This window comes from Pseudomonas sp. CFBP 13711, from assembly GCF_014842265.1.
Classification (GTDB): domain Bacteria; phylum Pseudomonadota; class Gammaproteobacteria; order Pseudomonadales; family Pseudomonadaceae; genus Aquipseudomonas.
Genome location: NZ_JACYVI010000007.1, coordinates 115,344 through 173,014 on the forward strand (window position 1 = coordinate 115,344; position 57,671 = coordinate 173,014).

The window sequence follows — 57,671 nt, forward strand, 5'->3', positions numbered from 1 at the left end:
TCTCCTGGATCATTTCGCCAGGGTGGGGAGGGTTGTGCATTCTCATGCATGAACTCCTGTCAGTGGTAATCGAGATAATCGACAAGCTCGACATCGTTCTCGATAAATCTAAAAATAATTCGCCAGTTCCCGCTTACTGATGCTGACCAATATTGCGTCAGATTGCCTTTCAATGGATGCAGCTTCAGTGCTGTTAAGCCCAGTTCATGGGGTCCTTTAGCGATCTCTAGCGCACCCAAGATAAATCGCAGGCGGTTTGCGTGAGCCGCGCGAATCCCTTGCGTCGTTCCAGTGTGGAAGAAAGCCCTAAGGCCCTTATGTTTGAAAGATCTAATCATAGCAGCAGAGCGTGAATCAATTAGTCACGCTTTGCTGTCAGGCGATGTAGATGCGGGGGATGTGAAACGATGCCGCGTTTTGTGTGAAAACGCCTATATCCATCAAACCTGCACATTCACCGCCAACGGCTTCACTTTCGCCAGTTTCAGCGCCACAGCGAGGGCGATCAGCAGGAGGGTGCCGATGAAGGCGCCGATGCCGTTCCAGCCGGCGTAGTGCCAGAATACGCCGCCGCCGGTGCCGGCGACGCTGGAGCCTACGTAGTAGCTGAACAGGTACAGCGACGAGGCCTGGCCTTTGGCTTTGATGGCGCGACGGCCGATCCAGCTGCTGGCGACGGAGTGGGCGCCGAAGAAGCCGAAGGTGAACATCAGCACGCCGACGATCACCACCAGCAGCGGGGTGAACATGGTCAGCGCGACACCGACGAGCATCAGCACGATCACGGCCCACAGGACGTTACGACGGCCCAGTTGGTCGGCCAGTGCGCCGATCTTCGCCGAGCTGTAGATGCCGGACAGGTACACCACCGAAAACAGGCCGACCACGGCCTGGCTCAGGTTGTACGGGTCGGCCAGCAGGCGGTAGCCGATGTAGTTGAACAGCGTTACGAACGCGCCCATCAGCAGGAAGCCTTCAAGAAACAACCACGGCAACCCGGCGTCACGGAACTGCAGGACAAAGCCTTCCAGCAGGCTGCGGCCATTGAGCGGGCGGGCGCGGAAGTTACGCGACGGCGGCAGGATTTTCCAGAACACGCCCGCCGCGCCCAGCGCAATGATGCCCATGATCAACAGTGCCGTGTGCCAGCTGACGTAATCGCTCAAGACCCCAGTGATCACCCGGCCGCTCATGCCACCGATGGCGTTGCCGCCGATGTACAGGCCCATTGCCAGGCCGATGTGCTGCGGGTGGATTTCTTCGCTGAGGTAAGTCATGGCGACGGCGGCGAGGCCGCTCAGCGACAAGCCCACGAACGCCCGCGTGATCAGCACGCCCTCCCAAGTGGGCATCAGTGCGCTGGCGATGGTGAAAAGGGCGGCCGAGAACAGCGAGAACACCATCACCGACTTGCGGCCGAGCCGATCTGAGATAGGGCCGGTGATGAGCAATCCGATCGCCAGCATCGCGGTGGACACCGACAGGATCATGCTGCTCTGGGCGGCGTTGATGGAGAAGTCCCGCGACAGTACCGGCATCATCGGCTGCACGCAGTACAGCAGCGCAAACGTCGCGAAACCGCCGGAGAACAGCGCCAGTACCGTGCGGATGAAAGCGGGCGTGTCCTTCTCGATGTAGGAATCGCCCAACGGGATGGCCGCTTTGGCGAACTCGGCAGACGCGGCGGGGGATGCAGCAGTATTCACGGGTGACCTCAGACGGAAGAGCGGACGCAGTGACAAAAGAATATAGCCGGCTAACGATCGCTTCCAATATATTGTTCGACCTGTTTGATAGGTTTGACGACCTAATGGAATGACTGTGGAATTACGACACCTGCGTTACTTCATCGCTGTCGCTGAAGAGCTGCATTTTGGACGCGCTGCTCAGGCGCTCGGCATCTCTCAGCCACCGTTGAGCCAGCAGATTCAGGCGCTGGAGCAAGAGCTCGGCGCGCGTCTGTTTGAGCGGACCAATCGAAGGGTGGAACTGAGCGAGGCGGGCCGGTTGTTCCTCGATGAAGCCCGTCTGGTGCTGGCGCAGGTCGAGAAGGCCTCGGACGTCGCTCGGCGTGCGCAGTTGGGAGAGCTGGGCGAACTGAAAATCGGCTTCACGGCATCCGCGCCGTTCACCTCAAGCATCCCGCAGGCCATCTTCGCGTTTCGCCAGCGTTATCCGGCCGTGCATCTGGCGCTTCAGGAAATGAGCAGTCGGGAAGTCGCCGAGCGGCTCGAGAACGAGTCGATGCAAGTGGGCATCATGCGACCACTGCCGTTGCCGGATTCACTGGTCGCCGTGGAGCTGCTGCACGAACCCTTGGTGGCGATATTGCGCTCGGACCATCCACTGGCCGAAGGCTCGGAACGCGGCATTCATCTGCGGGAACTGGCCAGTGAGCCGTTTGTGTTCTTCCCGCGCACCTACGGCAGCGGGCTCTACGCACAGTTGCTGGATCTGGCGCGGGAGGCGGGCTTTAGCCCATTGTTTACTCAGGAGGCGGGCGAGGCGATGACCATCATTGGTCTGGTGGCGGCGGGACTGGGCGTGACCGTGTTGCCGGCGTCGTACCAACGCATGCGCATCGACGGTGTGGTTTACCGGACGCTGCTGGACGCGCAGGCTACGTCAGCGGTGTGGCTGGTGCAGCGCAAGGATCAGAAATCGCCCATGGCCAAGGCGTTTGTCGAACTGGTGACGCGCAAGGCGGGGTAACTGACCCAGAGCAAAGCAGATGGGGTTGTGGGAGTGAGCTTGCTCACGAACGTGGCATTACAACCACTGAAGATGGGGTGAATGTACTGACCTCTTCGCGAGCAAGCTCGCTCCCACACGGCCTGCGTCGCCCAGTGACCCGTGACGAATGCAAATCTGCAGACTCCCCATTGTTCTGACACCGCACTGGGCTGCGGCAAACGGCGCTCATGTGGGAGTGAGCTTGCTCACGAAGGCTCAGGTGGGTTCGCCGATGATTTGTCGGTTGAACGACCATTTCGCAACCTCCCTCCCATAGCGCAGCCATCCAAGCCAGTGAGCGAGGCAAGACGCCTCAACTCACTGGCAAAAACTTACTGCACCTTCGCCAGATCACCCTTCAACGCAACGCCTGCCATGATGGCGCCGGCGTGGCACTCATAGGTGGCCGGGTCTTTGCGTTCGATCTTTTTGTAGTAGCTGGCGATGTTGACCACCGCGTTGGCGCCTGCGCTTTTTGCGGCCTCGTTCAACTGCAGGATGGCGGACTGCAAGACCCACTCGCAGGCCTCGTTGTCGCTCTTGTTGAAGGCGTTGGTTTTCTTGTTGGTCACCGCATTGGCTGACAGTACCGACACCTTGCCTTTTGGCTGCACGCCAGCGAGGTAGAACTTGACGCTGCCGTCGAGCTTCTTCTCTTGGGTCATCTGTGCGACCACCTTGTCGAACGGCAGATACAGGGCCGTGTCCCGAGCCTGGCTGATGCCCGGCAGTGTGCACAAAACGACGGCGGCCGTTGCTGCCCAGACTTTCAATTTCATGGTTTCGCTCCTTGAGGTGGTTAACGGGTGTAGAAGATCAGTGATGTGCCCCGCCGGGAGCGTCTTCCGTTGCGCCGGCGGGTTGAACGAATTATGGGGTCAAGACCAACGCCGAAAGATCAGCGACGTGTTGACCCCGCCGAACGCAAAATTGTTGTTCATCACAAACTCGTGACTCATGTGGCGGGGCTCGCCGCGCAGGTAGTCCAGTTCGCCGCAGCGACTGTCGACCTCGTCGAGGTTGAGCGTGTGGATGTAGCGGTCGCGGTTCATCATCTCGATGCTGAACCAGGATTCCAGCGCACCGCAGGCGCCGAGGGTGTGTCCCAAAAAGCTCTTCTGCGAACTGATCGGCATGCGCGAGCCGAACAGGCTTTGCGTGGCAAGCGTCTCGGCGATGTCGCCCTGTTCCGTCGCCGTGCCGTGGCCGTTGACGTAACCGATGGCCTCGGGCGGCAGGCCCGCGTCTTCCAGCGCCAGTTCCATGGCACGACGCATGGTCACTCGTTCAGGGCGAGTGGTGTGGACGCCGTCGGCATTGCTGCCGAAGCCGACCACCTCGGCGTGAATCTTCGCCCCACGCGCCAGCGCGTGTTCCAGCTCCTCGAGCACCAGCATGCCGCCGCCTTCGCCGATCACCAGGCCGTCACGCCCATTGTCGTAGGGACGCGGGCTGGTGTGGGGCGCATCGTTCTTCAGGCTGGTCGCGTACAGCGCGTCGAACACCATGGCTTCGGTGGGGCACAACTCTTCGGCGCCACCGGCCAGCATCAACGGCAGACGCCCGAACTTGATCGCTTCATAGGCATAGCCCACGCCCTGGCTGCCGCTGGTGCAGGCGCTGGAGGTCGGGATCAGGCGGCCGGTGAGGTTGAAGAAGATGCTGATATTCGCCGCCGTGGTGTGCGGCATCATGCGCACGTACGAGTTGGCATTGAGGCCTTCGGCGACGGAATTCAGCAACATGTTGCCGAACGCCTTGATCTCGTCGGTGCTGCCGGTGGACGAACCGCAGGCCACGCCCATGCGCCCGTCGCGAATGATCGGGTCGCCCAGCAAGCCGGCGTCACGCAGCGCCTGTTCTGCGGTGCCGACCGCCAATCGCGACACCCGGCCCATGCTGCGCAGCTGCTTGCGCGTCCAGTACGACGGCACCGCGAAATCATCTATCGGGCCGGCCAGACGGGTGTTGAGCTCGGTGAAGCGATCCCATTCGTCCATGCGCCGGATGCCGCTGCGATTGCCGCTGAAATTGGCCTCGATACTGGCCCAGTCGCTGCCCAGTGACGTAATACCGGCCATGCCGGTGACGACAACGCGTTTCATCAGCACAGGCCTCCATTGACGGCCAGCACTTGGCGCGTGATGTAGGAAGCTTCCGCCGACATCAGGAAATTCACGGCGCCGGCGACTTCTTCCGGCGTGCCCATGCGTTGCGCGGGAATCATCTTCATCAGTTCATCGACCGGCACGTTTTCGTCGAGCATGGCCGTGTCGATCAGCCCGGGCGCGACGCAGTTGACGGTGATCTTGCGTTTGCCCAGTTCTATTGCCAGCGCCTTGGCCGCGCCGATGACGCCCGCTTTCGATGCGCTGTAGTTGACCTGGCCACGATTGCCGATCAGCCCGGACACGGACGTGATGCAGACGATGCGCCCGGCAGCACGGCGGCGGATCATCGGCATCATCACCGGATGCAGCACGTTGTAGAAACCGTCGAGATTGGTGCGGATGACCATGTCCCAGTCGTCATCGGTGAGCGCCGGAAAAGCGCCGTCACGGGTCAGGCCGGCGTTGCAGACCACGCCGTAATAGGCACCATGGGTTTCGACGTCGGCTTCGAGGATCACCTTGCACGCAGCACGGTCGGCGACGTCGAATTGCAGCACGCGCGCCTGACGCCCGAGCGCCTCGACTTCACGCTGTACAGCGTCGGCTTCAGCGCGGCCACTGCGGCAGTGCAGCACGATGTCGTAGCCGGCCTGGGCCAGGCGCAGCGCAATGGCGCGCCCGATACCGCGGCTTGAGCCTGTGACCAGAATTGATTCAGTCATTTACGGCTCCTTCGGCCAGATAGCTCGCCGATTGCGGCGGGCAATAAACATTGAGTCGGGCGCGGACCTGAATGCCGGCACCGCTCAGAAAACACTCGAACACGCCCATGCCGCTGTCATCCTGCAAGGACCGCCGTGCATGGATGATCAGCTCGCTGCCGACCGGGAAGTGCTCGACATTGCATTCGAATTTGCGCGTGCCCAGCAGGAAACCCAGCGCGACCGGGTCACCCTTCACCCGTGCCTGACAGCCGGCAAACGCCGCAACGCTTTGGGCCATCAGCTCGACGCCGACCCAGGCCGGCATGCTCCCGTCGGGGCGATTGAACAGCCCGCCGGGTCGAACGATGACGCGGGTGTGAATCTGCTCTTCGTCGAAGGACAGCACTTCGTCGATGAGCACCATGTCGCCGGCGTGGGGCAGTAAATCAGCCGGCGGCCACGGGCATGAAGGTACAGCGGTCATGGGTGCTCCCCGATGATCAGGCTGACGTTGTTGCCACCGAAGGCAAATGAATTGCTCATCATCCGGCGTGGTGAATCACGCAGCTGGGTGTCGTTTGCCTTGACCCAGTTCAGCGCGGGCAGGCTTGTATCGGCTTCGCCATCCCACACATGAGGCGGCAGCTGATCCTCGTTATTTTCAGGGGCCAGCGCCAGCCAGCAGAACGCGGCTTCCAGTGCCCCGGCGGCGCCAAGGGTGTGGCCGCTCATGGGTTTGGTCGACGAGCACGCTACGCCGTGGGGGAATATGGCGCTGACCGCCAGACTTTCCATTGCGTCGTTGTGCTGGGTTGCGGTGCCGTGCAGGTTCACGTAGGCGATGTCGCTGGCGGTCAGTCTGGCGCTCGTCAGCGCCTTGCTCATGGCTTCTTGCGCGCCGTGCCCGGTGGGTTCGGGAGCGGAAATGTGGTGGGCGTCCGAACTGGCACCGGCGCCCAGCAAGGCGATGCGATGATCGTCCGCTGGCTCGCGCGTCATCAGAAACAGCACGGCCGCTTCGCCGATATTGATGCCGTTGCGATTGCGCGAGAACGGGTTGCAGCGCTCGCTCGATACCGCTTCAAGGGACGAGAAGCCGTTGATGGTCAGCTTGCACAGGCTGTCGACGCCGCCGCACAACACCGCGTCGCACAGGTTCATGTCGAGCAGCCGACGCGCGCTGAGCAGCGCGCGGGCGCTGGAGGTGCAGGCGGTGGAAATCACGTAGGCCGGGCCGCTGAGGTCCAGCCACGCCGCGAGGAAGTTGGCCGGAGCGCTGAGTTCCTGCTGGCGATAGTCGTAGCTGTCCGGAAAAGTCTGATCGGCCAGGTAACTGGCGATCCCGCGGCTCGCTTCGTCGATGCCCGACGTGCTGGTGCCCAGAATCACGCCGATGCGGCCACGACCATAGCGGGTGATCGCCTGCTGAATGTCAGGCTCGATCTGGAGGGCGGCGGCAAGCAACAGCTGGTTGTTGCGGCTGCTTTGCTGGCCGAGCGCCGCTGGGATTGTCGGCAGCAGGCTTTTCACGCCGGCAACGGGCAGCGGGCGTTCAGGTATCCAGCCGCTTTCCGTGCGCATGCATGAAGCGTCCCCGGCGAACAGCGTCCGGGCCACGCTCTGGCGGTCGTCGCCCAGTGCGCAGATCAGCCCCAGGGCATTGAGGTATGCCGTCATTGACTCGCCTTGCCTTCGAGTGGGCTGACGACGTATTTCAGTTCGCCGCTTTCCATGCTGATCTTGAAGAAGCCCTCGGAGGCGTAATCGACGATCCAGCGATCATCCAGACTGCGGCCATAGGGACGCAGCTCGACGCCAGGGTATTCAAAGCGCACTTCTTTCAGTGACGTCAGGGCAAACAGCACGGCCGCGAACAACTCGCGCGCTTCAGGATTGGGCGGCAGCAGACCATCGGCCTTCCAGCGATCTTCGCGAAGCTGCTGGCGCGCCACCGGAATACCGAGGGGGTCCATCAACGAGAACCGCAGGCCGTGGCGTTCCTTCTGGATCACCATCACCCAGTCCTGGCGCTGACCCGCCTGTTCGCGCTGCACGTGCAGCTGCACGGGGAATTTGATGTGGGGCGTTTGCGCAGGCAGCGGCGCGTGGCTGGCGCAGCCACTCACCAACAGGACGCAGAGCAACAGAAAGGCGCGAATCATAAGGCTTTACCTTCTAGGGTGGCCGAGAGAGGTTTGCGTGCGACGACATTGATCAGCGTCTCTTCACGTTCCCCAAAGGCCTTGGGTTTGACCAGTTTCAAACGTTCCAGCAGACCGAAGTCTTTGGCTCGGCTCCACCAGAGATAGGGGTAAGAAACGTTGTGCGCAGTGAAATGAAAACCTTCATTGCCCAGCATGTCCAGGTATTGCGCGGCGCTTTTCTGGACGTGCATCGGGTGACGGAAGAGCCAGCGAATCACCCACGTGTCGATGTAGGCCTCGGTGGACTCGGCGAACAGCAGGTAACCGCCGGGCTTGAGCACCCGATAGAACTCGGCGAGGGATTTTTCCTGCTCGACCAGATGATGGAACGTCTGATGGCAGAAGACCATGTCGACACTCGCGTCCGCCAGTGGCAAGGCTGCGCAGTCACTGCCGATCAGCTCAACGTTCAAACCGCGACGCTGGGCTTCTTCAGCGCTGAGTTGCAGGCTGAGGGGGTCGGCGTCGATGCCGAAAATCTTCGCCGGATTGAACGCGCTATGCAGGTACTGAAACGACTTGCCCTGCCCGCAGCCGGCGTCCAGCACCACCGGGTTCTCTGGCAGGGGCTCACTGAACAGGCTGCGCAGGTCGTCGATGGCCACTCGCAAAACGCGGTGCTGCCACGTGTGACTGCGCAGAAACAGAAAGCCCAGGCGCGTTTCTTCAACGTAACTGTCGCTGAAATACTGGCCGCTCATGGGCGAGGGCCCGCACAGATTTCGGCGAGCATGCGCAGGCGCCGCTTGGGCTCGGCGACGAACGGGTTGCGCTCGTCCCACGCGTAACCGGCCAGGATCGAGCTGATCATGCGGCGTATGTCGGGGCGGCTGTCCGGATAGAAAATCACATCCTGAAAACTGCCCTCGTACCAGCCTTCGACGTAGGCGCGGAAGGTGTCCACACCGCGTTTCAGCGGCGCGGCGAACTCGCTTTCCCAGTCAACGCTTTCGCCTTGCAGCTGACGATGCAAAACACCGGCCGCCATGCTCGCCGAGCGCATGGCGATGGTGACGCCAGACGAAAACACCGGGTCGAGGAATTCCGCCGCGTTGCCGAGCAAGGCAAAGCCTTCGCCGTGCAGGGTTTTGACGTTGGCCGAATACCCGCCGATGCTGCGCGCCGGGGTGTCCCAGACAGCGTTTTGCAACACGCGGCTCAAGCTCGGGGTCTCGTCGATGAACGCGCGCAGGCAGGCGTCGAGGTCATCGGGCTTGCCCGCGAAACGCTCGGCGGATGCCACGACGCCCACCGAACAGCGACCGTTACTGAACGGAATCGACCAGAACCACACGTCCTTCACGGTTGGGTGAACCGTCACCAGAATCTTTTCGCGATCAAAGCGTGGGTCGTCGATGCGGTCTTCGACGTGGGTGAACACCGCCTGACGCAGAGGGAAGTTCGAGGGTGCTTCCAAGCCCAGAAAGCGTGGCAGCACGCGGCCATAACCGCTGGCGTCGAGCACGAACGTCGCTTGCACGCGGTAGGCCGTACCGTCTTCGCGCTGCACGTCGAGGGTCGGCTGCTCGCCGGAGAAGTCTGCGGCGGTGATGGTTTCCCGGTAGCGAACTTCAACGCCCTGGCGCTCGGCTTCGTCGGCCAGCAGTTTGTCGAAGTCGGCGCGCTGCACCTGGAAGGTCGTGGGCTTACCGTCGCTGAAAGTGTCGCCGAAGTCGAAGGCGCTGTACTGCTCACCGCAGGCGAAGGCCGCGCCGTTTTTCATCTGGAACCCGGCGGCCTTGACCGCTTCCAGCATGCCCGCTTCTTCGACGAAATCCAGGCAATGGGACAGCAGGCTCTCGCCGATGGAGAAGCGCGGGAATTCCTGGCGCTCGATGATCAGCACATCGTGGCCCTGACGTTTGAGCAACGCAGCAGCGATGGCTCCGGCTGGACCGGCGCCGATCACGACGACCTGACGACATTCCATTTCAGCTATTGGCACAAGGTTTCCTTTTCGAGTGTTCGACGACATCGACGTCATGCAAATCAAGAGGGCGGTTCATGCCCAGGAGGGCTGGCAACAGGGTGGCGATCAGGCTCATGAGCATCAGCGCGAAATACAGCGACGGGCTGATCAGCCCCTGTTGCAACAGCAGGTTGAGAAAGACGATTTCGCTGAGGCCACGGATGTTAAGCAGCAGGGCTTCTTTCCAGCGCACGGCACCTGCAAACGATGGCGCCGCCCAGCGCACGCCGATCCAGTTGCCCAGCAGTTTGCTGGCGATCGGCAGCACGAGCAGCCCCAGCAGAGTCAGCCAGCCCAGTTCGCCGATGGCGCTGTGAATATTGATCTGGACGATGCCGGACGTGAGGATCAGCGGGATCGCCACGTAGTGCTGCAGCGCCTTGAACCAGGCGGCTTTCAGCGGCAGCGCAAAGGGTTGCTTGAGCGCGTTCATGCACAGCAGATAGCCGATGCCGACGATGAGCGCGTTGAGGCGGTAGTGCTCGGCGACCATCAGCAGCAGAAAGAAAACAGCCCCGTAAACCTGTGGCTGGCGAACCCGCAGCAGCCGTAACAGCAGCGGCACGCCGGCGAGCAGCAGCGGGATAATCAGACTGGTCAGGTGCAGGCTGCCCTGGGCCAGCCCGAACAGCCCCCAGCAGGCCAGATCGATGAGGATCGCGGTTTGCACCAGACGTCTCGTGGCGTGGGTTGGGTAGCCGATATGGTTGAGATAGAGATAGAGCACCGGGATGGCAGTGATGGCGAACACCAACCCCAACGCCAGGCTGCTCAGCCAGCTCGACGCCGGTAGAAGCCACACGGCGCAGGCGACGCCACAGAGAAAGGGTACACAGAAGCTGGGCAGCGCGACTTTCAGGCTCTGCGGGTCGAGACGCACATCGATCACATCGCTGAGGATATGCCCGAGCACGACCGCGAAACTCACGCCGTACAGGGTTTTCAGCCAGACGGGCGCGACCAGTCGCGCGCCGGTGAGCTGCCACTGCGGCTCGACGAGGAACAGCATCAGCAGCGGGATGGCAAACGTCGCCAGCAGCAGCTGGCTGACGATGGGGATCAGGTTCAGTCGGGCGCCGAGCCGGCTGGCCAGCGCAAACAGCCCGAGCACCATCGCCCAGAACGCGACGGTTATCACGAGCGTTTCTCGTGCTGGTTGTTCGCGGCGCTCTCATCCTGACGCGCCGCATTCTCATGCTGACGCCCTGCCCAAGGCGCCAGAATGAAGCTGAAGGCCAGACCGAGGCTCACCGACAGCCCGAAATTGCTCACTGCCGGGGTGCTGGAGATCGCCAGCAGACCGAACGACAGCCACGTGGTCGCCGCCGCCAACAGCGTGCCCATCAGGCTCACGGCCGCGCCGCCAATCTGCTCGCGCATGAGGATCGCGTAATCGACGCTGATCGCAGTGACCAGCAGCAGACCGAACAGGCTGAACAGCGTCAGCGGCTGACCCAGCCAGCCGAGGCTCGCCAGACTGCACACGGCCGCGAGCAGTGGCAGGGCGATCACCCTCAGTGCCCCGCGCAGACCGAATGGCAAAATCAGCAGCAGAACGATCAGCACGCAGGACGCCAGCTTGAGTTCCGCGGCGCTGATCTGGGTGGCGGCGAACACCTTGTTCAGGTCGCCGAGGCGGTCCACCAACTGGACGCCCGGAAGGTCCTGCGCCTGCACGCGGAGCAGCGCCGCATCGTTCAGGCCCTGCAGGCTGACGATTCCGGCCACGCCTTGATCGTTGCTGCCCAGCCACAGCAGGCGCCAGGGTTCGCCCAAAGGTCCGGCCAGTACATCGTCGATGCCTTGAACGGGAAGGGCGCGCAGGTTTGCCAGTTCGTTATTGAGCACTTCCGGCGGCACACCCAGTGCGAGCAACGGTTGCCAGTGCGCAGGCAGCGTGTCGAGGGCGGTGCGCGCAGCTTGTTGTTCGGCGGGCGTCGCCACCAATTGGTTGAGGGACAGATAACCCTGCAGTTTGCCCTGGGTGACCAGTTGATCAAGTCGCTGACTCAGCGCGGTCTGACGCTCCAGTAATTGTTGCTGATCGGCGCCGCGCACCAGGAAGAACTGGCTGGTGGGTTGGTAGCCGGTGATGCGCGCCACGGAGCGCGCTTCGTCGGTCAGGCTTTGCGGCGCGGCGATCCATTGGCGGATGTCATTCTTGGTGGTCAATTGCAGCAGGCCGGCTGCGCAAAAAATGAGCAACGCCCCCAACAGCACCGGCGTGCCCACTCGAGTGAGCAGTTTGGCGCGTGCGTTCATCAAGGCTTCAGCGATCTTCAGCGGCCATTGCGCAGGCCGCAACTCGACACCGTTGAGCAGCGCCGGCAGCAGGCACACCGCTGTCAGATAGGCGCCGACCAGACCGGCCGCCGAGAACACGGCGATCTGGGTCAGAGCCGGGAAGGGCGTCCAGGCGAGGGCCAGATAGCCGATGCAACTGGTCGCCAGACTCAGGCTCAGGCCTGACAGCGTCAGGCGCAACGCCGACCAGCTGCGCCAGGGTTTCAGGCTCCAGCTTTTTGAGAGGTAGTGCAGCGGATAGTCCACCGCCACGCCGATCAGGCTTGAGCCCAGCACCAGCGTCATAACGTGCATCTTGCCGAACAGCGCGACGCAGGCCGTGGCGCCGAACAGCATGCCCACCATTACCGGAATGAACGCCAGCAACACACGCCAGCGTTTGAACGCGAGCAACAGCAACAGCAGGATGCCCAGCGTCGCGCCGCCGCCGACCCAGGTGATTTCCCGGGTAGCCTGTTGCTGACCGTGGGCGGCGTACAAGAGTCCGCTGGCCGCCAGCAATTGTGCATCGCTGGCGCTGGCCTGTTGGCGCGCTTCGTCCATCAGCGCTGAGACATGCAGCGGCAGGCGCATGTCGAAGGCGTCGGCGCGGGTACGGGCGCGCAGCAGGACCCAGCTTTTGCCATCGGCCTTGGCGATCAGCGCGCCGCTGCCGATGTCCAGTTGCACCGAGCCGTGCATGGGCTGGCCGTTCTGGATGCGCCCCGTCAGCCCGAGCCAATCCTCCTGGCTGGGCACCAGACTGAAACCGCCAAACGGATCGAACAGGCTTTGCACGCGCTGTTGAATAAAAGCTTCGGGATGCTCGATGAGCTCGGTACGGTCCTTGGGCGGCAGCATCGCCAGGCGACCGCGCAGCAGTTGTTCACGCAGGGCCGGAAGATCGGCCTGAACGTTCCACTGGACCTTTTCGAAGAGCCCGCTGGCCTGCCATTTCTCGCTCAGTTGCCGCGCCAGCTCGACGGCCTTTTCGGCATCGGCGTGACCCACCAGCACCAGCATCTCGCGGTTCATCGGCTCCTGAATGCGTTGTTCGGCGCGCAGCTCCAAGGCATCCGGCGTGCTGCCGGGGACCAGTTCCATGAGGTTGGCCGACAGCGGCGCGCCATGACGCCATTGCCAGCCGGCGAGTGCGAGCACGGCCAGCAAGGCAATCAGGAAAAGGCGCGGCAGCAGGCGTTCAATCGGCAAAGTCAGCGCGCTCCGAATCGCTCAGCGGTTGGGCGCTGGAGCTGTCGATCATCTTCAGCAGCGTGCTGTCGCCCTGGGTTTCAAGCAGCTCGATACGTTGCACCAGTGCGCCGCCATTGATGTTGATCTGGTTGAACACCTGTTTCAGCAACATCGAGCGCGGCACCAGGGTCAGTTGCCAGGCCTGGGCGTCGCCGCTCAACTGCACGTCGAAATCACGCTGCAGGCCGCTGCTGTCACCTTGTAAAACGGCGAGAAACAGCCGGTTCTGCTCGGCGCCTGCGCTTTTGCCCGGCAGCATCTGCCAGCTGCCATCGGCATCGCGGCGGGCGATGCCGGCGGCGGTGATGCGGTAATCCTGTTTCAGCGGCGTATCGAGCAGCCACAGCAGACCTGAATCTTTCGCCAGTACGAAGTCGCCCTTGCTGGTCAGCGGCTGGGGCAGGGCGCGCAGGTGTTTTTCCTGCACGAAGGCGCCATGAATGACGGCAGGTTTGGCCAGTTGATCGCTCAGTTGCTGCAGATCGAAGGCGTGGGCCAGCGAGGTCAGCGTGAGCAGCATCAAGCTGAGGAGGCCTTTAAAGGCACTCATTTCAAAGCCCTCTCGACCGCTTCCACAAACACCATGGGGCAGGCCAGTTGCATTTCGCGGGTGTTAACGTCGACGGCCACTTGCACGGTGCTGGCGCGGGTCAGGCGCTCGCCGGTCGCGATGTCGGTGATCAGATAATCGATCTTCAAGCGGTTCTCCCACTCCACGAGACTGGCGCGCACGTTGATGCGCTGACCGAACACCGCGCCGCGCACATAGCGCAGTTGCAGATCGATCACCGGCCAGGCGTAACCCGAATCGAGCATGTGCGTGTAGTTGTGGCCGAGCTTGTCGAGGAGCGCGCAGCGCGCCACTTCCAGATACTTCACGTAGTGCCCGTGCCAGACGACGTGCATGGTGTCGACGTCGAAAAACGGCACCAGGATTTCGGTGTCTTCGTGGATCACGCCTTTACTACGCATGCAGCCTCCAATGTTGTTCGGCGATGCGCTTCAGGCAAAGCCGGAGTTCGCCTTCCAGCGCGCGGTCTTCTATTACCGGCGGGAAGTCCTCGCGCAGTTGTTCGTGCATCGCTGCGAGAGCAGGCGGCAGCGGGCGCGCATCGGCATCGCGGCTGCGCAACCAGACGCCCTGATTGGCGGCGATCAGCGTGGCGGCGGCGACCTGCTCGGTCAGCTCCAGCACGCGAATGGCGTCGCGGGCGGCGATGGTGCCCATGCTCACCTTGTCCTGGTTATGGCATTCGGTGGAGCGGGAAAACACGCTGGCCGGCATGGTGTTTTTCAGCGCTTCGGCGGTCCAGGCGCTGGTGCCGATCTGCACGGCCTTGAAGCCATGGTTGATCATCGCGCGGTCCGCCGGGGCGCCGGACAGGTTGCTCGGCAGGCCGTGGTTGTAACGCTCGTCCACCAGCAACGCGAGCTGGCGGTCCAGCAGGTCGGCGACGTTGGCGACGAGATTCTTCAGGCTGTCCATGGCGAAGGCGATGTGGCCGCCATAGAAGTGGCCGCCGTGGAGCACGCGTTCGGCTTCGGCGTCGATGATCGGGTTGTCATTGGCGCTGTTCAGTTCGATTTCGATGAAGCTGCGCAGCCAGTTCAGGCTGTCCGCCAGCACGCCGAGCACATGGGGAGCACAGCGCAGGGAGTAGCGGTCTTGCAGGCGATGCAGCGGGGCGGTCGGCGCGTCGATGGCCAGATCCTTGCGCAGCCAGGCGGCCACTTGCATCTGCCCCGGATGCGGTTTTGCAGCAAACAGACGCTCGTCGAAGTGCTCGGGATTACCTTGCAGCGCCACGACGTTCATCGCGGTAATGCGGGTTGCCAGTTGCAGCAGATAATCGGCACGGGCGAAAGCCAGGCACGCCAGGCCGGTCATGACTGCGGTGCCGTTCATCAAGGCCAGCGCTTCTTTAGGCCGCAGCACCAGCGGGTCCCAGCCCAGTTGACGATGCACATCGGCGGACTGCCGACGCTCGCCGTTGAACAGCACCTCGCGCTCGCCGGACAGTGTCGCCGCGACATACGAGAGCGGCGTCAGATCACCACTGGCGCCCACCGAGCCTTCTTCCGGAATCAGCGGCAGGATGTCGTGGTCGAGAAAGGCTTGAAGCCGCTCAAGCAACTCGACCCGAACGCCGGACACGCCGTGGCACAGCGAGCGCAGACGTGCGGCCAGCACCGCGCGGGTGGCCTGGGCATCGAGCAACTTGCCGAGCCCGCAACCATGGAAAGTGTAGAGATGACGCGGCAGCGCTTCGACGTGTTGCAGCGGTACCGCCACCACGCACGAATCGCCGTAGCCGGTGGTCACGCCGTAGATCACGCCTTCCTTGTCCAGCAGCGAATCAAGAAACTGCGCGCCCTTGGCGATGCGCTGGCGGTAGGCACTGTCGTTCTGCAACGCCGTCGGCCGCTGGCGGTTGGACAGCGCCAGTACGTCTTCGATGCGCAGGTGGCCTTCGCCGAAAATAATGGGCTCAGGTGCTTGGTTCGTCATCGGATTTCCAGAACGGGTAGAAGTTGAACCACTGCTGCGGCGCTTGCACGCAGTAGTGCGCCAGACGGTCGGCGTAGCGTTGGGTCCATTGGGTGATTACTTGCTGGCGATCGCTGCGCCGCCATTCGATGGCAGTGGCGAACGGTTCGAGGATCACCCTGTAGCCGGTCGCGCCCTTGAGGCAGAAAATCAGGTTGATCGGGCATTTCAGCAACCCGGCCAGCAGCCATGGGCCCTGGGGGAACGCCGCCTGATGGCCGAGAAAATCGACCCGTGCGTTGCGCCCGCCGTGCAGCGCAACCCGGTCACCGGCGATGGCCAGCCATTCACCGCGATCCAGGCGCTGACTCAGCTGCAGCATGATCGCCGGGTCCAGTTCGCTGACCTGAATCAGCCGCAGATTAGTCGCGCCGGCCTCGCCCAGCAGGCGGTTGAAACGCTCGGCATGCTTGGTGTGCACCAGCACGTTCATGGTGACTTTTTCGCCCAGTTCGGCCAGCGCCCGACAGACTTCAAGGTTGCCCAGGTGCGCGCCGACCAGCATCTGCCCGCGCTCGCCGCGCAACTGATCGCGCAAGTGCGCGTCGTCGATGATTTCAATCTGCTCCAGACCGAGCTTGCCGTTCCACACGTCCAGCTTGTCGAGCAGGGCGTCGGCGAAGGCCATGAACTGCCTGAACACGCGCCAGTGCGTGGGTCGCAGCTCCGGTTGCTGGGTCCAGTCGGCCAAGTGCCGTTGGTACTGCCAGGCGCTGCGGCGAGCGCGGCGGCCGAACAGGAAAAAGTACAGCACGATGCCGTGCAGGATCGGGCTGAGCACCCGACGCCCCAGGACTTTGACGCCCCAGGCCGTGAGCTTCATCAGCAGAAAGCTGCCGCGTTCTTCGTGCGCCGCCCAGTGCTGCTTTTGATCGGCGTCACTCATGGCAACCACCTCCGCCAGAGGATCAGCGGAAAGCGCCCGAGCATGCCGAAGAACAGCTTGGCGTGCATCTTCGAGATGAGAGCGTTGTCGTGAAACAGCCGAAAATGCGAGAGGCCGTCCTGGGGGTAGTGAACCTTGGTCGGCAGCCAGCGCATCGGCTGATTGCGCCACGAAAGGCGCACGAGGATTTCCGGGTCGAAGTCCATGCGCTTGCCCAGATTCACGGTGTCGATCAGGTGCAGCACCGGCTTGAGCGGGTAAACCCGAAAGCCGCACATGGAATCGGGAATCTGCAGTGACAGGCTGTTGATCCAGACCCAGACGTGGGTCAGGTAGCGAGCATACAAGCGGCCTTTTGGCACGCTGGCGTCGTACTGCGGATAACCGCAGATCAGCGACGTCGGGTGCTCGCGGGAATGATCGAGAAACACCGCGATGTCGTTCAGATCGTGCTGGCCGTCGGCGTCGACTTGCAGGGCATGGCTGAAACCCAATTTCGACGCCTCGCGCAGGCCGGCCATGACCGCGCCGCCCTTGCCCTGATTGACCGGCAGCTTCACCAGAAAAACATTGGCCTGCTGGGCAAGGGATTCAAGCACGGCGGCGCAGGCCGGGCTGCTGGCGTCGTCGACCAGCACGCAGGGCAAGCCGGCGTGCAGCAACTCCTGAACGACAGCCGGTACGGCGAGTTCGTGGTTGTAGACCGGAATCACGGCGCAGGGGTTATGCATAAGCGACCTCTTCCTTGAATGTGCAGAGCTCATGCATCCGCGTTCACCAGTAAAATCCGCCCGCTGGAGCAGGCCGCTTCGCCGTTGCGATAGGCAAAATGCAGCTTGCTGCGCTCGGGGTCGAAACGCAGGGTCAGGCTGATGCGATCGCCGGGGCGCACCAGTTGTTGAAACTTCAGCACTTCCATGCCGGCAAACCGCGGCGGCAGGTCCATCAGACGCTGTGCTAGGTTCATCGCCCAATCGACCTGAACCACGCCGGGTAAAATCGGCGTGCCCGGGAAGTGGCCGGGGAAATGGGCGAGGTCCAAGGGGACGATCAACTCCAGTCGCCACTCGTCGTCGCGCTGCTCCTGGGCGACCAGATCAGGGGCTTGAGTGCGCGGCGACACCAGCAGGGTCTCAATCAGCGCTTGTGGCAGTTTCCCTTGGGCGTTGAGGGGCAGATGGCTCAGCAATCGCCAGCGACGCGGCAATGCCAGCGCCTCGCAGTGCGGCACCAGATGCTGACGCAGCGCCTGGGTCAGCGCGCGCCGACCCTGATTGCGCAACGCGTGCACGCCGCTGGCGCTCAACACCACCAATGCGCCCAGCGACGCGCGGTTTTCCCGGACCACGCCGAGGCGTGCTTCGCTGACCCACTCATGGGTCGCGAGCGCTTGCTCCAGAAGCGGCAGGGAGATGCGCTTTTCTTCCAGTTTGACGATGCGGTCCAGTCGGCCCAGCAGCTCGAAACGACCGTCTTCCAGAAAGCGCACCGCGTCGGCTGTCTGTTCGACATGGTCGCTCGGCAGGTACGGCGACTCGATCCGCAGGGCGCCGTCGGCATCCTGGCTCAAGGTAACGTCGTCGAAAGCGCGCCATAGCGGATCGCCCTGGCGCCAGGCGATGCCGCCGGTTTCGGAGCTGCCGAGTATCTCGCTCGGCCACTGCCCGAGTCGCTGATGGAGGCTGGCTGCGGCGTCGGCCGGCAGCGCACCGCCGGAAGAGAACACCCGGCGCACGACGCTCAGGTGGCTCCAGTCGAGATTGTCGCCCATGCGCTTGAGCAGTGCAGGGCTCGCCACCCAGGCGAAGGATTCATGCTCGCGGCTGGCGCGTTGCAAGTCTTCGGGAAACGGCAGTTGCTGGCGCACGAAGCTGCGTCCGGCGCACAACGGCCACAACACCCGGAACAGCAGGCCATAAATGTGCTGCGCCGCCACGCTGCCGATGATGCAGGCATCGCCCAGTTCTGCGCCCCACAAGCGTTCGAGTGCACTGACTTCGTTGGCCAACTGGCGCAGGCGTTTCTCGATCAGCTTGGGCTCGCCGCTGGAGCCGGACGTGCACAGGCTCAAGCTGCACTGATCCAGATCGAGCGCGGCAGGGGGCAGCGGATCGGCGTTCAGTTGATCGAGGCGGGTGTCGTCCGGCAGATCCGTCAGCCACAGGTCGACATGACTGGCCCAGCGCTGTCTCGTCTGCGCCTGCAGATCGGACGGCAGCAACACCGCCACGCCGGCGCGCCAGGCCGCAAACAGCGCGATGGCCAATTCAGCGGCGTCTTCGAGATGGACCGCTAGGCGTGTCACGCCACGCTGCTGCAATGCGGCAGCGACGCACAGCGCGCGTTTCTGCAGGGCGGCATGGCTCAGCGCGGGAGCATGGGCAACGGCGCGCTGCGGATGGGCTTCAAGCAACAGGTGTTCGAGATCGATCCAGCTCATGCCCGACCCCGGACGCGCTGACGAATGATCCATTCACCCGCAAACAGAAGACCCATCAAACCGTAGGCAATGAGCCCTGTGTATAACGTCCACCAGCTCAGCGGCGCCCAAAGGGTCAGCGCGGCGGCGACAAGGCCATTGAACAGGAAAAACAGGCACCAGACGCGGGTGACCTGGAGGGTGTAGCGAACCACAACGGGCGGCAGGTCAGGCTCCGTCAGGCGTGCCAGTCGCTCGATCAGCGGCATGCCGCGCATCAGGCTCAGGCCGAATAGGGTCAGCATGAAACCGCTGATCAGCACGGGGTACCAGCGTAGCAATTGCGGGCTGTTGAACAGCCCGAGCAGCAGGCAAAAACCCATCGCCGTCAGCGCCATCGACACGCCGCCCGGACGTCGCTCGCTGGTCAGCGCACGCACCGCCCACAGCGCGCCGAGCAGCAGTGCGAATTGCCAGGGGGCGAAGTGGCCCATGCCGAAGTAGACGGCAAACGGGTACAGCACACCTGCAAGCACCAGGACCAGGCCAATCAGTCGACTCATGCGGCGCTGTGGACCAGGCGATAGACCGCGTCGACGACATCGCCCACGGTGCGCACTGACTTGAATTCTTCGGCGGCGATCTTCTTGCCGGTCTTGCGCTTGATGTGGTCGATCAGGTCCACGGCATCGATGCTGTCGATTTCCAGGTCCTGATACAGGTTGGCTTCGAGGGTGACGCGCTCGGGTTCGAGCTCGAACAGCTCAACCATCGACGAGCGCAGGGTGTCGAAGATGTCTTCACGGGATTGCATGTTCTGTCCTCAGGCCACTTGGCGCGCGCTGACGAATGCCGCGAGGCTGTCGACGCTGGTGAAGTGATTGCGAGTGTCTTTGGCGTCGGCGTCGATCTTGATGCCGTAGCGTTTCTGGATGGCCAGGCCCAACTCCAGCGCGTCGACCGAATCCAGTCCCAGGCCTTCACCGAACAGCGTCTGGTCGTTGCCGATGTCGTGGGTGCTGATGTCTTCGAGGCCCAGGGCATCGATGATCAGCTGTTTAATGTCCTGGTGCAGATCGCTCATCTGTGGCGAGCTCCTTGGTGAAGTGTTGATGCAGATAGTCGTTGAGCTTGCGCGACGCCACAGGGGCCGGGCCAAGCGCGGTAAAGGCCGCTGGATCGATATCGTTGCCCACGCGCAGGTGAAAATGCGGGCGGCGCAGGGGAATGCGGTACCACGGCTCGGCCTTGGTCAGCGTGGTCGGCGACACATGGATGGTCACCGGCGTAATAACGTGGGCGCCACGCAGGGCAATGGCCGCAGCGCCGCGATGGAAGGCGGGCGCATGGCCTGGCTGGGTCCGCGTGCCCTCAGGGAAGATGATCAGGGTTTGCCCGGTCCGCAGCAGATGCGCGGCTTGCTCCAGCATGTCGGCGCTGCCGTCGTTGCTGACGTAGCCGGTGGCCCTGACCGGGCTTCGGGTGAATACGTTTTGCCACAGGCTCTGCTTGACCACGCAATTGGCGTCACGCACCAGCCCGATGAGAAACACCACGTCGATCAGCGACGGATGGTTGGCAATGATCATCTGCCCCGGGCGGCCTAGGCGCTCGGCTCCCTGGATTTCGTAGGTCAGCACCCCAGCGTTGCTCATGATGCGGATAAATGCCCAGAACAGGCGGCTGATGGTCCGCCGGGCGCGGCGTTGATGGCTGCAGGTATCGCCGGGCAGCAGCGCCAGCAGGGGAAAGACGAACACACGCAGGCACAGCCCGCCCACACCGAACAGGGCAAAGCTCAGGGCCGTGGCCAGCAGGCGCCAGTAATAGGCGTCGCGGCTTTTGCTCAGCGGTTGTGTTGCCAATTCCATAGCCGATTTTTCCAGGGATGTTGCAGAGCGCTCTGTTGTGTCGACAGCGCACGTAAAAGGTTGAGCGCGTGGGGCCATTGGCTGCGCTCGGAATCCGTCTCGATCGGTTCGCGGGTCGTCAGCGAAAGCTGCCACTCATCCCCCGGCGTCAGCAGCAGGCCGAGCGCATAGGGAAACGGCACATCGTCGATCCACGGCGCGTACGCGGCAGGCGGCTGCTCTTCGGTGATCACCAGCAATACCGCCGGCGCACCTTCTTCAAGCAGGGAGGCCGCCTCGATGACGCCATGTTCAAGCCCGTCGCCCGCACAGGCCAGGGCCGTCATCTCGCTGGTCTCGCCGCGCAGGATCGACCACAGGCCAATAACGGCGTTGTGCACGGACAGGCTGAACTGGGTGGGCGACAGCGGCTCGTCTTTGGCCAGATCGCTGAGGATGTCGAAGGTCCGGGGCGTTTCGCCGTGGCGCGACACGAACACCAGCGGCAATCGCTCCAGACCCTCCGCCAGCGGCCAGCCTACGCCGAAGGCCATGCGGGCCAGACGGCTCAACCGGCGGCGCTGCATGGCCGGCAAAAATGAAACGTCCGGCGCTGCGTCCGTCGGGGCGGGGATCACGGGTTCGTGGCTCCATTGGCGCCACTCTTCGACCGACGTCAGCCCCGGCGCCCACGCGCGCCACTGTGCAATGTTGAACTTGATCACAAAATTATCCTGCCCTGACACGGGCATACTTCCGGGCTTCGAGTCTCCGAAGTGGCACCAACCATGGCGCGGCGCTATCACCGAGTGGCGGGCATTATCCCGATGCCCAGGCACCGAGGCAAACGTTGAAACAAAAGGTTTGTTTACTGGCGATTATTCTTACTGGTAGGGCAGCGGCGTCTGACACTGTTTTGTAGGATCAATAGGACTGTATGCGTTGCAGGCTTCGCCTTTGCATTCAGATTTTTCCGAGAGACTCGCCCTACTCATCGCGATTGCCTAGACTCGGGACCATTCATCGGGTCGCTGGCGATCCTTTACGGCTAGACAGCAACAGGGAGTCTTACATGCGGCGTGTGGTGTTCAATCAGAAGGGCGGCGTTGGCAAGTCCAGCATCGCCTGCAATCTGGCGGCTGTCAGTGCTCATGAGGGTTATCGGACGCTGTTGATCGATCTTGATGCCCAGGCCAACTCGACGCAGTACCTCACCGGTCTGACCGGCGACGAGATTCCCATGGGGATCGCCGATTTCTTCAAGCAAACCTTGTCTTCCGGGCCTGGCGCCAAGAAGAATCAGGTCGACATCTACGAAACGCCCTTCGACAACCTTCATGTCGTGACCGCCACGGCGGAACTGGCGGATCTGCAGCCCAAGCTGGAAGCCAAGCACAAGATCAACAAGCTCCGCAAACTGCTGGATGAGCTGAGCGAAGACTACGATCGCATCTACCTGGACACGCCCCCGGCGCTGAATTTCTACGCGGTATCGGCATTGATCGCAGCGGATCGTGTGCTGATTCCGTTCGACTGCGACAGTTTCTCCCGCCAGGCGCTGTACGGGTTGATCAAGGAAATCGAAGAGCTCAAGGAAGATCACAACGAGGATCTGGAGGTGGAAGGTATTATCGTCAACCAGTTCCAGGCGCGGGCGAGCCTGCCCCAGCAGATCCTTGATGAGCTCATCGCTGAAGGGCTGCCGGTGCTGCCGGTCTACCTCACCAGCTCGATCAAGATGCGTGAATCTCATCAAGCCAATATGCCGCTGATCCATCTGGAGCCGCGGCATAAGCTGACCCAGCAATTTGTCGAGCTGCATCACTTGCTGGAAACGGGTGCGGGTAATCGGTAGCTGCTAGGCGAGGGGTTCGGGGCTCTCTCGACGGGCTCGCGTCATCTGCTTGGCTCGCTTGCGCGCCTTTTCGGCCATGTCCTTGGGAATGTCGATGGTCGCGTCCATGTCGGCCTGAAGCTGAGTCTGGCTGGCGATCAAACGATGGGTGCCTTCCTCGCAGCCGCAGCGCACTGCCTGGCCGTGCGTTGCCACGGCCACGAGTTCGTCGATGAAGGTCGGATTGCCTTGGGCAATGAAGCCGATCTGCGCGCACAGCTCGCACCAGACCGGATCGCCCATGCGCGCCAGGCGCCGGTCCTCCCATGTGTGCGAGCCTGAGGCCCGCAAAACCACGCCGCCGGTTGTTGTTGAATCGCCCTCTCTGACCACGTATGTCATTGCTAACCACTCCAGGGTGCCGATAGGAGTGGCGAAGCCTAGACGCAGAATTCGACGAATTCGGGGCAAAAGAGCGCTTTCAGAACATGCCTACAGCGCTGGCTGTCACGCACTTCAATCGCTGAAGAAACGCCTTTCAGATTCCCTGACTGGTCAGCCAGGCCGTCAGCTGTTGCAGCGGCATCGCGCCACTCTGCCGGGCAATTTCACGGCCGTCCTTGAACAGGATCAGGCTTGGAATCGAGCGGATTCCCAGCTGCGCGGAAAGCTGCTGATTGGCCTCGCTGTCCAGCTTCGCCAGCCGGACGCGCCCGCTCAGCTGAGTTGCCGCTTGCTCGAACGTCGGCGCGAACGATTTGCAGGGGCCGCACCATTCCGCCCACACGTCCACCAGCAACGGCAGATCGCCTTTGATCTGGCTGGCGTAATCGCCCTGCGTCAGGTTGAACGGCTTGCTCAGCAAAACCGGCTGCTTGCAACGCCCGCATTTCGGCTGGTCGGACAGCCGCCCGGCAGGAATGCGATTGAGCCCGTTGCAGTGCGGGCAGGGGATCAGCAGTGAATCGGACATGAGAGAGACCTGACTAGGATGGATGACTGTTACGTGGAGTCTGGGGGATGGGTTATCAAGCTCTACGGCTGCACCTGTAGCGACGGGATGTCATCGATGGCGGTCGGCATTCACTGATCACCTGAAATGCCAGGTGTGAACTACCCCAGATTTCACCGCTTGTTTAAGCACTCCACGCCAAAAAAAGACTCAAACCTGAAGACGCGACGAATTCCCGCATCAGCCTTGGCCCAAGCCGCCCAATGCGCGCGTTAAGCCAAATCCTCAAGCTCTGATTATCCGAAAGCATCCCCCGTTCGCCCAACTGTTCGCCCTGCCTGGCTGTCGCTAGTGTCGACGCGAGGGGCTGACTGACGAACATGCGCGTCGGCCCTTGTCATCTCATAGCCAGGGAGTCGCCCATGATCAGCCAGATCCAGGCCGCGGTTGCAGCGGTTGTCGCGAATAAAAAGCCAGTCGTTGACGCCGCTCCAAACAGTGACCCCAAACCCGTCGACAAGGCGGCTACGACAGCTACCGACAAGGCGACGTTTTCGACACTGGCGGCTCAGCTTAACGAGAGCGCTGCGCGAGCCCAGAAGAGGGACGCGGTGATGACCCACACCGAGTTGGGGCAGTACGGGCGTAATCGCATCAATGAGTTTTTGATCGAAGGCCGCACAGTCAACAGCGGCACCCGGGCCATGGAAGTGCCCAAGACGAACGACCCTGAATTGCTGGACCGCGCGCGCGAGGCCAGTGCGTTCGTGACCCGGACCCTGGCCGGCGACAAAACCGCCAAGAGCCCGTTCGAGAACCTCTCACGCGAGCAACTGAACCTGATTGCCTTTGACGACAGCGCAAGCTTCACGCTCAACGAGCGGCGCGCGGCCTGGCAGGGCGTGCAGAAGATGGACGAGGACTGGCGCAACGTTGCGATAAACGAGGGGGTGATCGAGCAAGCCCGAACGGGGAAGGCCACCCGGTTCTACAACGACGCCCTGAGCTACCTCAAGTCGCTGCCGGCGATTGAGAGGGCGGTGAGCTATCCCAAAGGAGCGGAAGCCATTCTGGAAGCGCGGATCAAGAGCGACCTGACGCTGCCCAGCCTGCCGGGCGCTTTTGGACGCCAGGCGCCAGACCGCAAGCTGACCCTTTACGACATCCTCGCCGGCATCGTCGACACCACCAAAGACAAGAAAACCGATCCGAACAACATCGTCCACACGAAGAAATTCTCGCCCCGCACTTCTCCGGTGCCGACTACCGCGGCTCAGGAGGTTGAGAAGCCAACGGCTGCGAATGCCAATGCGCAAGTTAAGCAAGCTGGTACCACGTCCAAGAATGAGAAGGCAGCAGGATAAAAGATGCTCCGGCTATTGCGGTTGGTGATGGTCGGATGGGTAGCCAGGCTGGATATTGCACGCACAACGGTAGGGAAATGCACGTCATCACTGAAAAGCGAATATGGGAGGCAAAAAAGAAATGGCCACAATCGGCAACTGCTCTTGACGCTTGGTACCGCTTAGTCAAAGCATCCAGGCTGAACGATTTTAGTGCGATGAGAGCGATGTTGCCCTCGACAGATAAAGTGGGAAGATTTCATGTTTTTGATATCGGCGGGAACAAGATCCGGCTGATTGCGTCGGTTAACTACTCAGCACAGCGGCTGTACATAAAGCATGTGTTCGACCATCGTGAATACGACAAAGGTAAATGGAGGGATGAGCAATGAGCGCGCTCATTAAACAGGCTGCGGAGCACTGGCATCACTTGGCGCCATTACTGACTCGGCCTGAAACGGAAGCTGAATATGATCTGCTTGTCAGCGGGCTCGACGAACTGTTGGAGATCATCGGAGAGGATGAGCAGCACCCTCTGAATCGTCTCGCCATATTGGTCAGCGAAATGATTGAAGCCTATGACCATGAGCATCGGCCCATGCCTATGGCCTCAAGCGCCGAGACGCTGCGTTACCTGATGCACGAGCACAACCTCGGCCAAGGCGACATGCCTGAAGTAGGGACGCAGTCCGTCATTTCCGAAATACTCTCAGGCGAGCGCCAGTTGAGCCTCAAGCAGATCCGCAAGATTTCGGAACGTTTCGGCGTGCCGGTAGAGGTCTTTATCTGACCTCAACTCACCCCCACTCACGACGAACAGCTGATCTCCAGATGCTTCCCCCAATCCGGCGGACGCTGTGCATAACTTTCCATTCCGGGCTGTTGGTCGAACGGCTTGCACAGCACCTGATGCAGGCGACGGACTTCACTATCGTCGCCCTGTTCGGCCGCTTCGATGGCGCGTTGGGCCAGGTAGTTACGCAGGATGTACAGCGGGTTAACCGCGTGCATGCGCGTGCGGCGATCCTCTTGGCTGGACTCGGGCTCGCGGGCGATGCGGGCTGTGTAGGCGTCGGCCCAGGCGTCGAAGCCAAGCATGTCGACGAAGTCGTCGCGCAACTTTCCTGCCGCGACGTCGGCTGACTCCTCCCCCAGATGGCGGAAAAACAGGGTGTAGTCGACGCCGCTGTTTTGCATCAGCTGGAGCAACCGCGCGATCAAGTCAGCGTCATCGTCTTCAGCCGTTGTCAGCCCCAGCCGTCGGCGCATTAGGTCCAGGTAATGCGCCTGATACAGCGGCAGAAACAGGTCCAGCGCCTCACGCAATGCCTCGACGCTGACGAAGGGTGTCAGCGCCTGGGCAAGCGCGCTGAGGTTCCACTGGCCAATCGGCACCTGGTTGCTGAAGGAGTAGCGGCCTTCGTGATCGGAATGGTTGCAGACGAAATGCTGGTCGAAGTCATCCAGAAACGCGAAGGGGCCGAAGTCGAAGGTGATGCCGAGAATCGACATGTTGTCGGTGTTCATCACGCCATGACAGAAACCATAGGCCTGCCATTTGGCGATCAATTCGGCCTGACGCTCGACGATCACGCGAAACATCGCCAAGTACGGCTCGGGTTGTTCCAGGCATTCGGGGTAGTGCAGGGACAGCACGTGATCGGCCAGTTGCTTCAGCTGTTCAGGCTGTTTGGTGTAGAAGAAATACTCCAGGCTGCCGAAGCGCACGTGGCTTTGCGCCAGTCGCAGCACCATCGCCGCGCGCTCCTGGGTTTCACGCCACACCGGGGTGCTGGAGCCGATCACGCAGGCCGCGCGACTGGTCGGGATGCCCAAGGCATGCAGGGCTTCTGAGGCGAGAAACTCGCGGATCGACGAGCGCAAGACAGCGCGACCATCGCCCATGCGCGAATATGGTGTTTGCCCGGCGCCTTTCAGGTGCAGGTCCCAGTGTTCACCGGCGTCGTTGTACACCTCACCGAGCAGCAAACCGCGGCCATCACCCAGGCGCGGGTTGTACGAACCGAACTGATGACCGGAGTAAACCATCGCCCGCGGATCGGCTTCGGCCCACAGTTTGTGGCCGCTGAAAATTTCAGCAAAGAGGGGTTGTTCTGCCTGAGCGAGGTCCAGATCGAGCAACGCGAGGGCGGCTTCGCTGGCAACCACCAACCGCGGGTCGGCGATGGGCTCGGGCAGCACGGTGGTGGAAAACGCATCGCCCAGACGGGCAAAGCGATTATCGAAGGTCAGCTCGTCGAGGGCTTTCAAGGGATGCCTCCAGCAGAATGTCCGACCATTCTGCTGGGTTTTTACCGGTCAGTCGAGTTTGGCTTCGGGCGGCTCCGGTGCATCTTTTGGCGCCGGGGGCACGGCAGCGGGCGGTGTGATGGTTTTCTGCTCGGGCTCGATGGGCACCATCTTGTACTCCTGTCCCTGCATGTTCTTGAGGTAAACCTCCATCTGCCGGAACGAGATATTGATGTGCTGCTTCTTGAATTCCTTGTTGATGAACCGGTTGATTTCGTCGAGCACCGGGTTGCGGTCGCCCAGGTCACGCACGTGCATGCGCAGCTCGTGGTCCAGGGTGCTTTCACCAAAATTGAGGAAGTAGACAATCGGCTCGGGCTCTTTCAAGACCCGTGGATTGTCACGGGCGGCCTTGAGCAGCAGGTTGCGCACCAGGTCCAGATCCGAGCCGTAATCCACGCCCAGCTTCAGCGTCACGCGGGTGATCGTGTCGGTCAGCGACCAGTTGATCAGTTGCCCGGTGATGAACGTCTTGTTCGGGACAATGATGTCCTTGCGGTCGAAGTCGGTGATGGTGGTCGCGCGGATGCGGATCTTGCTCACCGTACCCGACAGGGCGCCAATGGTGATCGTGTCGCCGATCCGCACCGGGCGTTCGAACAGGATCATGATCCCGGAGATGAAGTTGGCGAAGATCTCCTGCATGCCGAAACCCAGGCCCAGCGATAGCGCCGCCACCAGCCATTGCAGCTTGTCCCAGCTCACGCCGAGGGCCGATAGCGTGGAGACAAAACCCACGCCGACGATGGTGTACGACAGCAACGTGGTGGTCGCGTACGAACTGCCCTGCTTGAGGTTGAGCTTCGACAGCACCAGCACTTCCAGCAGGCCCGGCAAGTTGCCGGCCAGCACGAAGGTAATGCCGATGATCACCAGGGCGCCGATCAGGTCGCCGAGGCTGATCGGCACCATGCTGATGTTGGCGCCGGTACCGCTGGTGTACTCGTACAGCGTGATGTTATCGAGGTACGAAAACACCGAAATCAGGTCGGCCCAGACGAAGTAGAGCGCGCCGATGAAGCCGGCAATCAGCGCCAGACGAATCAGCCGCAACGACTGCTGGTTGACCTGCTCGATGTCCAGCGTCGGCTCCTCGATCAGCGTCTCGCCTTCGCCGGCTTCTTTCGCGGCCTGACGCTTGCTCAGTGCGCGCTGGTACGCCAGACGGCGCGCGGCGACGCTCAGCCCGCGTACGAAAGCGGCTTCGATGACCAGCCACAGCATCAGCAGATACAGCGTGTCGATCAGGCGATCACTGAGTTTCAGCGCGGTGTAGTAGTAGCCAAAGCACACGGCGACGAACAGCGCGACGGGCAGGGCAGTGAAGGCCAGACCGACGGCGCGGCGAAACAGCGAAGCGCTGCGGTGGGTCGGGCTGGTTAGCAACAGGCGCGCGAGCAGCCAGGTCATGAGCGCGTAGCAGGTCAGCACCACCGCGATGCCGATCACGTCGTCGGCCAGTGCTGAGGGTTCGTGCTCGGCTACCGCAACCACCGTCACCAGCGCCAGCACCACCAGACCCAAGCGCCGGATCCAGCCGCGCAGGAATTCAACCTGCGGTTTTTCCCAGCGGAAGTGCAGTTGCGCCACTCCGCCCGGCGCGAGAATCCGGTAAGCGGTGTAGAACACCAGCCAGGCCAGCGCCACTTGCAGCAGTGCCGAACCCAGATTGACGTTCTGCCCGCGGGCGTCGATCTGCAACGCGAACGCGCATACCGCGAGGGTCAGCGACAACGGCATCGCCAGCAGCACGTTGATGAAAATCGCCAGCGGCGTCTGCCATTGCCGGTCACGCTTGAAGTGGCCGATGTCGGCGTGCAGGCGATTGAGCTTGTCGTACAGCGCCTTGCGTTTCCACATCAGCGCGCCGATCACCAGGAACAGCGGCAGGAAAATCAGTGGGCGCTGGGTCAGCCCGTCATACAGTTCGCTGACACTGGACGTCCAGGGCAGGGTGGTGACCTGTTTGACGAGTCGTGGCTGGATGCGCTCGAACCACTCCAGGTCCAGCGGCTTGTTGCTCGGAATCCAGAACATCTGCTCATCAAGGGTGGCCCGCAGGCTGTTGGCCGTGCTGACCAGCTGTTTCTGATTGAGCTGCAGGGTGATGGATTCGTTGAGCAGCGCACTCAGCTCGCGGTTCAGCCGCTCCAGCAGGTCGCTCCGCGTGGTGGCCAGATCAAGCAACGTCTTGCGCAGTGCGGGTGTGACGTCTTCGGGCTTCTGCGTCGCCAGCAACGTGTCGACGTAAGCGCTCGGGCTGCTCATCTGCTCGCGCTGCTGATTGACCTCGAATTGATACAGTCGAATGTCGGCGATTTCGTCGGCCAGGCCGCTGTCGAGCTTGAGCTTGGGTAAGGATTGCTTCTGTTTGTAGAGGATTTTCGACAGCAGCAGACTGCCGCTCAACACGTTTATCTGCTCGTCCAGCGCCTGGTCGGTCTGCGTGATGGCATCCAGCTGGGTCTTGGTCTTGAGATTCTGCTGGGTCAGCTCGTTGAGGCGGTCGGTGCCGCGCAGCAGGTAGTCGGAGAGTTTGAGGTTGGCCGCGCTTTCACTCGCCAGCAGGCTGCTGCCGCCGGCTTTCTGCGCTTCAAGGGACAACTGCGTCACGGTTTCCTGGGACTGGGCGCGACGCTTCTCGTTGATCAGCGTCTGCAGGTCCTGGATTTCCTGATCTTGTCGATTGACCTTTTCCGTGAGCAGGTCGCGCTGGCTGCCGCCCAGGTCCTGCAACTGGCTGTTGCCGGCGAGCTCCTGACGACGCAACGCAATCAACGCGTTCAATGAGGCCTGTTCAGCGTTCAACGCGTTGCGCTGGTCGGCGTTGATGGTTTTGCCGCCGTCTTTGCCCGACTTTAGGATGCCATTGATGGCCTGGATGCGCGTCTGGCTGCTGCTGATCTCGGCCTGGGCGCGCTCGGGCCGGGTTTGCGCGGTGATGGTCAGGCTGTTGGCGTCGTTGAGGGCTTTTTGCAGGTCAGCCTGCTGGGCGCTGCGCTGGCTCAGCACTTGCTCAAGCTGCGGCACGTCCAGATTGGCGTAGCGCTGGGTGACCGGAATGACTTTGCTGGCCTTTAGCTTGACCAACTCGCGCTGGTTTTCGGCGGTCTGGCGGGGCGCGTCGGCAAGCTGCTTTTTCAGATCCTCCAGCTTCTGCTGATTGTCCTTCTGGCTGGACAGGAACGTCAGCGTCTGTTCCAGCACCTGCTGCAGCGCTTTCTGGTCGTCAGGGTTCAGTTTGCGGTCGGCGATCTTGTCCAGACTGCGCTGGACGGCCTCGCTGGACAGGGGAGGCGTATCGGCGGCAAGCGCCGGTACGGACGACAGGCAAAGCCCAAGCAGGGCCGAGGCAAAAAAGTTACGCAGCGTGAACATAGACACCGGGTCGAGCGAGCAGAAATGGGGGGCAGTTTAAAGGAACAGCGCGGGCCCCGGGCTGCTTCCTTCGGGGAATCTGACGCCCACTTTGAGGATCTTGTTCCCGTCCATAACCGCGACGGTCCAAATAGTTCCATTCCATTCGATCTGGTCGCCCACGATCGGCGCACCGCGATTCTTCTGAATGATGAACTGACTCAGCGGCATGCCCGGGTCCAGCCCGTCGAGTTTCAGACCGTAAAGTGCCGCGACAGCCCCCAGCTCAGCGTCTCCCTCGAGCACGAAGTCACCGAAGAAGCGCAGATCCAGACCGCGCTGCGGCGCCTGGCTGAACAGCTTGCCGAGGGCGGGAAGGTCATGTTCGTGACCAATGACGCACAGCAGATCGCCGACTTCCAGCACCGTACTACCCGACGGGTGGAGCAGTTGCTGACCACGAAAAAGGGCTGCGATCCGCGTGCCTTCGGGCATTTTCAGCTCACGCAACGCGGCGCCGATGCACCACTTTTCGGCGCCCAGGCGATACACGAACAGCTCCCACTCGCTGGTGACATGCACTTCCAGCGCTGCGCGGGAAATCGGCGCCGGATCAGGCGGCACCGTCACTTTCAGCCATTTCGCCACCCACGGCAGGCTGGTGCCCTGAACCAACAGCGACACCAGCACGATGAAGAACGCGAGATTGAAATACAGCTGCGCATGGGGCAGACCGGCCATCAGCGGGAACACCGCCAGAATGATCGGTACCGCGCCGCGCAGCCCGACCCAGGCGATAAAGGCTTTTTCGCGACCGTGGAACACCCGGAAAGGCAGCAGGCCCGCCAGCACAGACAACGGCCGCGCCACCAGAATCATCCACAGCGCCAGGCCCAGGGCTGGCAGCGCGATCGGCAGCAAATCGTGGGGCGTGACCAGCAGGCCCAGCACCAGGAACATGCCGATCTGTGCCAGCCAGGCCATGCCGTCGAGCATGTGCAGGATGCCGTGGCGGCTGCGAATAGGCTTGTTGCCCAACACCAGACCGCACAGATACACCGCGAGGAAGCCGCTGCCGTGAATGGCGTTGGTCAGTGCGAAGACCACCAGACCGCCGGCGACCACCAGAATCGGATACAGGCCGTTGGCCAGATTAATCCGGTTGACTAGCTGTAGCATGATCCAGCCGCCGCCCAGCCCGATGATCCCGCCGATGCCGAACTCCTGAACCAGATGGCCCAGCAGGCTCCAGTGCAGGCCGGTCTGGCCGCTGGACAGCATGTCGATCAGCGTGACGGTGAGGAACACCGCCATCGGGTCGTTGCTGCCGGATTCGATCTCAAGACTGGCGGTCACCCGTTCGTTCAGGCCTTTGCCGCCCAGCAGCGAGAAGACGGCGGCGGCGTCTGTGGAACCGACGATGGCGCCGATCAGCAGGCCTTGAATGATGTTCAGATCGAACAACCAGGCGGCGACCATGCCGGTCAGCCCCGTGGTGATCAGCACCCCGACTGTCGCCAGGGACAAGGCTGGCCAGAGTGCGACCCGGAAACTCGCCACCCGCGTGCGCAGGCCGCCGTCGAGGAGAATGACCGCCAGCGCCAGATTGCCGACCAGATAGGCCGTCGGGTAGTTATCGAAGATGATGCCGCCGCCATCGACGCCGGCCACCATGCCGACGGCGAGGATGATCACCAGAATGGGAATGCCAAGGCGGGAGGACAGCGAGCTGACCAGAATACTTGCACCCACCAGCAACGCGCCGATCAGGAACAGGCTGTTGATGGTCGTAGCATCCAAGGGCGGTACTCCAGAAAACGAATTCGAACAAACGAGGGCGCGACCTGACCATGCAGTCCGCGTGCCAAGGGATTTAACCTGTTGAATTGCTTGGCTGTCAAAGCGTAATTCCAGATGGGCAGGCTAATGGCCGTGCAACGGGCCTGTTACTCGCAGGCCGCTGATCACATCCGTTCCCGGATGACAGCAGCAATACATATTTATGCCAGCCCGCGCTGCCAACTCTGATCACCTCTGGCTCCTATTTCAGGAGAAGTGATCATCATGAACGTACAAGCCCACCCATTACCCGAATCGGATGAACGTCAGCTCAAACTGATAGCCAGCCGTTACGTCACCGACTATCCCGATCTCAATGCACTGGCGAGATCCGCTGCCCAGAGCATCATTTTCAGGCACACGGGTAAGCATCTGGACCCCGATCGGGTGTATTGGCATCGGTTCTCCAGCGCCAGCAGCAGTTCGCGCTCCTTTACCGGATGGAAGCACGCTGGCGCTACGATGGAATCCATGACGATGACCGAACTGGTGATTCGTCGTTTCAACGCAAGCGAGCAGCAAGCCCCCGACGAGCTTGCGGTGTATGGCGGTTTCTACACCGACGGTCCGCAGCATGGCTTTTATGACGAACGGAATGAAGTGCGCATGCTCCCGGCAGAGGTGCTCAACGATTTCTGGGCCCTTGATTTCAGTGCGGGCTACCGCCGCAAAATGGACAGGTTCTGGGCGCAGCACGGCGACAACTTCTGCGTGCTTGCCAAGGTTCGCTACCTGGGGTCTGCAGGAGAAGGCCTGAGCAGAAACCAGCTGTCAGCCACGGATTTCGAGATGCTGCGCAGCGTCCTGGCGACCGGGCCGGGGCCTGTAACCCTCGCGCAGTTGCGTGAGCCAATGCCTGTGACGTCAGCGGTGTCGGTGTTTCATCTGGAACTGGGCGCGTTCAAGGCTCGGGACATTCTGCGTATCGTCGATGAAAACGGACGTCAGATCCTGTATGTCTGCGGTGCGCAAACGCCGTTCTACTGCTTCGATACCCACCACCAAATGTACGAGTGGTTGAAGGCGCAGTTCCTGTCCATCAGAACTCGGGCGGTTTTTTGCGCCCGATTTCTGCATTCGGCGAGTGACTGGGAGACGCACCGCGCTGCATTCCAGCGCGATGTGGCTCGGCTGCTGAGCAATGATCACGACGACGCTGGAGCCAATCGCCTCCTCAATCGCGGAACAGCGCCGATCTCGGGTGATCCGTTCGTCTACCTGCGAGATGTCGCCCGTCATGACATGACCGCTGACGCCACCACCCTGCTTACCGATAACAGCGACCTTCGCAAGCAGATCTGGCTCGGCTACCTGAACGCCTTTCTGTCCGTGCTCGGCAATCTGGCGCCGCTGGGTTGGCCGCTGGCGTTGGCTGTGGTGGGCGCGAGCCTGATCAGCACGGGGTTGAATATCGATCAGGCGGTCAACGGTAAAAGCGCCGAACAACGCAGGCGAGGTATTTTGGGCGCCATCGCCAGCGCTATTTATCTGTTCTTGAACCTGCCGCTGCTGACGCGCATGGGGACTGACGTGCGGGAGACCATGAAGGCATCAAGCCCTTTGGGGCTGGATGCAGGCGCCGATGCGATGCCGGCTCTCCTGGCGACCGATCCGTTGTCGGGCATGAGCGACAACGTCGTCCTCGAATCGCTGGCGCCTGTGTTGGAGGAAGGGCCCTACCAAGGGTCATACCGGCTGAGCAGTGGAGAAGCATGGGCGGTCATCGAAGGGCGAGCGCATCGTTTGAACTTCGATCAAAGCCTGGGCAGCTGGGTCATCATCGATCCCCAGAATCCGTTTGCGTTCCATGGCAGATGCCCGGTCCGCTTCAGTGTGCAAGGCGGCTGGGAACGGCTTCCGATCCCGGGCTTGTCTGGCGGTGCACCCATGGACGCTGGCGCCGTGACGATCAGTCCGCCGCCCACGACGGCCATTGCCAATGTGCAATCGGCGTTCTGGGACCGCTTCATGCAGCTCAACCTTTTCGATGAGCAGCTTTATTCGGAGGCGGCGCTGGCCCGGCAAAAGGCAGTGGTCGAGGTGTTCTGCATGGAGCCCGAAGAGGTTATCGCCACTGATTCCGAGGGTGAAGAGGTGCATTTTGATGAGTGGGGGGCCAAACATCGCGTGTTCAAGACCGCAGACGGTGAATATGTCGGTGCTTCCATCAAGCATTACACCCATGAGGACGATGCGTATAACCGGTTCTTGCGAACCGGCGTGGCGACCTATTCCGATCAAGTGGCGATGGTGCAAAGGCTTGCCGAGGACGTCACCACGCTGGGGTACAACAATGACGTCGCGCTGTATCGAGGCGGCAGTGGGGCGCGTGGTACGTCGGGCGCCTTCTTCCGTACCGGCGACGTCAGCGTGGGCGATGTGCTGGTCAACACCGATATCACCTCATTCAGCGAAAACCCGTATCAGGCGCGCACCTTTGCCAGCAGTCAGGGCGGCGCCCATGCCAGTGCCACGAGTGCGCCGATCCGCTTTGACGACACCAGCGTGGTGTTCGTACTGCCGGAAAAACAGTACTTGAGCGCAACCCCGATCGCGCCGTTCTCCGCGAGTCCGGAAGAGGCCGAGGCTATTTTTTTACCCGGCCACTACTTTCAGATCGACAGCATCGAACACGTCATCGGGACGTTCTACCGGTTCATAAAAGTCCAGCTGCGTGAAGTCACCGGGCCAGTCACGGGCCGAAAATTGCTCGACATGCGGACCGCTGAGCCTTTCAGTCGCCAGGGTTATGTGGCGCGATTGGGAAGTGCCGGGCGGGTGCTGGTCGATCGTTTCTTTCCGATTCAACAACCCTGAACAGTCTGCACATTTCGTAAGCAATAATTATCTATAGCGGCCCTGCGTGCCTGTCGGTGGACTCTACGGACTCACTCACTGACAGGATGTCGGGTTATGAAAGACAGAAAGGATACGACCGCTCTGGAGCGCAGGGCTGACGAGCTTCGGCGAAGTCGCGGCATGTCGCGAGTCTCGGGCTGGCGAGACCAGAGAGGCGAGGACTGGGAAGACAGTGGCTGGAATGAGCCACGTGTGCCGCGCGACGAAAACGGGTGGCCCATCGAGCCGGCGCCCGGGAACGAAGTCGACGCAGACGCTGACGCCACGCTGCTGAGCGACTGGCTCGATCAGCAGCACGTGCGCTATGAGTCGCCGCGTGAGTATGCACGCACCCAAGCGCAAGCCTATCTGTTCCAGCATGTGTCCGCAGAGGCGGATCCGGACGAACTGCTGATGACCACGCTGTACATCAATCAATGGGAGAAGGAACCGGGCCGGGCAAAGGTTGCTTATTCCATGACCCTGACCGAGGCCTTCATGCGGGACTGGCAGCAAAACGGCAACGGACAGTTCTTCAATCATCTCGGGCACTTGAGCCCTTACAAGGAAGTCGGATATCCGGCGCGCGTCGTTGAGGGACGTCTGGACCTCGGACCGTGCCGGGCCTATGAGGCGATTTATCGCAAGACCAGCCCCCAGCGCTATGACAGATCGACCCATATGGCGATCGATCCACAGGACTTCAAACGATATGTGTGGGACTTCGATTTGCAGTCCCACTATCAGGACTCGCTCAAGCGCTTCTGGCATCGCCATGGTGATGATTACAACCTGTTGATCAAAGCTGCGCTGTTGAAATCCGCTTTCGTACAGCATCAGGAGGGTTCCCTGAGCGCTGAGGATAAAGAGCTGGTCTTGCGAGCGCTTGGCCTGACGCCGGATCAGACCTGGGACGAATTGACGTTCAGAGCATTCGCCGACGCGCCTTTGCCCCATGACGTGACGATTCGGGAATTGATTCTGTATCGGTACGTCGCCACTGACATCATCGTCATCAGAGACGAACACACCGACAGGCTGGTGATGTACATCCCTGGCAACTCGTCGCCCCTTCACGCCTTCCAGCATCTTTCCGAATTACGAAGCTGGATTGCGCTGCAGTGCCAGGGGCCACGTCGAAGGAAGGCCCTTGAAGGGCATTTCAAGGTGGAAGACGTGGCCGACGGTTTCACCTACACCGGACTTCACCAGACCCTGGCAGGACTCGCAGCGTTTCCGCACAAACTTGACGTGAAAACGGGGCATTGGGCCCCGGCGAAGATCATCCACCTCGGCGATGCCCTTTCACCCTGGCCTTTTTCCCACTTCAAATACAACGTGCAGAGCCGACTTGAATCCGACGGCAATCAACTGATCCGTAGCCAGGCGGATTACAACAAAGAGATATCGGCGGAGGTGTTGTACTGGGCCGTAACAGTGACCGGTGTTGTCGCAATGGCGGTGCCGGCGCTCTGGATTCCACTGGCCGCAATGTCCGTGGCGCTGGTCGGGCTTGGCATCGATGAGGTCATTGAAGGCAGGACCCTTGAAGAGCGGCAAGACGGCGTGGACCGCATTGTGTTCGGCGTTCTGAATGCGGTACCCGCTGTCATCGGCGGAGCAGCGGCTTCGAGCAGGCTGGCGGCGGCTGCCACCCGTGTGGCGGAAGAGACGGCCTCTGATGCTGTGGATGAAATCGGGCAAATGATTGCTGATCGAAGTCCCGAGGAAAAGGCGGTGGCTGTTCAGCAGCAACAACGAGCGCAGGCTGAAAGTATTGAAGAGGAACTGGCGCAGGCGAGCGAGTCGGCGAGTGATCGCCAGGCACGGCTGAGTCAGGAAGTGCAGGATCGCATCGCGCTCAAAGCCCACCGCACTAATACGTACGACAGCATCAAAGCGTTTGGCGTGGAGCCGGAGGGTTTGCGTTCGCTGCAGCCGGCCCTGAGAGCGTCACTGGCCCGCTTTGAATACGGGGCCGCGCTGGGTGACATCCCTGGCGCCTGGCAAGTGGACGACCTTGGAGCCGTCTATAAAGTCGAGCATCCCGCCCCCGGCGAGACAGCTTACTTCGCCCGTGTGCACGCGAAGGTGTATCCGGTGGAGCCCGTCGAGAAGGTCGGGCAGTACCGCATCTTCTCGGCGGAAGATCCGCAGGTGAAGGGGCCTTACGTTAAACCCGCGAGCGGTTTCTATTCCGACATTGACCTGCGTCCCGGCCTGCGCGGCGGCGCCGGTTTCATTGAGGAGTCGCCCCAGACGGCACTGCCGGGCGAACGGGGTGAAATCACACTCACGCGCGCCCAGCCACCCGTGACGGTCGAGATCCCCATGGACGGCATCGAAATGAGGTGGGTAGAGAACGAGGAAGGAAAGCAGGTACTTCGATACTTCGCCAACAACGTTCCTGAGGGGACCAAGGTCGCTTACAACGCTGAGGTAGCCTGCTGGGAATCGAGTAACGAGCGGTTTCTCTGGCTGGACAATAAGGGCCGCTGGCGCACAGGGACCGAGACGGATTATCTGAGGGTCAGGGATAGCTTGAGGGCAGGGGTGCGTGACGTGTTCTACACCTTCCGGCGCCTGCCGGGTGTTCCTGCCAATGCAGAGCCGGTCGAGCAGATGGTGCACCAAGTCTGGCTGGGCCGGCGGTTGCCGAGTGAATCGCTCATCGAAAACATCAAATCCAACATGCGAATCAGTCCCGAGCTTAAGTTCACGATGCATGTGGATATTGACGACACGGCAGCGTCTGACGGTCTGTACCCCCCCGCGCAATTGCAGAATGCGTTCGCCGACTTTCCCAACATGACCATTTCCAGGCTGCAGGATGAGCCCTTCTTCGAGGGCTTCATGAACGACCCGCACACCTCGACAGCGTTTTCCTGCTTTCGCCGAGGAGAATTGGAAAACTTTGCCGCAGCCTCGGATATCTTGAGGTATCGATTGATCAGGGAGTACGGCGGCATCTACATGGACTGCGACGACGTCATCGGTCGCTCATTCTCGGGAGCCGATCTGCTGGCGGGACCCCATGACGTGCTGGTGGGCGGCACACTGGAAAGCCCGACGTTGTCGTTCAAAGGCCCCGGTAACAGTCATTTCGCGAGCCGCCCCGGCAATCCCGTGTTCAGGGAAATGGAGTGGGAAATTCATACCCGGTTCACCAGACAATACGCCGCCCTTGAAGCGTTGACGTCTTCCCGACATCAATCCAAGGCGGCGATGACCGCCTACATGACGCAGATCTCGGAAGTCACGGGGCCCAGGTTGTTTCTGGATGTACTCAAGGAAACCCGGCCGGATTATGCCGACCTGCTCGACGACGGGTTCAAAATGGATACCAATGTCTACGCGTCCGAATACTACAAACGCTTGAATCGGGTAAAAGAGTTTTATCGCCCGTTTGCTTCACGGTTCAGAATCTTTCCGGGCGCCGAAAACTCCTGGAAGGCACCAGGGGCTTGAATCAACGCTTAGCGCGAGCGAGTCGCTGCGGCTGTCATGTGGCGGGCTTAAAACCAGCCCGCCTGCATCGACAGACAAGCGTCATCCCGGCGCTCAAGAATCGCCAGCTCATGATGGCAACCCGGTACTTCCCACGTCAGGAAGTACCGGGCGGCCTGCAACTTGCCCTTGTAGAAGTCAGTGTCGGCTTCGTTGTTCTTCTCTAACCCCTCCTGCGCACGAATCGCCTGCTCCAGCCAGCGCCAGCCAATCACCGCGTGCCCGAACGCTTTCATGTACAGCGCCGAGTTGGCCAGCGTCGCGTTGACCTTGCCCTGGCTCAGATCGGTCAGTAGGCCGAGGGTCACCGCTTGCAGGCGAGCGACCAGTTGCTCCAGCGGTTGGCGCAATACCGTCAGCGATTCATGGGCCTGGGCCCGCTCACAGGTGTCAGCGATCAGACGAATCAGTTGCTTGAGCCCCGCGCCTCCGTTCTGCGCCAGTTTGCGTCCCAGCAGATCCAGGGACTGAATGCCGTGGGTGCCTTCATGAATCGGGTTTAGGCGGTTGTCGCGGTAGTACTGCTCCACCGGGTACTCACGGGTGTAGCCATGGCCGCCGAGAATCTGGATCGCCAGTTCGTTGGCCTTCAGGCAGAACTCCGAAGGCCAGGATTTGACGATGGGCGTCAGCAGGTCAAGCAGCTCGTGGGCGTGTTTGCGCACGTCCTCGCTGTCGCCCGTCTGCGTGTCGTCGAACAGCCGAGCGGCGTACAGGCCCAGGTCGAACGAGCCTTCGACGTAGGCTTTTTGCGTCAGCAGCATGCGTTTCACGTCGGCGTGCTGAATGATGGACACCGGCGCGCCGTCCGGTGACTTGCTGTCAGGCAGTCGGCCTTGGGGGCGTTCGCGGGCGTATTCCAGCGAGTACAGGTAACCGGCATAACCCAGCATCACCGCGCCCATGCCGACGCCGATGCGTGCCTCGTTCATCATCTGAAACATGCAGCTCAAGCCCTGATGCGGCTTGCCCACGAGATAGCCAACACAGTTGCCGTTGTCGCCAAAGTTCAGCGCCGTGGAAGTGGTGCCGCGCCAGCCCATCTTGTGAAACAGCCCGGCCAGAATGACGTCGTTGCGCTGACCGAGACTGCCGTCGTCGTTAACCAGAAACTTCGGGACGATGAACAGGGAAATGCCTTTCACCCCCGCGGGTGCGTCGGGCAGTTTGGCGAGGACCAGATGGACGATGTTTTCGGACAGCGGGTGATCGCCGCCCGAGATAAAAATCTTGTTGCCGCGCAGGCGATAGCTGCCGTCCTCCGCAGGCTCGGCGCGTGTGCGGATGTCCGACAGCGACGACCCGGCGTGGGGCTCAGTCAGGGCCATGGTGCCGAAAAATCGGCCCTCGATCATCGGTTGCAGAAAGCGCCGCTTTTGCTCGTCGGTGCCGAAATTTTCAATGAGATTCGCCGCGCCCATGGTTAGGAAGGGGTACGACGCCGTCGCGGCATTGGCGGACTGGAAATGGGCAAAGCAGGCCTGAGACAGCAGGGTCGGCAATTGCATGCCACCGGCGTCGAAGTCCCGGGCGGCGTTCAGAAACCCGGCCTCGAGAAAGGCGTCCACGGCGGGTTTCACTTCCGGAATCAGCACCGCTGCACCGTTCTCGTAGCGCGGCTCGTTCTCGTCGTTTTTGCGGTTGTGGGGCGCGAAGTATTTCTCCGCGATGTTGCGCGCCGTGCTGATCGCTGCATCGAAGGTTTCCCGGCTGTGCTCGGCAAAACGCTCGCGCCGAGTCAGCGCCTCTGCGTCCAGCACTTCATACAGCTCGAAAGCCAGATTGCGGGAACTGAGCAGCGTCTCGGACATGGCGGCGTACCTTTCTTGGGAATGCTGTCGAGTCTAGGGGCGAGGAGAAGGGGTGAACAGGATGATTGATGCGGGTGATGGGGCGCTCAAACGGCCACCAAACGGCAAGAATGCATCGGCGCCATCGCAAAACGGATGGCGCCCGCACTGGCTTCTTCCCGGCTGAAGCCGATTCCACTGAATAGCGCGTGCACTGAGTGGGACCGGCTTTGGCCGCGAAGGCCTCTAGCCGATGGTCATGAGGCTCGCATTACCGCCCGCTGCCGCGGTGTTGACGCTCAGTGCACGCTCGATCACCAGACGCTCCAGCGCAATGTTGGTTTCGCCTTTGGAAAGCCCGTGAACGCCGATGATCGCGCCGCTGCGTTGAGCGACCTGTTCGCAGATAGCGCGCAGTTGATCGGAATCGCCATGGTGCAATACCGCGTCAATGGCGACCGCGTCCTTGTTCCAGTCGGCAACCAGCTTGATGCGGGACTGCACATCCTTCGGCAGACGATTGCGCAGCGACTTGGCCGGTTCAACGTCCGGCACGATTGCCATACTGCCCACCGCCATCACTGCGGCCAGTTGCGCCAGCAGATCTGTCTCATCTTCGGCCAGACACAGCACGTGCTCACGCGGCAGGATGCTGTAGCTGTTGCGCTCGCCGGTCGGGCCCATGAGCGTGCGGGTCACGCCGCTTTGGGATTGCTCGGCGAACTGGCTGCATAACACCTCCAGATCGCTGAGTTGTTGGCTGCTTGCCCAAGCCTTGAGCGCATGCAGCGGCTTGAGCATCGCCTCCTGCATGCGGATGTCCGGCGCCTGTTGCGCATCGCGGGCGGCGAAGGATTTCTGCACGGCATCGGCGGGACGCGTCGACAGCAAACGGTAGAGATACAGCGGGCCACCGGCTTTCGGGCCGGTGCCCGACAAACCTTCGCCACCAAACGGTTGCACACCCACTACGGCGCCGACGATGTTGCGGTTGACGTACATGTTCCCGGCGTTGACGTTGTCGATCACCTTGGCGATGGTCTCGTCGATGCGCGTGTGTACGCCCAATGTCAGGCCATAACCGGAGGCGTTGATCTGCGCGATCAGTTGATCCAGCTCACGACGCTTGTAGCGCACGACGTGCAGGACCGGGCCGAAGATTTCCCGTTGCAGTTCGTCGAAGCTGTCCAGCTCAATCAGCGTCGGCATCACGTAGGTGCCGCGCTTGATCTCGTCGCTGTCGGCAATGGCGACTTGATACACATTACGGCCTTTGTCGCGCATGGCCTGAATGTGTTTCTCGATGCCGGCCTTGGCTTCCTGATCGATCACCGGGCCGATGTCCACCGACAGGCGCTCCGGGTTGCCGAGGCGGCTTTCGGCCATTGCGCCTTTAAGCATCTCGACGACGCGGTCCGCTGAATCTTCCTGCAAGCACAGCACACGCAGTGCGGAGCAGCGTTGGCCGGCGCTGTCGAACGCCGAGGACACCACGTCGATGACCACTTGTTCGGTCAGCGCCGAGGAGTCGACGATCATCGCGTTCTGGCCACCGGTTTCAGCGATCAGGGGAATCGGCCGGCCCTGAGCATCGAGACGGCCAGCGACGTTGCGTTGCAGCAAGCGAGCGACTTCAGTGGAACCGGTGAACATGACACCCTTGACGCGATCATCGCCCACCAGCCGCGCGCCGACGGTTTCACCGCGGCCCGGCAGCAGTTGCACCACGCCTTCGGGAATACCGGCTTCGAGCAAAATGCGGACGGCCTGCGCGGCGATCAGCGGTGTCTGTTCCGCAGGTTTGGCGAGGACCGGGTTACCGGCCGCCAGGGCTGCCGCCACCTGACCGCTGAAAATCGCCAGCGGGAAGTTCCACGGGCTGATGCACACCACAGGGCCCAGCGGGCGGTGAGCGTCGTTGCTGAAATCGTTGCGTGCCTGCACCGCGTAGTAGCGCAGGAAATCCACAGCCTCGCGCACTTCGGCGATGGCGTTGGCGAACGTCTTGCCGGCTTCGCGAGCCAGCAAGCCCATCAGCGGTTGTATTTCGGCTTCCATCAGGTCCGCGGCGCGCTCAAGGATTGCGGCACGTTCGGCCGGCGGCGTCGCCTGCCAGATCGGTCCGGCGCTGAGTGCGCTGAGCAGGGCGTTATCGACGTCTTCCAGGCTGGCTTCCTGTACATGGCCAACGACGTCACGCAAATCGGACGGGTTCAGGACCGGCGTTTCAGTGCCAGCGCTGACCGGGCTGCCCAGCATCGGGCCCGCCTTCCAGTCGTTGTGCGCCGTGGCGAGCAGGGCAGAAGACAGCGATGCCAAACGATGTTCGTTGGCCATGTCGATGCCGGCGGAATTGGCGCGCTCGCTGCCGTACAGGTCGCGCGGCAGCGGAATGCGTGGATGCGGCAGGCCGAACCCGCCTTCCTGGGTGGCCATGCGCTCGATGCTGGACACGGGATCGGCAACCAGTTCCTGAATGGATATCGACTGGTCAGCAATGCGGTTGACGAAGGAGGTGTTGGCGCCGTTTTCCAGCAGTCGACGCACCAGATACGCCAGCAACGTTTCATGGGTGCCGACCGGTGCGTACACGCGGCACGGTCGGTTCAGCTTGCCATCGGCGACTTTGCCGACGACCTGTTCATACAAGGGTTCGCCCATGCCGTGCAGGCACTGGAACTCGTACTGACCGGGGTAATAGTTCTGACCGGCGATGTGGTAGATGGCCGACAGCGTATGGGCGTTGTGGGTCGCGAACTGCGGGTAGATGACTTCCGGCACCGAGAGCAGTTTGCGTGCGCAGGCGATGTAGGAAACGTCGGTGTAAACCTTGCGCGTGTAGACCGGGTAGCCTTCCAGGCCCTCGACCTGGGCGCGCTTGATTTCACTGTCCCAGTACGCGCCTTTCACCAGACGGATCATCAGGCGATGGCGGCTGCGGCGGGCCAGGTCGATGACGTAGTCGATCACATAAGGGCAGCGCTTCTGATACGCCTGGATCACGAAACCGATGCCGTTCCAGCCGGTCAGTTGCGGTTCGAAGCACAGGCGTTCAAGCAGGTCCAGCGACAGCTCCAGGCGATCGGCTTCTTCGGCGTCGATGTTCAGGCCGATGTCGTATTGCTTGGCCAGCAAGGTCAGCGACAGCAGGCGTGGGTACAACTCATCCATCACGCGCTCGTACTGCGCCCGGCTGTAACGCGGGTGCAGCGCGGACAATTTGATGGAGATGCCAGGGCCTTCATAGATGCCGCGACCGTGGGAGGCTTTGCCGATCGAGTGGATGGCTTGCTCGTAGGACGCCAGGTATTTCTGCGCGTCGTGCTCGGTCAGTGCTGCTTCGCCGAGCATGTCGTAGGAATAACGGAAGCCTTTCGCCTCGAACTTACTGGCGTTGGCCAGAGCTTCGGCGATGGTCTCGCCGGTGACGAACTGCTCGCCCATCAGGCGCATGGCCATGTCGACGCCCTTGCGGATCATCGGCTCGCCGGACTTGCCGATGATGCGGCTCAGCGAGGAGGTCAGGCCCGCCTCGTTGTGGGTGCTGACCAGTTTGCCGGTCAGTAACAGGCCCCAGGTGGCGGCGTTGACGAACAGCGACGGGCTGTTGCCGAGATGCGGGTGCCAGTTGCCGGTGCTGATCTTGTCGCGGATCAATGCGTCGCGGGTGCCTTTGTCAGGAATGCGCAGCAGGGCTTCGGCCAGGCACATCAGCGCCACGCCTTCCTGCGATGACAGCGAGAATTCCTGCAGCAGGCCCTGGACGATACCGGCGCGGCCACCGGCGCTCTTCTGGTTGCGCAGCTTTTCAGCGATCGACGCCGCGAGCTTGTGGGTTGCCTCGGCCATTGGCGCAGGCAGCCGCGCCTGCTCGATGAGCATCGGCACCACTTCAGGCTCGGGACGGCGGTAGGCGGAGGTGATGGCGGCGCGCAAAACAGACTGGGGAAGGATGCTTTCGGCGAATTCGAGGAACGCCTGATGGGCGTTGTCGGCGGGCAGATCACCCTGATCATCGGCGTCTTTGCCACCCTGACCACTGAGTTCATTCAGGGTCGCACCGCCCTCGAGCTTCTCTAGATAATTGAAGATCGCCTGCTTGATCAGCCAGTGGGGCGTCCGGTCGATGGACTGCGCCGCCGCTTTCAATCGCTCGCGGGTGGGGTCGTCGAGTTTGACACCGAGGGTGGTGGTGGCCATTTCTTATCCTCATGACAGCCACGGTCATGTGGCTTAGCTGCGGCAAGATTAGCCGCGGGATCGAAAGGGTGCAACCGGGTGCAACCCCTTTTTTCAAAGTGTTTCCAAAGTGCCCTGTATTGAGTCGAGCTGGCCTGGCCTCGCCCGGTTCGGGTGCCTGCTTGGCCAAGGCTCTAGCTGGCTGTTGCCCTGCAAATACGGGGTATATGGCACTTTGATCTAAATTGTAAAAAAGCCATGGAGTGGCGTTTTTCGGGTTGCACCTGCGTCAGAGTGTCCTCTAGGATGCGCCGCTTTGGTGCATTCAAGCGGTGTGCAGCGGCGAGGTTCTCGCCAGCCCGCAACACACGCGAACGGCCAATCGCGAACCTGATGCCTCAGGAGGACTTCGCTCTGCTCGCGCCTATAAAAACAACGCCGGAACCTAACCGATGAGTGTCAGCAACCCTACCTTGATCACTTTCGTGATCTACATCGCCGCGATGGTCCTCATAGGACTCATGGCCTACCGTTCCACCAATAATCTCTCTGACTATATCCTCGGCGGGCGCAGCCTCGGCAGTGTGGTCACGGCGCTTTCGGCCGGTGCATCGGACATGAGCGGCTGGTTGCTCATGGGGTTGCCGGGCGCGATCTACATGTCCGGTCTCTCGGAAGGCTGGATCGCCATCGGGCTAATCGTCGGCGCCTACCTGAACTGGCTGTTCGTTGCCGGTCGCCTGCGGGTACAGACCGAGCACAACGGCGATGCGCTGACCCTGCCGGATTACTTCTCCAGCCGCTTTGAAGACAACAGCGGTCTGCTGCGGGTGATTTCCGCCATCGTGATTCTGGTGTTCTTCACGATCTACTGCGCTTCCGGCATCGTCGCTGGCGCGCGGCTGTTCGAGAGCACCTTCGGCATGTCCTACGAAACCGCGTTGTGGGCAGGCGCTGCGGCGACGATTGCCTACACCTTCGTCGGCGGCTTCCTGGCAGTCAGCTGGACAGACACCGTACAAGCGACCCTGATGATCTTCGCGCTGATCCTTACGCCCATCATCGTGCTGCTGGCGACCGGTGGCATCGACACCACGTTCATGGCCATCGAAGCCCAGGACCCGAGCAACTTCGACATGCTCAAGAACACCACTTTCATCGGCGTCATTTCGCTGATGGGCTGGGGCCTGGGCTACTTCGGTCAGCCGCACATCCTGGCGCGCTTCATGGCCGCTGACTCGGTCAGGTCGATCGCCAAGGCCCGTCGCATTTCCATGACCTGGATGATCCTCTGCCTGGGCGGCACCGTCGCGGTGGGCTTCTTCGGCATCGCCTACTTCTCGGCGCACCCTGAGGTGGCCGGTCCGGTGACTGAAAACCACGAGCGCGTCTTCATCGAGCTGGCCAAGATCCTGTTCAATCCGTGGATTGCTGGCGTTCTGCTTTCGGCCATTCTTGCGGCGGTGATGAGCACTCTGAGCTGCCAGTTGCTGGTCTGTTCAAGTGCGCTGACCGAAGACTTCTACAAAGCGTTTTTGCGCAAAAGCGCGTCCCAGGTTGAGCTGGTGTGGGTCGGCCGGGCCATGGTGCTGTTGGTGGCGCTGATTGCGATCGCCTTGGCGGCGAACCCGGAAAACCGCGTGCTGGGTCTGGTCAGCTACGCCTGGGCCGGCTTTGGCGCCGCGTTCGGGCCGGTGGTGCTGATCTCGGTGATCTGGAAGGGCATGACCCGCAACGGCGCACTGGCGGGGATTCTGGTCGGCGCGATCACGGTCGTGGTGTGGAAGCATTTCGAACTGCTGGGCCTGTACGAGATCATCCCCGGCTTCATCTTCGCCAGCATCGCCATCGTGCTGTTCAGCGTAATCGGCAAAGGCCCTACGCCGGGCATGCTGACGCGCTTTGAAGCAGCGGAAAAAGAATACAGGGCGGCATAAGGGCTGCCTGTTCAAGAGCCCGAGCGACACTGGCGCTCGGGCTCCCTTGCGAGCGCATCAGCTCTTGTTGTGGTCGGCGTCCAGGTTGAAGAACATGGTCTTGCCGCCTTCGCTGGTGTAGCCAGTGTTGTCCTGGGTGTAGACACCGGCCTTGAAGTACAGCTGCTGTTTGCTCCAGGTGGCGCTGATCCGGTCGTTCCAGGCCATGCCGTGGGCGGTCACGCTGAGCAACCCGGCTTTATTGAGGTGAATGACGTAATTGAACGTCTCGTTCAGGCTCACGTTTTCCGCCACCGTGATCACGCGCGCTTTTTTGTCGGTGGGGTGGTAGCGGACCTTGGCGACGATGTTGCCCATGTGCGTCGCTTCCAGGTACTGATATTCGAGCTTCAACAGCGGCTGCGTGCTGTCGTAGACGTGGATCTGACCGATGACGACCCTGCCTGAAGATGGCACCTGGAGAACCTTGAGCTTGGCATTCAGATAATTGTCGGCGTCCTGGTAGTACCAGTTGTGCAGCGTGCCGTTGGACCAGGTCTCGCGCAACTCGGTGCGCGGGTAGATCGCATTAGCGGTCTTGCTTCCGGTAACCGGAGCCCAGAATGTGATGTTCGATGAGCCGGACTTGAAGTATTTGCCGTCGTAACCTTGAAGCAGTTGTTGTGTCTCGATGGTGGCGGGGGGCGAGCCCACTGGAATGCTCAGATTCCATGTTCCCAAATCAATCATGTCTAGTCGTCCGATATGTCTCATTGCCAGCAAAGTTGCGGGCGAAAGGGGGTTGGGGGCGGCTTTTTATACGGTTCCACGACGCATTTGTTAACGCGAATCTGTCGGATGGTTGACGTCAAAGTGCCGCTATCTTCGCTGCAGCTCAGGGTGTTCCTGACATTGAGCGCCGTTACCGTTAGTCGGTTGGATGGCACTTTTCGAATCGCACTACTATGGCTGCCTTCTTTTTTCTTCAATCGAAGCTAGAGTAGTGGCCAATCAGTCCATCAGCGGGGCCATTCCCCGGGCAGTAAAGTGAATGATAAGTAGCAGCATGGAATGCGCGCAGTCCCTGCCACCCAGTGGCAAATCAGTATTGTTGGTTGTTGACGATTATCCGGAAAATCTGGTGACCATGTGCGCGGTACTGCAGCGCCAGGACCGGGAAATCATCACCGCCGCCTCAGGCATGGAAGCGTTGGGTATTTTGCTGGACCGAGATGTCGATCTGGTGCTGCTGGATGTGCAGATGCCGGACATGGATGGCTTCGAAGTTGCTCGCCTCATGCGTGGCAGTCTGCGAACGCGATTGACGCCGATCATCTTCCTCACCGCCAACGAACAATCCCGCGACTCGGTGCACAAGGGTTACGCCAGCGGCGCAGTCGATTACCTGTTCAAACCCTTCGATCCCAATATTCTCAGGCCCAAGGTTCAGGCGCTTCTGGAGCAGCAGCACAATCGGCGTGCCCTGCAGAAGCTGAGCCGCGAGCTGGAATCGGCGCGGGCGTTCAACGCCTCGGTGCTGGCCAACGTGGCCGAAGGCATCCTTGTCGTCACTGAAGACGGCGTCATCAGCTTCGCCAATCCGGCGATCTGCCGGTTGCTGGGCATGACCGACGGAGAGCTGCGCGGCACCGGGTTGTGCACTTACCTGCACGAGCCCAGCGTTGGCGAATGGGCAGATTCCGGCTTTTATCATCACTATCGCCGTGCCGATACCTATCGCGTCCATGACGCCGTGCTGCGAACGCCCGAGGGGCGTCAGGTCCCGGTCGCGTTGTCCTGCGCGCCGCTGCCCGCCGAGCAGCGTGCGATGGTGCTAAGCGTGCTCGACATGTCAGTGGTGCGTGACCTCTATCGTCAGCTCGAACATCAGGCCGTGACGGACTCCCTCACCGGGCTGCTCAACCGCCGCGGCTTTTATCAGACCGTCGAAGGGATGCTGTTGCGCAACGAGCATGCGGGCAAATACCTGGTCGTGTTGTACCTGGACCTCGACGGCTTCAAGGATGTGAATGATTCCCTGGGCCACGATGCGGGCGATCAGGTGTTGCAGTGGGTCGGCGCGCAATTGAAAGACTGCCTGCGCCCTTACGATGTGCTCGCGCGCATGGGCGGCGACGAGTTCGTGGTGGTCATCGACGGACTGGATTTCCCCGAACATGCCGCGAAGGTCGCCGAAAAGCTGATCGAGAGGGTGTCTGCACGGCGCATGATTGACGGGGTCGAAGCCACACTCGGCGCGAGTATCGGCATCGCGGTCTACCCGGACTGCGGCACCAATCTGGATGGCCTGCTGCGCGCGGCGGATATTGCGATGTACGAAGCCAAGCGCGCAGGGCGTCAGCAATACCGCTTCTTCGATCAGTACATGAATGGCCGCGCACGCTCCCGTCTGATGCTCGAAGAGAGTGTGCGCACGGCGATCGATGGCAAAGACTTTTCCATGGTCTACCAGCCGCAGGTCAACGTGGTCACCGGCAAGACGCGGGGTTTTGAAGCGCTACTGCGCTGGCATCATCCGGACGCGGGCGATGTGCCGTCAGGCGTGTTCATTCCGCTGCTGGAGGAGACGCGGCTGATCAACAAGCTCGGCGGCTGGATTTTCGAGCAGGGTGCGGCGCAGCGCCAACGCTGGAGCGACGTCTTCCCGGACGATCTGGTCATGAGCGTCAGCGTGAGCCCTGCGCAATTCAGCCTGCCGAATCTGGCGGCCGAGTTGCAGCGCGCGATGCAGATACACGGCCTAAAACCCCGGCAACTGGAAGTCGAGATCACCGAGCCGTCGCTGGTCCACAACCTGGTTCACAGCCGCAAGCAACTGCAGGACCTGCATGACATCGGCGTGCGTGTGTCGCTGGACGATTTCGGCGCAGGCGACAGCTCCCTTGCCCATCTGCGCAACCTCGATCTGGACACCTTGAAGCTCGACCGGCACTTCATTGGCGGCATGCTGGGATCGTCCCGCGATCTGGCCGTCGCACGCAGCATCATTGACCTGTGTCGCATGCTCGATATTGAGGTAATTGCCGAAGGCGTCGAAACCTACGAGCAGTATGAGTGGCTGGTCGACAACGGCTGTCAGATCATTCAGGGCTTCCTGATTGCTCATCCGATGCCGCCATTGGAGGCAGAGCGTTTTGTCGAGCCGGTCGATCTGCCGGTCGCGTTACAGCTGCTCGGGCAGGACTGACGCGGTAGACTCGCGTTTTTCCCGCGACCCGATCCGACCATGACTGTCACTTCCCCCATGCCGCTCAAATACCTGCAGGCTTATCCCGAAGGCCTGCAGGATCAGGTTCGGCAGCTGATCTCGCAGGACCGGCTGACGGATTATCTGCAGCAGCGCTACCCGGATCGCCACGAAATCCAGAGCGACAAGGCGCTGTACGCCTACGCGCTGGCGCTCAAGCAGGAATACCTGCGCAACGCGCCGAACATCGACAAAGTGCTGTTCGACAACCGCCTGGACCTGACACACCGCGCGCTGGGCCTGCATACCACGGTGTCGCGGGTGCAGGGCGGCAAGCTTAAATCCAAGAAGGAAATCCGCGTGGCTGCGCTGTTCAAGGAGGCCGCGCCGCAGTTTCTGAAGATGATCGTGGTCCACGAACTGGCGCACTTCAAGGAGTCGGACCACAACAAGGCGTTCTATCAGTTGTGCGAACACATGCAGCCGGGCTATCACCAGCTGGAATTCGACCTGCGCATCTACCTGACCTGGCGGGACATGCAGACGGCCGTGCGCTGATCAGCCGCTAGCGCTTTTCAAGGAAGTTTTAATGGACGTCAGCAAGACCAAGAGCAGTTTCTACCGCCGCCTGTACGTGGCGTATCTGATCGACAGCGGCATCGCCAGCAGCGTACCGGCACTGACCGACGTCACCGGCATGCCCCGTCGCACGGCCCAGGACACCATCGCGGCGCTGGCTGATCTGGACATCGTCTGCGAATTCGAACAACTGGATGGCGGCCGCAATCATGCCGGCGGTTACCGGATTCATGACTGGGGCGCGATTGACCGCCGCTGGATCGAGGGCAATTTGCAGGCCATCAAGACGGTGCTCGGGTATCCGTGACTTCGTGTCAGGGGCGTTGATTCTAGAGCTTTTTCCGGCTAAAGCCGGTCCTGCGAGGGACATCAGGGTCCCCGCGCCGGATCAGTCCAGATCGCGACGCATGCTGATGTGCGGGATGCCGTCCTCGACGTACACCTCGCCCACCGGATTAAAGCCGTAGCGGCTGTAGTAACCCTGCAAGTGCGCCTGGGCCGAGAGAAATATCGGCTGGTCCGGCCACTGAAGTTCGGCGTGTTTCAGCGCCTGAACCATCAATTCATGACCCATGCCCTTGTTGCGCATCGATGGTGCAGTCACCACGCGGCCAATGGTCACGTCACCGTTCTGCTGAATCGGGTCCAGCAGGCGCAGGTAGGCGACCAGCTGATCATCCTGCCAAGCCATGAGATGGCAGGTATCGCCCAGCAAATCCTGGCCATCGACGTCCAGATACCAGCATTTCTGCTCCACCACGAACACCTGCGCCCTCAGTTGCAGAATGGCGTACAGCTGCTCTTTTCCAAGGTCGGTATGGTGTTTGCAAATCCAGTTGATAGACATGACGCCGGCCTGCGAGAAGAAGTGGATGCCGGATACTAAACGCATATCGGCGCAAGCCCAAATTCGCGGCGAGCAGGGCTCGGCACTGATTCAATCAACGGCGCGTCATTTTGTTGAACTGCAGCACAAACATCGCAGTGTTATGAGTTGTGCAATGCGCAAAATGCGTCTTCACTGAAGGCCAGTTGCCACAAGGAAGCTGAGCATGTCGCGTTTGCTGTGCGCCGCAGGGCTGTTGGGAATGATGCTGATAGCCCAAGGCGCGGTCGCGCAGACATTGCGTCTCGCCGGCGATGCGTGGGCGCCTTATGCCGACGTGTCATTGCTGCACGACGGGCTTTCCACTGATCTGATTCGCACGGCCCTGGGCCGCGCCGGTTATGACACCGAATACGAGCAGGTCCCCTGGGCGCGGGCGATTCACGGGCTGAGCGAAGGGCGATATGACATCGTCATCAACGCCTGGTACAGCGAAGACCGCACGCGCATTGGGGTTTTCTCTGCGCCATACCTGATTAACCGCCTGCTTTTCCTGAAACGCAAAGACGCCGCCATCGACTTTCAGAGCCTGTCGCAACTGCACGGCTATTCCATTGCCGTCGTGCGCGGCTACGCCTATTCGCCCGAATTCGACGCCGATGCCGAGCTGAAGAAGGTGCCGGTTGCGAATTTCTCGACCGCTGTCAGGATGCTCGCGGCGGGCAGGGTCGACTTAACGGTGGAAGACGAGTACGCGGCGCGCTTTGCCCTCAATCGCGAGCCTGCGGACGTGCAGGCCAGCGTTGAATTTCTGCCCAAGTCACTGAGCGAAAACAGTTTGCACATGCTGGTCAGCATCAAGCGGGCGGATCATCAGCAGATCGTTCTGGATTTCGACAAGGCTATCGCCGACATGAGAGCCGACGGCACGTACGACAAGCTCATCAAGCTGCACGGTCTGTGAGGTCGGGTTCTTTGACGGGATCTTTGATCAAGTGCGCTGCGAGGGTGCGCAACGGCCCCAACTGACGGCAGATCAGCGCGAGTTGGGTTTGCACCAGCCGTTGGCCTTCGTCGATTTCTTCCGGCATCTGTTCCAGGCTCGTCGCCAGCGCCTCCTCAGCGTCGCTTTGCACCGCCACCGGCTCACGCATCGCCAGGCTCTGGGCGATTTCATCGATGCTCGCGGCAAGGCTGGCCCCGGCGCCCTCGATCAGCTGCTCGCGCACTTCGGGCGGCAGCGGTGCGTCCCGATGGGCCCCCAGGCCCGACAGATAACTGAGCAGCGTGTGTGACAGCACCAGGAAGCGGAAACCCACGTCGGCCTCTTTGCGGAAATGCCCGGGCTCCATGAGCATGTTGGCCAGCGTGGTGGACAGTGCCGCGTCGGCGTTATGGGCGTTGCGTCGGGCCAGTCGATAGGCCAGATCGTCGCTCTTGCCGTTCGCGTACTGCTGCATGATCTGGCGCAGGTAAATGCTGTTGCACGACAGCGTGTTGGCCAGCACCTTGTTCAGCCGGCGACCTTGCCAGTCCGGCAGGAACAGGAACACCGCCAGGCCGGCGATCAGGCTGCCCAGCAGCGTGTCCAGCAGGCGCGGCAGGAACACGCCGTAACCGTCGCCGACCTGATTGAAGCAGAACAGGATCATCACCGTGATTGCCGCCGTCGACAGCGTGTAGCGCGTGGTGCGGTTGACGAAGAACACCACGCCGGCCAGCACCGCGCACATCGATTGCAGGACCGGGGTGGTGATCAGGTCGAACAGAATCCAGCCCGCCGTCAGGCCAATGGCGGTGCCGATGATGCGCTGTCCGAGTTTGCGCCGCGTGGCGCCGTAGCTTGGCTGGCAGACAAACACCGTGGTGAGGATGATCCAGTACCCTTGGGACGGGTGGATCAGGTGAACCATGATGTAGCCGATGACCAGCGCCAATGGCAGGCGCAGGGCGTGACGGAACAACAGCGAGGTCGGCGTCAGTTGCAGCCGCAGCCGCGTCCAGACGTCCTTGAGGTTGCGCGGCGAGCGGTCCAGCAGGCTGCTGTCGGTGGCGTCCGCCAGGGCGTCGGGGTTGCTCGCATCGCTGAGCAGCCGGTCAAGGGTGCCGAGGTTATTGGCCAGCGCCCGCAGCGAACGCAGCAGCCCGCGCCACGCCGGATTGCTCTGAATGCGCAGGTGTTCTAGGGAGGCGCGCAGATCATTGAGCGCGTGGGCGAAGCTGTCGTCATAGATGAACGGCTGGCGCAGCTGGATCGACGCCGACAGGTCACGGCAGGCGCGACCTTGCTGGCGCAGCAGGCGCTGGCAGCGAAACAATACATCGCTGTGGAAAAACGCCTCGGCCAGGGAGTTGTAGGGATAGTGCGACGAACTGGCACGTTCGTGGATGTCCTGGGCCAGGAAGTACAGCTTCAGGTAGCGGCTGACCTTCGAGCCGGGGCGGCCACTGCCCACACGGTTGAGGATGATTTCCTTGGTCACGTTGAGCGCACCGACGACCTTGCCGTTCTGCTTGGCAAGCTCTAGGCGCTTGGCTTCGATATCCAGGGTGCGAATCGGCTCGAACAGCTCTGATTTGAGCTTCAGGTACAGGCCCAGCTCGCGAAACAGTCGGGCCAGGGCCTGCTGCACCGGCTGATTGGAAAACAGCATCTGCCACAGCACCGACAGCAGGCCGTACCACGCCGCGCCTGCGACCAGCAGCATGGGTTCATGCCAGAAATCGGTGACTTCGCCGCCGCGCTGATCGACACCGATCATGGTGTAGACCGAGAGAATCAACGTCGCGTAGGCAATGGCGCCGTAGCGCTCGCCCAGCGCACCGAGCATCGTCAGGCAGAACGCCGCGAAAGCAAAGGCGCAGATGAACACCACGGGGTAGGGGAACAGCAGCTCCACGGACAGCGCCGCGATGCTGAAGCACACCAGCGTCACGGCCAGCGCATTGAGCCGGCCCTGCCAGCTGTCATCGGTTTCCGACAGGGCGCTGGCGATAATCCCGAGGAACAGCGGGATCAACTGAGACATCTCGTTCTGGTACCAGCACAGCGCCATGCTGCCGGTCAGCGCGATGAAAACCCGCACGCTGTAGGAAAACTTGTCCAGCGCCCAGAGACGGCGGAATGTATTGCGCAACGATGTCGATGCCATGAACGCTGACGGCCTTGTTCGCGATTGATTTTGCTCAGGGATATGTACAGCGCCGGATGCGCGCTGTACATCCGGTTAGCAAAATTTATTCCGGGGCGGATGCCAATACCTCAAAACGCACCTTGACCCCAAGGGTGCCTCTCTCATTTGCAACACGCCCTTGTAGGAGCAATCGGAGGTAACGACGGTCGCGAAGGCGCAAGGTCAGGCACTGAATGTGTATTGCCTGACCCGGCCTCTTCGCGACCGTCGTAAACTCCGATTGCTCCTACAGAGATCGCGTGCGTCTGTGACGTTGTAGGCTTGCTCGCAACGACTGCTCAGACGAACTGCGCCGCCGCATACGCCGAGGCCCAGGCCCACTGGAAGTTGAAGCCGCCCAGATGCCCGCTGACATCCAGCACCTCACCGACAAAATACAGCCCCGGTGATTTCAGGGATTCCATGGTCTTCGACGACACCTCGCGGGTGTCGATGCCGCCTAGTGTCACTTCCGCGGTGCGATACCCTTCGGTGCCCGCCGGTACCACTTGCCAGCTCGCCAGTCTGGTGGCGATGTCGGCCAGTTCAGCGTGGGTGTACTGCTTCATCGGCTTGGACACAAACCATTGCTCGGCAATCAGGTTGGCCATTTTCTTGGTGAAAATCTCGCCGAGCAGCGTCTTCAGTTCGCTGTTCGGGCGTTCGGCCTGTTGCTCGGTCAGCCAGTTGTGGGCGTCGTGGTCGGGCATCAGATTGATTTCGACCGTGTCGCCCGGCTGCCAGAGGGACGAGATCTGCAGAATCGCCGGCCCGCTCAAGCCACGGTGGGTGAATAGGATGTTCTCGCGAAAGCTGACGTCGTTGCAGCTCACCAGGCAATCGACCGACGTGCCGGTCAGCTCGGTGCACAGCTCTTTCAATTGATCGGTGATGGTGAACGGCACCAGGCCCGCCCGGGTAGGCAATAGCGTGTGGCCGAACTGCTTGCCGACCTGATAACCGAAACCGGTAGCGCCCAGCGTCGGAATCGACAACCCGCCTGTGGCGATCACCAGCGACTCGCAGCGGAGCTCGCCCAGGGTGGTTTTCAGCTGGTAACCGCTGTCGGTTTTCTCGATGCTCTGCACCGAGGTGTCCATGTGCAGGCTCACGCCAGCGGTGTCGCATTCAGCGAGCAGCAGATCGAGGATGTCGCTGGACTTGTTGTCGCAGAACAGTTGGCCGAGTTTCTTTTCGTGGTACGGCACGCCGTGCTTGCCCACCAGCTCGATGAAATCCCACTGGGTGTAGCGGGCCAGCGCCGATTTGCAGAAATGCGGATTCTGCGAGAGGAAGTTGGCGGGCTCGGTGTACATGTTGGTGAAGTTGCAGCGACCGCCGCCCGACATGAGGATTTTCTTGCCCGGCTTGTTGGCGTGGTCGATCAGCATGACCTTGCGCCCGCGCTGGGCCGCCGTGAATGCACACATCAAACCTGCGGCGCCGGCCCCGATGATCACAACGTCAGTAACGGGCAAAGCGGTGTCCTCGGAATATCGGGAAGAAGATCGTGGAATCTGTCAGCGATCAATGTTGATTCTGCTGACGCTTTCGCGAGCAAGGTGGCGATGCGGTATTGCGGGTGTTTACAAGATCCGCACGCGCAACGATTTGCCCTTGATCTTGCCGTTGTTCAAACGTTCCAGCGCCTGCTTGGCCATGCTGCGTTCCACGGCGACGTAGGCCTGGAAATCAAAGATCGCGATCTTGCCCACCTGAGAGCCGGGAATGCCGGCTTCGCCGGTCAGCGCGCCCAGAATGTCGCCGGGGCGCAGTTTGTCTTTGCGGCCGGAACCGATGCACAGCGTGGTCATCGGTGGCAGCAGCCTGCCGCCTTCCTTGCGCTCCAGCTGGTCGTATTGCTGCCAGTTGAGCGGCGCTTTCTGCAGTTCTTCAACGGCGCGGGCGCGCTGGCTTTCGCCGGGCGCGACGAGGCTGACGGCGATGCCGGTCTCACCCGCACGACCGGTACGGCCGACGCGGTGAATGTGGATTTCCGAATCCCGCGCCAGTTCGACGTTGAGCACCATGTCCAGGCCATCGATGTCCAGACCGCGCGCAGCGACGTCAGTGGCCACCAGCACCGAGGTGCTGCGGTTGGCGAACATCGCCAGCACCTGGTCGCGGTCACGCTGTTCCAGATCGCCATGCAGGCCGACGGCAGACATGCCCTTGGCGGTCAGGTGATCGACTACTTCCTGAACCTGCTGCTTGGTGAAACAGAACGCCACGCAGGACTGCGGACGGAAATGATCGAGCACGCGGACCACTGCTTCGAGGCGTTGCTCCGGCGCGATTTCATAGAAGATCTGCTCGATCTGGCTGTCGGCGTGGAGCGCTTCGACCTTGACGGTCTGCGGATCGCGCATGAATTTCGAGGACAGCTGCTTGATGCCGACCGGGTACGTGGCCGAGAACAGCAGGGTCTGGCGACGCTTGGGCGTCTGCTCGATGATGTCGGCGATGGCGTCGTAGAAACCCATGTCGAGCATGCGGTCGGCTTCGTCCAGCACCAGCGTGTTCAGGCCGTCCAGCACCAGCGAACCCTTGCGCAGATGCTGCTGAATGCGACCCGGTGTGCCAACGATGACGTGCGCGCCGTGCTCCAGCGAGCCGATCTGCGGGCCGAAAGACACGCCGCCGCAGAGGGTCAGGACCTTGATGTTGTCTTCGGAACGCGCCAGACGACGGATTTCCTTGGCCACCTGATCGGCCAGCTCACGGGTGGGGCAGAGCACCAACGCCTGGCAGCCGAAGTAGCGCGGATTGATCGGATTGAGCAGGCCGATGCCGAATGCAGCGGTCTTGCCGGAGCCCGTCTTGGCCTGCGCAATCAGGTCCATCCCCTTGACGATCACCGGCAGGCTCTGCGCCTGAATCGGCGTCATCTCGGCATAACCAAGGGACTCCAGGTTAGCCAGCATGGCGGCGGAAAGGGGCAGTGAGTTAAAAGCGGTGTTAGTCACGGGACGGGCCTGCAAAACAAAATGTCGCGCAGTGTATCAGGTCGCGACCCCTGCCTTGGGGCCGCGCGCGATAAATGGTGAGTGGGTCACGCC

The 57,671-nt window shown here is 61.5% G+C and carries 49 protein-coding genes (2 of these 49 cut by a window edge); 12 read left to right on the forward strand and 37 right to left on the reverse strand.

The window, feature by feature from the left end; translation table 11 throughout:
• The 3 genes from IFT47_RS14915 to IFT47_RS14925 all read right to left on the reverse strand — a co-directional run.
• On the reverse strand, positions 1–46 hold the 5' portion of the coding sequence (locus IFT47_RS14915; protein WP_192171205.1) for a HigA family addiction module antitoxin. The gene continues 254 nt to the left of window position 1, outside the view; 46 of the gene's 300 nt are visible here — the first part of the coding sequence; its start codon is at positions 44–46; the stop codon falls past the left edge of the window.
• Positions 47–59: 13 nt separating this feature from the next.
• Entirely contained in the window at positions 60–338 is a 279-nt protein-coding gene (locus tag IFT47_RS14920) for a type II toxin-antitoxin system RelE/ParE family toxin (RefSeq protein WP_192171204.1), read from the reverse strand.
• Between the two features lie 102 nt (positions 339–440).
• Positions 441–1,706, reverse strand: coding sequence for an MFS transporter (locus IFT47_RS14925; protein ID WP_192171203.1), 1,266 nt, complete (start codon positions 1,704–1,706; stop codon positions 441–443).
• Between the two features lie 115 nt (positions 1,707–1,821).
• On the opposite strand from IFT47_RS14925, the gene IFT47_RS14930 reads away from it, so the two are divergent.
• On the forward strand, positions 1,822–2,712 hold the full coding sequence (locus tag IFT47_RS14930) for a LysR substrate-binding domain-containing protein (RefSeq protein WP_192171202.1): 891 nt from the start codon (positions 1,822–1,824) through the stop codon (positions 2,710–2,712).
• 353 nt (positions 2,713–3,065) lie between these two features.
• Here the strand turns inward: IFT47_RS14930 and IFT47_RS14935 are convergent, their stop codons facing one another.
• The 21 genes from IFT47_RS14935 to IFT47_RS15035 all read right to left on the reverse strand — a co-directional run bounded on the left by IFT47_RS14935 (position 3,066) and on the right by IFT47_RS15035 (position 21,713).
• On the reverse strand, positions 3,066–3,512 hold the full coding sequence (locus tag IFT47_RS14935; RefSeq protein ID WP_192171201.1) for an excinuclease: 447 nt from the start codon (positions 3,510–3,512) through the stop codon (positions 3,066–3,068).
• Between the two features lie 99 nt (positions 3,513–3,611).
• Positions 3,612–4,838 (reverse strand): beta-ketoacyl-ACP synthase, encoded by a 1,227-nt coding sequence (locus IFT47_RS14940; protein WP_192171200.1) that lies wholly within the window; start codon positions 4,836–4,838, stop codon positions 3,612–3,614.
• Positions 4,838–5,566, reverse strand: a complete 729-nt coding sequence (gene fabG, locus IFT47_RS14945; protein WP_192171199.1) for a 3-oxoacyl-ACP reductase FabG — start codon at positions 5,564–5,566, stop codon at positions 4,838–4,840. The genes IFT47_RS14940 and fabG overlap by 1 nt, the downstream gene beginning before the upstream one ends.
• The gene (locus IFT47_RS14950; protein WP_192171198.1) at positions 5,559–6,032 is read right to left on the reverse strand and encodes an ApeP family dehydratase; all 474 of its coding nucleotides are present in this window, start codon (positions 6,030–6,032) and stop codon (positions 5,559–5,561) included. The genes fabG and IFT47_RS14950 overlap by 8 nt, the downstream gene beginning before the upstream one ends.
• Positions 6,029–7,225 (reverse strand): beta-ketoacyl-[acyl-carrier-protein] synthase family protein, encoded by a 1,197-nt coding sequence (locus IFT47_RS14955; RefSeq protein ID WP_192171197.1) that lies wholly within the window; start codon positions 7,223–7,225, stop codon positions 6,029–6,031. The genes IFT47_RS14950 and IFT47_RS14955 overlap by 4 nt, the downstream gene beginning before the upstream one ends.
• Positions 7,222–7,710, reverse strand: a complete 489-nt coding sequence (locus IFT47_RS14960; protein ID WP_192171196.1) for a hypothetical protein — start codon at positions 7,708–7,710, stop codon at positions 7,222–7,224. Before IFT47_RS14960 ends, IFT47_RS14955 begins: the two co-directional genes overlap by 4 nt.
• Positions 7,707–8,453, reverse strand: a complete 747-nt coding sequence (locus IFT47_RS14965) for a class I SAM-dependent methyltransferase (RefSeq protein ID WP_192171195.1) — start codon at positions 8,451–8,453, stop codon at positions 7,707–7,709. The genes IFT47_RS14960 and IFT47_RS14965 overlap by 4 nt, the downstream gene beginning before the upstream one ends.
• On the reverse strand, positions 8,450–9,697 hold the full coding sequence (locus IFT47_RS14970; protein ID WP_192171194.1) for a tryptophan 7-halogenase: 1,248 nt from the start codon (positions 9,695–9,697) through the stop codon (positions 8,450–8,452). Before IFT47_RS14970 ends, IFT47_RS14965 begins: the two co-directional genes overlap by 4 nt.
• The gene (locus tag IFT47_RS14975) at positions 9,684–10,859 is read right to left on the reverse strand and encodes a sodium:proton antiporter (protein WP_192171193.1); all 1,176 of its coding nucleotides are present in this window, start codon (positions 10,857–10,859) and stop codon (positions 9,684–9,686) included. The genes IFT47_RS14970 and IFT47_RS14975 overlap by 14 nt, the downstream gene beginning before the upstream one ends.
• The gene (locus IFT47_RS14980; RefSeq protein WP_192171192.1) at positions 10,856–13,216 is read right to left on the reverse strand and encodes an MMPL family transporter; all 2,361 of its coding nucleotides are present in this window, start codon (positions 13,214–13,216) and stop codon (positions 10,856–10,858) included. Before IFT47_RS14980 ends, IFT47_RS14975 begins: the two co-directional genes overlap by 4 nt.
• On the reverse strand, positions 13,206–13,808 hold the full coding sequence (locus tag IFT47_RS14985) for an outer membrane lipoprotein carrier protein LolA (RefSeq protein ID WP_192171191.1): 603 nt from the start codon (positions 13,806–13,808) through the stop codon (positions 13,206–13,208). Before IFT47_RS14985 ends, IFT47_RS14980 begins: the two co-directional genes overlap by 11 nt.
• Entirely contained in the window at positions 13,805–14,230 is a 426-nt protein-coding gene (locus IFT47_RS14990) for an acyl-CoA thioesterase (protein ID WP_192171190.1), read from the reverse strand. Before IFT47_RS14990 ends, IFT47_RS14985 begins: the two co-directional genes overlap by 4 nt.
• Positions 14,223–15,767 (reverse strand): HAL/PAL/TAL family ammonia-lyase, encoded by a 1,545-nt coding sequence (locus IFT47_RS14995; RefSeq protein WP_192171189.1) that lies wholly within the window; start codon positions 15,765–15,767, stop codon positions 14,223–14,225. Before IFT47_RS14995 ends, IFT47_RS14990 begins: the two co-directional genes overlap by 8 nt.
• Positions 15,748–16,692, reverse strand: coding sequence for an LpxL/LpxP family acyltransferase (locus IFT47_RS15000; protein WP_192171188.1), 945 nt, complete (start codon positions 16,690–16,692; stop codon positions 15,748–15,750). Before IFT47_RS15000 ends, IFT47_RS14995 begins: the two co-directional genes overlap by 20 nt.
• Positions 16,689–17,423 carry a glycosyltransferase family 2 protein gene (locus IFT47_RS15005; RefSeq protein ID WP_192171187.1) on the reverse strand — a complete coding sequence of 245 codons (735 nt, stop codon included), beginning with the start codon at positions 17,421–17,423 and terminating at the stop codon, positions 16,689–16,691. The genes IFT47_RS15000 and IFT47_RS15005 overlap by 4 nt, the downstream gene beginning before the upstream one ends.
• 29 nt (positions 17,424–17,452) lie before the next feature.
• Complete coding sequence (locus IFT47_RS15010; protein WP_192171186.1) at positions 17,453–19,132, reverse strand: acyl-CoA synthetase family protein; 1,680 nt, start codon at positions 19,130–19,132, stop codon at positions 17,453–17,455.
• Complete coding sequence (locus IFT47_RS15015) at positions 19,129–19,674, reverse strand: COG4648 family protein (RefSeq protein WP_192171185.1); 546 nt, start codon at positions 19,672–19,674, stop codon at positions 19,129–19,131. The genes IFT47_RS15010 and IFT47_RS15015 overlap by 4 nt, the downstream gene beginning before the upstream one ends.
• Positions 19,671–19,925 (reverse strand): acyl carrier protein, encoded by a 255-nt coding sequence (locus tag IFT47_RS15020; protein ID WP_192171184.1) that lies wholly within the window; start codon positions 19,923–19,925, stop codon positions 19,671–19,673. The genes IFT47_RS15015 and IFT47_RS15020 overlap by 4 nt, the downstream gene beginning before the upstream one ends.
• A 9-nt stretch (positions 19,926–19,934) precedes the next feature.
• Positions 19,935–20,195 carry a phosphopantetheine-binding protein gene (locus tag IFT47_RS15025; RefSeq protein WP_192171183.1) on the reverse strand — a complete coding sequence of 87 codons (261 nt, stop codon included), beginning with the start codon at positions 20,193–20,195 and terminating at the stop codon, positions 19,935–19,937.
• Positions 20,170–20,982 (reverse strand): lysophospholipid acyltransferase family protein, encoded by an 813-nt coding sequence (locus IFT47_RS15030; RefSeq protein ID WP_192171182.1) that lies wholly within the window; start codon positions 20,980–20,982, stop codon positions 20,170–20,172. The genes IFT47_RS15025 and IFT47_RS15030 overlap by 26 nt, the downstream gene beginning before the upstream one ends.
• The gene (locus IFT47_RS15035) at positions 20,958–21,713 is read right to left on the reverse strand and encodes a beta-ketoacyl synthase chain length factor (protein ID WP_192171181.1); all 756 of its coding nucleotides are present in this window, start codon (positions 21,711–21,713) and stop codon (positions 20,958–20,960) included. Before IFT47_RS15035 ends, IFT47_RS15030 begins: the two co-directional genes overlap by 25 nt.
• 320 nt (positions 21,714–22,033) lie before the next feature.
• Between IFT47_RS15035 and IFT47_RS15040 the strand changes: the two genes are divergently transcribed.
• Positions 22,034–22,816 carry a ParA family protein gene (locus IFT47_RS15040; protein ID WP_192171180.1) on the forward strand — a complete coding sequence of 261 codons (783 nt, stop codon included), beginning with the start codon at positions 22,034–22,036 and terminating at the stop codon, positions 22,814–22,816.
• Between the two features lie 3 nt (positions 22,817–22,819).
• Here IFT47_RS15040 and IFT47_RS15045 read toward each other — a convergent pair whose 3' ends face one another.
• A complete protein-coding gene (locus IFT47_RS15045) occupies positions 22,820–23,197 on the reverse strand; it encodes a PAAR domain-containing protein (RefSeq protein WP_192171179.1) in 378 nt (125 codons plus the stop codon).
• Between the two features lie 136 nt (positions 23,198–23,333).
• Complete coding sequence (gene trxC / locus IFT47_RS15050) at positions 23,334–23,768, reverse strand: thioredoxin TrxC (protein WP_192171178.1); 435 nt, start codon at positions 23,766–23,768, stop codon at positions 23,334–23,336.
• Positions 23,769–24,169: 401 nt separating this feature from the next.
• Here trxC and IFT47_RS15055 point away from each other — a divergent pair, with 401 nt between their 5' ends.
• The 3 genes from IFT47_RS15055 (at position 24,170) to IFT47_RS15065 (ending at position 25,880) form a co-directional block, all read left to right on the forward strand.
• Entirely contained in the window at positions 24,170–25,111 is a 942-nt protein-coding gene (locus IFT47_RS15055) for a hypothetical protein (protein WP_192171177.1), read from the forward strand.
• A 77-nt stretch (positions 25,112–25,188) separates the two neighbouring features.
• Positions 25,189–25,482, forward strand: coding sequence for a type II toxin-antitoxin system HigB family toxin (locus IFT47_RS15060; RefSeq protein ID WP_192171176.1), 294 nt, complete (start codon positions 25,189–25,191; stop codon positions 25,480–25,482).
• The gene (locus tag IFT47_RS15065; RefSeq protein ID WP_192171175.1) at positions 25,479–25,880 is read left to right on the forward strand and encodes a helix-turn-helix domain-containing protein; all 402 of its coding nucleotides are present in this window, start codon (positions 25,479–25,481) and stop codon (positions 25,878–25,880) included. The genes IFT47_RS15060 and IFT47_RS15065 overlap by 4 nt, the downstream gene beginning before the upstream one ends.
• Positions 25,881–25,897: 17 nt before the next feature.
• Here IFT47_RS15065 and selO read toward each other — a convergent pair whose 3' ends face one another.
• The 3 genes from selO to IFT47_RS15080 are packed head-to-tail and all read right to left on the reverse strand — an operon-like array spanning position 25,898 to position 32,557.
• Positions 25,898–27,361, reverse strand: a complete 1,464-nt coding sequence (selO, locus tag IFT47_RS15070; protein WP_192171174.1) for a protein adenylyltransferase SelO — start codon at positions 27,359–27,361, stop codon at positions 25,898–25,900.
• 48 nt (positions 27,362–27,409) lie between these two features.
• Positions 27,410–30,778 (reverse strand): mechanosensitive channel MscK, encoded by a 3,369-nt coding sequence (gene mscK / locus IFT47_RS15075; protein ID WP_192171173.1) that lies wholly within the window; start codon positions 30,776–30,778, stop codon positions 27,410–27,412.
• Between the two features lie 36 nt (positions 30,779–30,814).
• The gene (locus IFT47_RS15080) at positions 30,815–32,557 is read right to left on the reverse strand and encodes a potassium/proton antiporter (protein ID WP_192171172.1); all 1,743 of its coding nucleotides are present in this window, start codon (positions 32,555–32,557) and stop codon (positions 30,815–30,817) included.
• 264 nt (positions 32,558–32,821) lie between these two features.
• Between IFT47_RS15080 and IFT47_RS15085 the strand changes: the two genes are divergently transcribed.
• Together IFT47_RS15085 and IFT47_RS15090 are read left to right on the forward strand one after the other, a co-directional pair.
• Complete coding sequence (locus tag IFT47_RS15085) at positions 32,822–35,413, forward strand: dermonecrotic toxin domain-containing protein (protein WP_192171171.1); 2,592 nt, start codon at positions 32,822–32,824, stop codon at positions 35,411–35,413.
• A gap of 96 nt (positions 35,414–35,509) precedes the next feature.
• The gene (locus IFT47_RS15090; RefSeq protein WP_192171170.1) at positions 35,510–38,902 is read left to right on the forward strand and encodes a dermonecrotic toxin domain-containing protein; all 3,393 of its coding nucleotides are present in this window, start codon (positions 35,510–35,512) and stop codon (positions 38,900–38,902) included.
• A gap of 47 nt (positions 38,903–38,949) precedes the next feature.
• Here IFT47_RS15090 and IFT47_RS15095 read toward each other — a convergent pair whose 3' ends face one another.
• Together IFT47_RS15095 and putA are read right to left on the reverse strand one after the other, a co-directional pair.
• The gene (locus tag IFT47_RS15095; protein WP_192171169.1) at positions 38,950–40,752 is read right to left on the reverse strand and encodes an acyl-CoA dehydrogenase; all 1,803 of its coding nucleotides are present in this window, start codon (positions 40,750–40,752) and stop codon (positions 38,950–38,952) included.
• A gap of 225 nt (positions 40,753–40,977) precedes the next feature.
• On the reverse strand, positions 40,978–44,931 hold the full coding sequence (putA, locus tag IFT47_RS15100) for a trifunctional transcriptional regulator/proline dehydrogenase/L-glutamate gamma-semialdehyde dehydrogenase (RefSeq protein ID WP_192171168.1): 3,954 nt from the start codon (positions 44,929–44,931) through the stop codon (positions 40,978–40,980).
• Between the two features lie 431 nt (positions 44,932–45,362).
• Between putA and putP the strand changes: the two genes are divergently transcribed.
• A complete protein-coding gene (putP, locus tag IFT47_RS15105; protein ID WP_192171167.1) occupies positions 45,363–46,847 on the forward strand; it encodes a sodium/proline symporter PutP in 1,485 nt (494 codons plus the stop codon).
• A 57-nt stretch (positions 46,848–46,904) separates the two neighbouring features.
• Here the strand turns inward: putP and IFT47_RS15110 are convergent, their stop codons facing one another.
• Positions 46,905–47,576, reverse strand: a complete 672-nt coding sequence (locus IFT47_RS15110) for a polysaccharide lyase family 7 protein (RefSeq protein ID WP_192171166.1) — start codon at positions 47,574–47,576, stop codon at positions 46,905–46,907.
• 301 nt (positions 47,577–47,877) lie between these two features.
• Here IFT47_RS15110 and IFT47_RS15115 point away from each other — a divergent pair, with 301 nt between their 5' ends.
• Genes IFT47_RS15115 through IFT47_RS15125 form a run of 3 tightly spaced genes read left to right on the forward strand, consistent with a single transcriptional unit; the run spans position 47,878 to position 50,920 of the window.
• Positions 47,878–50,034: a putative bifunctional diguanylate cyclase/phosphodiesterase gene (locus tag IFT47_RS15115; RefSeq protein ID WP_192171165.1), complete on the forward strand. Its 2,157-nt coding sequence runs from the start codon at positions 47,878–47,880 to the stop codon at positions 50,032–50,034.
• Positions 50,035–50,073: 39 nt separating this feature from the next.
• A complete protein-coding gene (locus tag IFT47_RS15120; protein WP_192171164.1) occupies positions 50,074–50,592 on the forward strand; it encodes a YgjP-like metallopeptidase domain-containing protein in 519 nt (172 codons plus the stop codon).
• A gap of 31 nt (positions 50,593–50,623) precedes the next feature.
• Positions 50,624–50,920: a winged helix-turn-helix domain-containing protein gene (locus IFT47_RS15125; RefSeq protein ID WP_192171163.1), complete on the forward strand. Its 297-nt coding sequence runs from the start codon at positions 50,624–50,626 to the stop codon at positions 50,918–50,920.
• An 81-nt stretch (positions 50,921–51,001) separates the two neighbouring features.
• Here IFT47_RS15125 and IFT47_RS15130 read toward each other — a convergent pair whose 3' ends face one another.
• Positions 51,002–51,460 (reverse strand): GNAT family N-acetyltransferase, encoded by a 459-nt coding sequence (locus tag IFT47_RS15130; RefSeq protein ID WP_192130954.1) that lies wholly within the window; start codon positions 51,458–51,460, stop codon positions 51,002–51,004.
• Between the two features lie 205 nt (positions 51,461–51,665).
• On the opposite strand from IFT47_RS15130, the gene IFT47_RS15135 reads away from it, so the two are divergent.
• Complete coding sequence (locus IFT47_RS15135) at positions 51,666–52,403, forward strand: substrate-binding periplasmic protein (RefSeq protein ID WP_192171162.1); 738 nt, start codon at positions 51,666–51,668, stop codon at positions 52,401–52,403.
• Here the strand turns inward: IFT47_RS15135 and yccS are convergent.
• The 4 genes from yccS to mdtD all read right to left on the reverse strand — a co-directional run.
• Entirely contained in the window at positions 52,384–54,591 is a 2,208-nt protein-coding gene (gene yccS / locus IFT47_RS15140; RefSeq protein ID WP_192171161.1) for a YccS family putative transporter, read from the reverse strand. The two genes, IFT47_RS15135 and yccS, sit on opposite strands and share 20 nt — an antisense overlap.
• Positions 54,592–54,911: 320 nt before the next feature.
• Positions 54,912–56,090 (reverse strand): NAD(P)/FAD-dependent oxidoreductase, encoded by a 1,179-nt coding sequence (locus IFT47_RS15145; RefSeq protein WP_192171160.1) that lies wholly within the window; start codon positions 56,088–56,090, stop codon positions 54,912–54,914.
• Between the two features lie 108 nt (positions 56,091–56,198).
• Complete coding sequence (gene dbpA, locus IFT47_RS15150) at positions 56,199–57,578, reverse strand: ATP-dependent RNA helicase DbpA (protein ID WP_192171159.1); 1,380 nt, start codon at positions 57,576–57,578, stop codon at positions 56,199–56,201.
• Positions 57,579–57,664: 86 nt separating this feature from the next.
• A protein-coding gene (mdtD, locus tag IFT47_RS15155; protein ID WP_192171158.1) for a multidrug transporter subunit MdtD crosses the window boundary here: on the reverse strand, positions 57,665–57,671 show its 3' portion. 1,436 nt of this gene lie beyond the right edge of the window; 7 of the gene's 1,443 nt are visible here — the last part of the coding sequence; the start codon falls outside the window, past its right edge; its stop codon occupies positions 57,665–57,667.

Excerpts from the sequence above, each read along its gene's own strand:
- IFT47_RS14920 (WP_192171204.1), bottom strand. The coding sequence starts at position 338 with ATGATTAGATCTTTCAAACATAAGGGCCTTAGGGCTTTCTTCCACACT.
- IFT47_RS14935 (WP_192171201.1), bottom strand. The coding sequence starts at position 3,512 with ATGAAATTGAAAGTCTGGGCAGCAACGGCCGCCGTCGTTTTGTGCACA.
- IFT47_RS14940 (WP_192171200.1), bottom strand. The coding sequence starts at position 4,838 with ATGAAACGCGTTGTCGTCACCGGCATGGCCGGTATTACGTCACTGGGC.
- fabG (WP_192171199.1), bottom strand. The coding sequence starts at position 5,566 with ATGACTGAATCAATTCTGGTCACAGGCTCAAGCCGCGGTATCGGGCGC.
- IFT47_RS14950 (WP_192171198.1), bottom strand. The coding sequence starts at position 6,032 with ATGACCGCTGTACCTTCATGCCCGTGGCCGCCGGCTGATTTACTGCCC.
- IFT47_RS14955 (WP_192171197.1), bottom strand. The coding sequence starts at position 7,225 with ATGACGGCATACCTCAATGCCCTGGGGCTGATCTGCGCACTGGGCGAC.
- IFT47_RS14960 (WP_192171196.1), bottom strand. The coding sequence starts at position 7,710 with ATGATTCGCGCCTTTCTGTTGCTCTGCGTCCTGTTGGTGAGTGGCTGC.
- IFT47_RS14965 (WP_192171195.1), bottom strand. The coding sequence starts at position 8,453 with ATGAGCGGCCAGTATTTCAGCGACAGTTACGTTGAAGAAACGCGCCTG.
- IFT47_RS14985 (WP_192171191.1), bottom strand. The coding sequence starts at position 13,808 with ATGAGTGCCTTTAAAGGCCTCCTCAGCTTGATGCTGCTCACGCTGACC.
- IFT47_RS14990 (WP_192171190.1), bottom strand. The coding sequence starts at position 14,230 with ATGCGTAGTAAAGGCGTGATCCACGAAGACACCGAAATCCTGGTGCCG.
- IFT47_RS14995 (WP_192171189.1), bottom strand. The coding sequence starts at position 15,767 with ATGACGAACCAAGCACCTGAGCCCATTATTTTCGGCGAAGGCCACCTG.
- IFT47_RS15000 (WP_192171188.1), bottom strand. The coding sequence starts at position 16,692 with ATGAGTGACGCCGATCAAAAGCAGCACTGGGCGGCGCACGAAGAACGC.
- IFT47_RS15005 (WP_192171187.1), bottom strand. The coding sequence starts at position 17,423 with ATGCATAACCCCTGCGCCGTGATTCCGGTCTACAACCACGAACTCGCC.
- IFT47_RS15010 (WP_192171186.1), bottom strand. The coding sequence starts at position 19,132 with ATGAGCTGGATCGATCTCGAACACCTGTTGCTTGAAGCCCATCCGCAG.
- IFT47_RS15015 (WP_192171185.1), bottom strand. The coding sequence starts at position 19,674 with ATGAGTCGACTGATTGGCCTGGTCCTGGTGCTTGCAGGTGTGCTGTAC.
- IFT47_RS15020 (WP_192171184.1), bottom strand. The coding sequence starts at position 19,925 with ATGCAATCCCGTGAAGACATCTTCGACACCCTGCGCTCGTCGATGGTT.
- IFT47_RS15025 (WP_192171183.1), bottom strand. The coding sequence starts at position 20,195 with ATGAGCGATCTGCACCAGGACATTAAACAGCTGATCATCGATGCCCTG.
- IFT47_RS15030 (WP_192171182.1), bottom strand. The coding sequence starts at position 20,982 with ATGGAATTGGCAACACAACCGCTGAGCAAAAGCCGCGACGCCTATTAC.
- IFT47_RS15035 (WP_192171181.1), bottom strand. The coding sequence starts at position 21,713 with ATGCCCGTGTCAGGGCAGGATAATTTTGTGATCAAGTTCAACATTGCA.
- IFT47_RS15040 (WP_192171180.1), top strand. The coding sequence starts at position 22,034 with ATGCGGCGTGTGGTGTTCAATCAGAAGGGCGGCGTTGGCAAGTCCAGC.
- IFT47_RS15045 (WP_192171179.1), bottom strand. The coding sequence starts at position 23,197 with ATGACATACGTGGTCAGAGAGGGCGATTCAACAACAACCGGCGGCGTG.
- trxC (WP_192171178.1), bottom strand. The coding sequence starts at position 23,768 with ATGTCCGATTCACTGCTGATCCCCTGCCCGCACTGCAACGGGCTCAAT.
- IFT47_RS15055 (WP_192171177.1), top strand. The coding sequence starts at position 24,170 with ATGATCAGCCAGATCCAGGCCGCGGTTGCAGCGGTTGTCGCGAATAAA.
- IFT47_RS15060 (WP_192171176.1), top strand. The coding sequence starts at position 25,189 with ATGCACGTCATCACTGAAAAGCGAATATGGGAGGCAAAAAAGAAATGG.
- IFT47_RS15065 (WP_192171175.1), top strand. The coding sequence starts at position 25,479 with ATGAGCGCGCTCATTAAACAGGCTGCGGAGCACTGGCATCACTTGGCG.
- mscK (WP_192171173.1), bottom strand. The coding sequence starts at position 30,778 with ATGTTCACGCTGCGTAACTTTTTTGCCTCGGCCCTGCTTGGGCTTTGC.
- IFT47_RS15085 (WP_192171171.1), top strand. The coding sequence starts at position 32,822 with ATGAACGTACAAGCCCACCCATTACCCGAATCGGATGAACGTCAGCTC.
- IFT47_RS15090 (WP_192171170.1), top strand. The coding sequence starts at position 35,510 with ATGAAAGACAGAAAGGATACGACCGCTCTGGAGCGCAGGGCTGACGAG.
- IFT47_RS15095 (WP_192171169.1), bottom strand. The coding sequence starts at position 40,752 with ATGTCCGAGACGCTGCTCAGTTCCCGCAATCTGGCTTTCGAGCTGTAT.
- putA (WP_192171168.1), bottom strand. The coding sequence starts at position 44,931 with ATGGCCACCACCACCCTCGGTGTCAAACTCGACGACCCCACCCGCGAG.
- putP (WP_192171167.1), top strand. The coding sequence starts at position 45,363 with ATGAGTGTCAGCAACCCTACCTTGATCACTTTCGTGATCTACATCGCC.
- IFT47_RS15110 (WP_192171166.1), bottom strand. The coding sequence starts at position 47,576 with ATGATTGATTTGGGAACATGGAATCTGAGCATTCCAGTGGGCTCGCCC.
- IFT47_RS15115 (WP_192171165.1), top strand. The coding sequence starts at position 47,878 with ATGATAAGTAGCAGCATGGAATGCGCGCAGTCCCTGCCACCCAGTGGC.
- IFT47_RS15120 (WP_192171164.1), top strand. The coding sequence starts at position 50,074 with ATGACTGTCACTTCCCCCATGCCGCTCAAATACCTGCAGGCTTATCCC.
- IFT47_RS15125 (WP_192171163.1), top strand. The coding sequence starts at position 50,624 with ATGGACGTCAGCAAGACCAAGAGCAGTTTCTACCGCCGCCTGTACGTG.
- IFT47_RS15130 (WP_192130954.1), bottom strand. The coding sequence starts at position 51,460 with ATGTCTATCAACTGGATTTGCAAACACCATACCGACCTTGGAAAAGAG.
- IFT47_RS15135 (WP_192171162.1), top strand. The coding sequence starts at position 51,666 with ATGTCGCGTTTGCTGTGCGCCGCAGGGCTGTTGGGAATGATGCTGATA.
- yccS (WP_192171161.1), bottom strand. The coding sequence starts at position 54,591 with ATGGCATCGACATCGTTGCGCAATACATTCCGCCGTCTCTGGGCGCTG.